The sequence below is a fragment of the Allobosea sp. 05L423 genome, assembly GCF_056397745.1.
The window spans coordinates 1-55727 of sequence record NZ_JBFTOA010000009.1 but is presented as its reverse complement, the minus strand read 5'-3'; the positions used below and the strand labels follow the sequence as shown (position 1 = coordinate 55727).

The window sequence follows — 55727 nt, the reverse complement described above, 5'->3', positions numbered from 1 at the left end:
GAATGGCGCAGCGGCTCGAAGATCGTCTACGACCGCAACCTCGACTACGTGCCGCGCTCCGAGCCGGCCGACGGCCTCGCAGGCGGCCGCGTCGTCAAGGTCGACCGCGTCGAATGGCTGATCATGCCCGACGCCGCGACGGCCGCCGCCGCGCTCCAGACCGGCGAGATCGACATCTGGGAGCAGCCCAGCCAGGACCTGATTCCGGTCGTCTCGGCGAACAAGCAGGTGAAGGTCGAACGCTATTCCAATCTTGCCAACCAGGTGATGCTGCGGCCGAACCATCTCTACCCGCCCTTCGACAATCCCAAGGCCCGGCTCGCCTTGGCCTATGCCACTGACCAGGCGGACTTTCTTGCGGCCGGCTTCGGCGACGAGGAATGGTGGAAGCGCTGCAACGCCTATTTCGTCTGCGGCGGGCCGAACGGCATCGAGGCCGGTGCGGAAGGCTATGCCAAGCCCGATCTGGAGAAGGCGCGCCAGCTCCTCAAGGAGAGCGGCTACAAGGGCGAGAAGCTGGTTCTCTCGACCAGCAACGACATCGCCCCGATCGGTCGCATGGCCGAGGTTGCGGCGTCGCAGCTCAAGGCCGTCGGCTTCAATGTCGACGTCCAGTTCGCGGATTGGGGTGCCGTCACCACGCGCCAGCAGAACAAGAACCCGCCGGATCAGGGCGGCTGGAACCTCTTCGTCACCTATGCCTCGGGCGCGACCATGCAGTCGCCGCTCACCAATATCGGCACCAATATGGCATGCGAGCGCGCCTGGGCCGGCTGGCCTTGCGATGCCGAGGCGGAGAAGCTGCGGGGTGCCTTCGTCGACGCCCCCGATGACGCCAGCCGCAAGGTCGCGCTCGAAGCGCTGCACAGGCGCCTTGCCGAGGCGCAGCCCTATCGCGTGCTCGGCCAGTTCGATCAGCCTTATGCCCGCCGCACGAACCTCGCCGGCGTGCTGGCGGCGCCGGTCATGCTGTTCTGGAACATCGAGAAGAAGTGAGGCCGCGGCTGCTCATGCCGGCGAAGCCGTCGGGATGAAATGCGGCGTGGCATGCCAGACGAAATCGCGGCTTTCGCCCGGCGCCAGCGTCAGGATGCCCGGCTTCTCCGCGAATTCGCCCTGCCAGCCGACCGGGCTCGCCATGCTGAACCAGGGTTCGATGCAGAGGAAGGGGGCGCCGGTCGGCTTCGACCAGATGCCGAGGTCCTTGTAGCCCTCCCAGCTCACGGTGAGGGCGCGGACCTCGCGTCCGGCCGCGTCGAGGGCCGCAAACCGCACCGAGTGGTTGGCAACATCCGGGATCACGATCGCGTCGTTGGCGAACAGCGCCTCCGCAAGCGCCAGCTCCGTGCCCTCGAAGGGCAGGGGGATCGGCGCGCCGAGCAGGCCGCCTTCGACGCTGAGGCCAGGGCCGGGTTCGGCTTGAAGGAAGCTGAGGCGGTGGTCCTCCTTGGCGACGCCCTCCGCCAACGGCCAGAGGAAGGCCGGGTGAGCGCCGGCGCCGCAGATCAGTGTCGTCTCGGCCGGGTTGACGACCCGCGTCGTCACCGAAAGCGTGTCGCCTGCGAACTCGTAGATCATCTGCAGCACGAAGCGGAACGGGTAGCGCGCCAGCGTGTCCGTGCTCTCCCGCAGTTCCAGCACGGCGCGTTGGGGCGCCCGCTCGATCCATCGGAACAGGCTGTCGCGGGCGAAGCCGTGCTGCGTGAGATGGTAGGACCGGCCTTCATGGATCAGCGTGTCGTCGGTGAGGCGCCCGACGATCGGGAAGAGCACGGGCGCGTGGCGCGGCCATTCCGGCCCGCCATGCCAGAGCAGCGGCCCATTCGCATCGGACAGCGCGATCAGCTCGCTGCCTTCGGCACGGATCGTCGCACGCAGCCGGCCGGAGGCAATCTCATATGTGTCGGTCATCTTCGTCTCCGCCGGCTGGCCCTGATCTCGCGAGCCGGTCTGTCCTGCATATCACGCAAGCGTGATCCCGCATTCCCCGGAAACCATGCAAAAGCGGCATCGTTCTCCGCCGGCTTCATCCGGCAGGCAATGCATTGTCGAATCCGGTCTTTTTTAGGTTTTTCCTTTCCTTGACCCCTCCTTCGCCCATGCCGATCCTGCCGGGAGCCTCCGCAGGCGCTCCCGCCGTGACGCATCCCGCGCCGGGTTTCGTTCATGCCGTCAGGATTTCCGATGACCAACACTGCCAATAACCGCTCCGCCGAGCACGACATCGACCCGCTTTTCCTGGAGCGTTGGTCGCCGCGCGCCTTCACCGACGAAATTATCTCGGAGGCCGAGCTGAAGGCGCTGTTCGAGGCGGCGCGCTGGGCACCGTCCTCCTACAACTCCCAGCCCTGGCGCTTCATCTATGCCCGTCGCGGCACGGCGCACTGGCAGACGCTGCTCGGCCTGCTCAACGAGTTCAACCAGTCCTGGGCCAAGAATGCGGCGGCTCTCGTCGTCATCGTCTCGAAGGAGACCATGGCGCTGCCCGGCAAGACCGAGGAAGTGCCGTCCTACAGCCATTCCTTCGATGCCGGCGCCGCCTGGGCCAATCTCGCCCTCCAGGCCGTGCGGCTCGGCTGGCAGGCCCACGGCATGGTCGGCTTCGATCGTGGGCGTGCGCTGTCGGAGCTGAAGGTTCCGGCCGGCTATCGCGTCGAGGCGGCCGTCGCCATCGGCAGGCCCGGCGACAAGACGCAGCTGCCGGAAGCCTTGCAGGCGCGCGAGACGCCGAGCCAGCGCAATCCGATCTCGGCCACCGCCTTCGAGGGCGCCTTCCCGGCCTGAGCGGTGTGCCTCTTGCCGCGGGCCGCGATTCGCGCGATCCCGCGGCATGCGCTGAAGGAGGCACGCTCTTGCTGATCACCCGCCGCCAGTTCGCCGCCGGTTCCCTCGCCGCGCCCGCCATCCTGAAGGGCGGGCGGGCCTTCGCCGCCGGCCGGCCGGTCACCGTCGCCTCTCTGCTTGGCGAGGACAAGCCGGAGACGAAGATCTGGCGGCGCGTCGCCGAGATCCTGGCGCGCACCGCGCCCGGGCGCTTCGATCTGCGGATCGTGCCCAATGCCGCGCTCGGCGGCGAGAAGGAGGTCGCCGAGGGCTTGCGTTTGGGCTCGATCCAGGCGGCGCTCTCGACCGTTTCGTCCTTGTCCGGCTGGGTGCCCGAAGGACAGATTCTCGATCTGCCTTTCCTCTTTAGGGATCGCGACCATCTCGGCCGGGTTCTGGCCGGCCCGCTGGGCGCCGAACTCAAGGCGCGCTACGAGGCGCAGGGCTTCGTCGTGCCGGGCTTCATCAACTATGGCGCCCGCCATCTGCTGGCCAAGGAGCCGCTGACGACGCCGGCGTCGGTCAAGGGCAAGCGCATCCGCGTCATCCAGAGCCCGCTCCATACCGCGCTCTGGTCGGGCTTCGGCGCCTATCCCACGCCGATCCCGATCCCCGAGACCTACAACGCCCTGAAGACCGGCGTGGTCGACTGCATGGACCTGACCAAATCCGCCTATGTCGGCTTCCGGCTGCATGAGGTCGTGCCGGTCCTGATCGAGACCGGCCATATCTGGGCGACCGGGGTCGTGATGTTCGCCGCACCGTTCTGGAAGGCTTTGACGCCGGCAGACCGTGAGGCGCTGGCGGCAGCCATGGCCGAGGGAACCGCCTATTTCGACGAATTGATGCTGGCCGACGAGGCGGCCTCGATGGCGAAGGCCGCTTCCGAAGGCGGCAGGACCGTGCCGGCCGAGGACCGTGCCGGCTGGCAGGACGGCGCCCGCAAGGGCTGGGCGAGCTTTGCGCCCCAGCTCGGCGGCATGGCAAAGATCGAAGCCATCGCGCAAAGCGCTTGATCACCGCATCGCAGGACGACAGCCATGCCGCTTTCGATTGACCATATCGTCATCGCCGTCACCGATCTCGATGCTGCCGTACGGGACTATGCCGCGCTCGGCTTCACCGTGCTGCCGGGCGGCGAGCACCCGCGCGGCTCGCGCAACGCGCTCGTCGTGTTCGAGGACGGCGCCTATCTCGAGATCATCGCCTTCCCGCGGCCCGTGCCGGGTTTCCGCTGGTGGCAGGTGCTGGACCGTGCCGGTCCGGGCCTCGTCGACTACGCCGTGCTGCCGGATGATTTCGAGGCCGATCTCGCCCGCGCCCGCGCCGCTGGCATCGTCATGGACGGGCCGATCGAGGGCGGCCGGCTCCAGCCCGATGGCACACGCATCGCCTGGCGCTCGGCGCGCCCGCCCGAGCCGGATATCCCCTTCCTCGTCACCGACGTCACGCCGCGCGATCTGCGCGTCCCGGCCGGTGCGGCACGTCGTCACCGCAACGAGGTCACGGGGGTCGCGGGCGTTACGGTCGCGGTTCAGGATCTCGTGAGCTCGACAGCCCGCTACCGGGCCTTGCTCGGCCGCGAGCCGCTGGCGATCGGTGGCGTTCCCGGACTCGGCTTCGGCCTCGTCCAGTTCCGCTTGGAACGTCAGACCCTCTCGCTGGTGGAACCGCGCGCTTCCGCCGCAGCCGCTCCGGCGGCCCATCTCATCGCCCGGGGCCAGGGCGCATATGCGATCGCCTTCTACGGCCCGGACGACGCCGTGCTCGACGACGGCCTGACCCATGGTGCCCATCTGGAGATCGTCCGCGATCCCTGAGCCGGCGGCGTCATTTTCCGGTCACGCTTGCGGGCGACAGTGGCCCGTTACCTTCGAATAGTTATATTTATGTAGTAATAACAAAGGCTTGCATCGAATCGCCGGTCTGCCTATCTCTCCCTCGCGATCAGTGAATCAACCGACGGAGGGACCGGAATGGGTGGAGTCACGGAGGTCGATGTCGCGGCCGCGATCGGCCGGATCGACGAGATCATCATTCGCGAAATCGTTCGCACGGGTGCGAGCCGGCCGGAGCTGCGCCGGGCGCTCGCCCTTGCGAAAGGGCCGGGCGATCTCGCTGCCGATGCGGCACTGCCGCCGCATATGCAGCGCCTTGTCGATCTGCTTGTCGTCACATTGCCTGAACAGGGGCCGCCGAACCGCCTCCATGCCGCCATGAAGGGCATCGATCGTGCCGCCTGATCAGGGGAGCGCCGAATCGTTGGAGACCGCCCGGGCCGAAATCCGGCAGGCGGTGCTGACGGCTTTTTGCGCGGCGCTCCACGATACTCGGTTGCCGCCTCTCACCCTGATGGAGTTGGCGGCGCAGGCGGTCGGTTCGGTCTACAGAGAGGTGGCGGATGCTCATTGCGGCGATCAGCCATGCCCTTGCGGCTGGCGGCCGCGCCTCCAGGCGGATCTGGAGGCGCTTCAGGCGGCGCTCGCGCTGAGCGCGGTGCCGGGCTCGCAGCCGGACCTCGCCAGCATGGCCGTTCTCGGCCGGGCCTGACCTCGCATTCCGCTGACATGCCATGCTAAGGCGCCGTGGATCGGCGGAGCGGCATGCGCAACATCCTCATCATCGGCATCGGGGCCGGCAATCCCGACCACATGACGATCGAGGCGATCGCGGCGCTGAACCGCGCCGACGTCCTGTTCATCCCCGACAAGGGCGAGGAGAAGGCGGCTCTGCGGGCCCTGCGCGAAGGCATCTGCGCACGCTTCATCCGCAGCCCGGACTACCGCACCGTTCCCGTCGACATCCCGCGCCGCGGCGAGGCCGGCAGCGACTATCACGGAGTGGTCGACGATTGGCATGAGCGCATCGCCACGCGCTACCGCGCCCTGTTCGAGGCGCAGTTGGCCGCGGGGCAGACAGGCGCGCTGCTGGTCTGGGGCGACCCGGCGCTCTACGACAGCACCCTGCGCATCATGGAGCGGGTCGTCGCCTCCGGTCTCCCCATCGACTGGCAGGTCTATCCCGGCATCAGCAGCGTCCAGGTGCTGGCCGCGCGCCACCGCATCCCCCTCAATACGATCGGCGCTCCGATCCTGATCACTACGGGCCGGCGATTGGCGGCGGGCTTCCCGGCCGATCAGGACAGCGTCGTCGTCATGCTCGATGGCGAGCAGGCCTTCGCCAGGCTCGATCCTGATCGTCTCGACATCTACTGGGGCGCCTATCTCGGCACGCCCGACGAGATTCTCCTCGCCGGGCCGCTCTCCGAACTCTCCGCCGAGATCGTGAGCGTGCGTGCTGCGGCCCGCGCCCGCCACGGCTGGATCATGGATACCTATCTGCTGCGCCGGCGCCCTGCGGCTTGACGCACGAGCCCGCATCCGCCATCGCTCCCGCGACCTTCTAAGCGCTGGAGCTGCCCGATGTCCCTCGCCGATCTCGCCGCCACCATCGACGCCGCCTGGGAGAACCGGGCCGAGATCGGCATCTCCACCAAGGGCGCTGTCCGCGAGGCGGTCGAGCAGGCGATCGAGATGCTCGATGCCGGCGAGACCCGCGTCGCCGAGAAGCAGGGCGCGGATTGGATCGTGCATCAGTGGCTGAAGAAAGCCGTGCTGCTCTCCTTCCGCCTGACCGACAACATGATCATCGCCAACGGACCGGGCGAGGGCGTGTTCTGGGACAAGGTGCCGTCGAAGTTCGAGGGCTGGGGCGAGAACCGCTTCCGCGCCGCCGGCTTCCGCGTCGTGCCGCCGGCCGCCGCGCGCAAGGGGTCGTTCATCGCGTCCGGCGTCGTGCTGATGCCGTCATTCGTCAATATCGGCGCCTATGTCGACAGCGGCACCATGGTCGACACCTGGGCGACCGTCGGCTCCTGCGCCCAGATCGGCAAGAACGTGCATCTCTCGGGCGGCGTCGGCATCGGCGGCGTGCTCGAGCCGCTGCAGGCCAACCCGACCATCATCGAGGACAACTGCTTCATCGGCGCCCGCTCCGAGGTCGTCGAGGGCGTGATCGTCGGCGAGGGCTCGGTGCTCTCGATGGGCGTCTTCATCTCGGCCTCGACCAAGATCGTCGATCGCGCCACCGGCCAGGTCCATGTCGGCAAGGTGCCGCCCTATTCGGTGGTCGTGCCGGGGTCGCTGCCGGGCAAGCCCTTCCCGGACGGCACGCCCGGCCCGGCGCTCTCCTGCGCCGTCATCGTCAAGACGGTCGATGCGCAGACGCGCTCCAAGACAGGCATAAACGAGCTGCTCCGTGACTGAGGCAGCGGTCGCCCTGCGTCATGCTCGGGCTTGACCCGAGCATCTCGGAAACCAGTGTCTTCTTGTGACGAGATTCTCAGGTCGAAGTTTGGCTTCGCCTGAGAATGACGCTGCAAGGACCCCTCAACCCACCGGCGAGGGAGCGCCCGTTCCCTGCGGATAGGGCTCGGGCGGCGTGTCGGTCGCTGGCGCCGCGCCATGTGCGTCGGCGAGCGCGTCGCGCAGCTTCTGCTCCTGCGTGTGGTCGAGCGAGGTCTTGAGCACGGTGCCGCCGGTGCCGCGGATCGCCTCCAGCACCTTGTCGCCGGTCACCTTCTTGACCAGCACGAAGAGCGCGGCGTTGCCGGGCCGCAGGCTGCTCGACAGCTCCTTCATGAACTTGTCGTCGACGCCGTAGTCGGTGAGGGCGCCACCGAGCGCGCCGGAGGCCGCGCCGATCGCCGCCCCGAAGATCGGCATCAGGAAGATCGCGCCGATCAGCAGGCCCCAGAACGAACCGGAGACCGCACCCATCGCCGTGGTGTTGAGCAGTTGGTTCAGCTTCACCTTGCCGTCTTCATGCATGACCGCAATGGCGGCATCCCCGATCTCGATCAGATATTCCTTCTGCAGGCCGATGAGCTTCTGGCGCATTTCTTCGGCGCGGGCCTCGGTCGGATACACGATGACGACGAGATCGGACATGGCGGGAACTCCTGCTGCTGATGCTGCATGTTGGCCCGTGCGGATGACAGGCACAAGGCAACGCACAGCTGCGCTGTCGGTTCCCCCGATGCGGCGCTACTCGCCGCCGACGGCCTTGGCCGCTTCGATTGCCCGGCCGCGCAGAGGCCGCTGCTCCATGCGGGCGAGCGAGATCAGGGCGCAGCCGAAACCGAGGCTCGCTGCGCCGAAGACATAGCGAAACAGCGTCACCATCGTCTCGCGATCGACCGTGCCGAGCTTCAGCGCTTCGGGCGAAAGCTGCGCTGCGGGGCCGCCGACGCCGCCGAGCACGATCGCGCCGAAGACCGCGACGATCAGCGCCCCGCCGATCTGGCGGAAGAAATTGGCCACTGCGGTTGCCGTGCCGAGCTGATGCGCGCTCACCGCATTCTGGATCGAGACGGTCGCGACCGGCAGCAGCGTGCCGAAGCCGATGCTGACGACCGCGAGGATCGCGGAGAAGGCCAGCAGCGGGAGCTGGCCCGAGAAGGCGGACAGCACGGCCGTGCCGGCAAGGGCGACGAAGAGACCGGCCAGCGGCACGCGCTTGTAGTTCGTGACATGCGACATCGCCCGGCCGGAGCTCGTCGCGCCGACCACCGTGCCGCAGGTGAGCGGCAGGAGGCCGAGGCCGGAATGGGTCGCGCTCATCCCCATCACCGTCTCGAAATAGAGCGGCAGATAGATCGTCAGGCCGATGAAGGTGCCCATGCCGAAGCCGGCTGCGACGGTGCCGCGCCGCACGACACGGTTGCCGAGCAGATCGAGCGGGATGAGCGGCTCGGACGCGGTCCGCAGCCGCCAGGCGAAGAGTGCCCAGAGCGCCAGGGACATGCCGACCACCCCGGCGATCGGCAGGGAGCGCCAGGGATAGGCGGTGCCGCCCCAGGAAAGCGCCAGCAGCAGCGATACGGTTCCCAGCGTCATCAGCAAGGCGCCGAGCACGTCCAGCTTGTGGGGGCGCTCATGGCGCGGCAGGCGCTTCAGCGCCGAGCTCGTCATCCAGTAGGCCACGAACCCGAGCGGGACATTGATCCAGAAGATCACCGACCAGTGCAGCTGCTCCGCCAACACGCCGCCGAGGACCGGGCCGAGCAGTGAGGACGACATGAAGACGCTGGCGAAATAGACCTGATAGCGTCCGCGCTCCTTGGGCGGCACCATGTCGGCGACGATGGTCTGGGCAAGCGCGATCAGCCCGCCGCCGCCGAGCCCCTGGATGAAGCGTGCCAGCACCAGCAGCCAGAGCGACGGCGCAAGCGCGCAGGCCACCGACCCGACGACGAAGACAGCGATGCCGGAGAGCAGAACCACCCGCCGCCCATGGATATCGGCGAGCTTGCCGTAGAGCGGCGTCACGGCAGTCGAAGCCAGCAGGTAGATTGTGACGACCCAGGACAGATGCGTGACGTCGTTGAGCTCGCGGCCGATCGTCGGCAGCGCGGTCGCGACGATCGTCTGGTCGAGCGCCGCCAGGAACAGCGCCAGCATGACGCCGATCAGGATCGAGCGGATATCGGCAGGGGTCAGCGATGCGGCCTGGGCCGGTGCGTCGAGCCGCTTGTCCATGGAAACCGTGTTTGAACCTGCATTTTCGGAATGACAGAACTTAGTGCCGGCTTGTGCCATGCGCCAGCCGCGTGTTGTCGGGGCGGCCCTGCGATGAGGGCGGAGCGGTTGCTGCGCGCTTCGTCAGGCCAGCTCGCGCAGGGCGGCGCGCAACGTCTCAGGCGCATCCCCGGGCAACGCCGCCTCGATAGCGGCATGGGTGCTCTGCCAGATCGGTACGGCCGCGGCGAGCAGGGCGCGTCCTTCCGGTGTCAGCGACAGAAGCTTGCTGCGACGGTCGGCGGGGTCGGCGGCAACCCGGATGAGGCTGCGCCGTTCGAGCGGTTTGAGCGCCGCCGTCAGCGTCGTGCGGTCCATGGCGAGAAGGTCGGCGACCGGCCTCAGCGATGGCGGGGCCGGACGATTGAGCGCCATCAGCAGCGAGAACTGGCCGTTCGTCAGCCCGACAGGCCGGAGCGCCTCGTCGAAGCGGCGCGCCAGGGTGCGCGCCGCGCGCTGTACATGCAGGCACAGGCAATGGTCGCGCACATGCAGCGTGGTCGCGAAGGGAACGCCGGCATCCTCGTTCATGCCGATTGCATGTGGGGCGCGCCGGAGCGAGTCAAGCGGCTGCACCCGGCGGCTGCTGGCAGGCCGGGTTGACGCCGACAGTGCCAAGGCGCGCTATGACGGGCAACCAAGAAACAGCGCGAGGAGGTTTGCGATGGCGCTGCTGGCCGCCGAGAATGCGATGCTGGTCGTCATCGACTTCCAGGCGCGGTTGATGCCGGCGATCCATGCCGGCGACAGCGTGCTGCTCAATGCGGGCCGCCTCGTCGAGGCCGCGCGCCTGCTCGGCATTCCCGCAGTCCTGACGGAGCAGAATCCGAGCGGCTTGGGCGCGACGGTGTCGGAGCTGGCGGGGGCTGGTCCGGTCGTCGCCAAGATGAGTTTCGACGCCTGTGCCGAGCCGGATTTCCTCGACGCCTTGGCGGGCGACCGCGAGCTGGTGATCTGCGGCTGCGAGGCGCATGTCTGCGTCGGCCAGACCGTGCTCAGCCTGCTCGATCACCGCCGGCGTGTGATCGTCGTTGCCGATGCGATCGGCTCGCGCGCCCCGGAGTCGCGCGAGATCGCCCTGAACCGCATGGCGAGCCATGGTGCCGAGATCGTCACCACCGAAATGGTGCTGTTCGAATGGCTGCGGACGGCCGATCACCCGCAGTTCAGGACGATCTCGAAGCTGATCCGCTAGAGGCGGCCTCTTACAGCGGCTTCCTGATCGCCTTGGCGATGACGCCGACGATGCCCTCGCGGAAGAGCAGGACGCAGACCACGAAGACGATACCCTGGACGACGGTGACCCAGGCGCCGAGGGTAGCGAGATAGTTCTGCATGGCGACGATGACGAGCGCGCCGACAATCGGGCCGAAGACGGTGCCGAGGCCGCCGACCAGCGTCATCAGCACGACCTCGCCCGACATCGACCAGTAGACGTCGGTCAGCGACGCCAGCTGGAACACGATGGCCTTGGTCGCGCCGGCGAGGCCGGCGAGCGTGGCCGAGAGCACGAAGACCATCAGCTTGTACTGGTTGGCGCGGTAGCCGAGCGAGATGGCGCGGGGCTCGTTGTCGCGGATCGCCTTGCAGACCTGGCCGAAGGGCGAGTGGATGATGCGGTAGATCAGCAGCAGGCCCATCATGAAGATCGCCGCCACCAGCCAGTAGAGCACGCGGTCGTCGGCGAGGCTGATCAGGCCGAGGAACTTGCCGCGCGGCACCGCCTGGATGCCGTCCTCGCCGCCCGTGAAGCGCGGCGTCTGCAGAGAGAAGAAGAACACCATCTGTGCCAGCGCCAGCGTGATCATCGCGAAATAGATGCCCTGGCGGCGGATGGCGAGCGCACCGAAGACGGTGCCGAGCACGGCGGCGATTGCCGTGCCGAGCAGGATCGCGAGCTCCGGCGTCAGGCCCCAGTTCTTGGCGGTGTAGGCGCTGACATAGCTCGCCATGCCGAAATAGGCGGCATGGCCGAAGGAGAGCAGGCCGCCATATCCAAGCAGGAGGTTGAAGGCGAGCGCGAACAGCGCGAAGCACAAAACCTTCATCACGAAGACGGGATAGACGACGAAGGGCGCGACCACGAGCACCGCGGCGATGGCGATGAACAGGTTGCGGTGGAGGCGCGCCGTGCTGTCGTCGGTCTCGGTGACGACGGCGGCAGCCGGGGTGTCGGTCGAGGCAAGGTCGGTCATGTGATTGTCCCTCGCTTGCGTCAGTGGGCGCGGCCGAACAGGCCGGCAGGCTTCACCAGCAGCACTAGCACCATGATGATGAAGATCACCGTCGCGGCCGCTTCCGGGTAGAACACCTTGGTCAGGCCCTCGACCAGCCCGAGCGAGAAGCCGGTGACGATGGCGCCCATGATCGAGCCCATGCCGCCGATCACCACCACGGCGAAGACGACGATGATCAGGTCCCCGCCCATGTTCGGGTTGACCGAATAGATCGGCGCGGCCAGCACGCCGGCGAAGGCCGCGAGCGCGACGCCGAAGCCGTAGGTCAGCGTCACCAGCAGCGGCACATTGATGCCGAAGGCCTGGGTCAGGGTCGGATTCTCCGTGGCGGCGCGCAGATAGGCGCCGAGCTTGGTCTTCTCGATCAGGAACCAGGTGCCGAGGCAGACCACGAGCGAGGCGAAGATCACCCAGGCGCGGTAGTTAGGCAGGAACATGAAGCCCAGATTCTGGCCGCCGGCGAGTTGCGGGGGGATGGCATAGGGCAGGCCCGAGGAGCCGTAGTAGTTGCGGAACACGCCCTGGATGATCAGCGCCAGCCCGAAGGTCAGCAGCAGCCCGTAGAGATGGTCGAGATGGGCGATGCGCTTGAGCAGCAGCCGCTCGATCGCGATGCCGGTCGCACCGACGATGATCGGCGCCAGCAGCAACGCCGCCCAATAGTTGATGCCGAGATAGTTCAGGCACATCCAGGCGACGAAGGCGCCCATCATGTACTGGGCGCCATGGGTGAAGTTGATGATGTTCAAGAGCCCGAAGATCACCGCCAGCCCGAGGCTGAGGATCGCGTAGAACGAGCCGTTGATCAGGCCGAGAAGGACCTGGCCGAACAGCGCCTGGGGCGGGACGCCAAGAAGTTCGAACATGCGGGACTCAGATCATCTGGACGTCGGAAGGTCTTCATGGAACCCCGTCGTCATTCCGGGCGGAGCGAAGCGGAGACCCGGAATCCATCGAAAGGCGCAACGGCTCTATGATGGATTCCGGATCGGCACGCTTCGCGGCCGGTCCGGAATGACGCCGGAGGGTTTGAAACCCGGCCGAGCCGGGCTTCAGCAACTCACTTCTTGACGAGCGGGCACTCGCTCTCGGCCAGCGGCTGGAAGGCCTGCTCCGCCGGCAGAACCGCGATCTGCTTGTAGTAGTCCCACGGGCCCTTCGACTCGGACGGCTTCTTGACCTCGTAGAGATACATGTCGTGCATCTTGCGCCCGTTCGGACGGATCGTGCCCTTGCCGAAGAGCGGATCGTCCGTCGGCATCTCCTTCATCTTGGCCATGACGGTGGCGCTGTCCTTGCTCTTCGTCGCCTCGACCGCTTTGAGGTAATGCAGCAGCCCGGAATAGACGCCGGCCTGCACCATGGTCGGCTTCTTGCCGCCGTTGAGCTTGGCGAAGCGTTCCGACCAGGCGCGGGTCTGGTCGTCGCGATCCCAGTAGAAGGATTCGGTCAAGACCAGGCCCTGCGCCGCCTGCAGGCCGAGAGCGTTGACGTCGCTGATGAAGACGAGCAGGCCCGCGAGCTTCTGGCCGCCGGCGACGATGCCGAACTCGCCCGCCTGCTTGATCGCGTTGGTGGTGTCGCTGCCGGCATTCGCCAGGCCGATCACCTTGGCCTTGGAGGCCTGTGCCTGCAGCAGGAAGGACGAGAAATCGGTGCCCGGGAACGGCGTCTTCACCGAGCCCACCACCTTGCCGCCGGCCTTCGTGATGGTCGCGGTCGCGTCGCGCTCCAGCGCATGGCCGAAGGCGTAGTCCGCGGTCAGGAAGAACCAGGTGTCGCCGCCGGCCTTCACCATGGCGCCGCCGGTGCCCTGAGCCAGGGCATAGGTGTCGTAAGTCCAGTGGATCGTGTTGGCGTTGCAGGCCTTGCCGGTCAGGTCGGAGCTACCGGCGCCTGAGTTGATGTTGACCTTGTTCTTTTCCTTGGTGATCTGGCTGACCGCCAGCGCCACCGACGATGTCGGTACGTCGAGGATGAGGTCGACGCCGTCCTGGTCGTACCATTGCCGGGCGATGGTCGAGCCGACATCCGGCTTGTTCTGGTGGTCGGCCGAGACGATCTCGACCTTGATACCCTTGTCGGCCGCCTTGAAGTCCTCGACCGCCATGCGCGCGGCGACGACCGAGCCTTCGCCGGCGAGGTCGGCATAGAGGCCCGAGCGGTCGTTCAGCACGCCGGCCTTGACGGAGATTTGCTGGGCTAGCGCCGGGCTCGCCATCAGGGCGGCGAGCGCGGTCGTTGCAAGAATCGTCTTCAGCTTCATCATTGTTCTCCCTGCTGTGGTTGTCGGCATTTCGCCGTGTTCTTGGCCGCGCAATGCCGGCATCCGGGCGAAGCCCGTCAAACCCCGAGATAGCGGTGCAGCTTGTCGATATTGGCGTCGAGCTCGGAATTGGGGATCATGTCGATGACCTTGCCCTGCTCGACGACATAATGCCGGTCCGCCACGGTCTGCGCGAAGCGGAAGTTCTGCTCCACCAGAATGATGGTGAAGCCCTCCTGCTTCAGTTTCGCGATGGTGCGGCCGATTTGCTCGATGATCACCGGCGCAAGGCCTTCGGTGGGTTCGTCGAGCAGGAGCAGATGCGCGCCGGTCCGCAGGATGCGCCCGATCGCCAGCATCTGCTGCTCGCCGCCGGAGAGCTTGGTGCCCTGGCTCTTCAGCCGCTCCTTGATGTTGGGGAAGAGCGTGAAGATGGCGTCGAGGGAAAGCCCGCCGGGCCGGACCTGCGGCGGCAGCATCAGGTTCTCCTCGACCGAGAGCGAGGCGTAGATGCCGCGCTCTTCCGGCACGAAGCCGATGCCAAGCCGGGCGATCGCGCGCGATGGCAGCCCGATCGTCTCCTTGCCCTCCAGCACGACCGAGCCCTTGCGCTTGCCGATCACGCCCATGATCGACTTCAGCGTCGTGGTCTTGCCGGCGCCGTTGCGCCCGAGCAGCGTTACGACTTCGCCGGGCGCGACGTCGAGATCGATGCCGTGCAGCACATGTGATTCCCCGTACCAGGCCTCGAGCCCGCGCACCTTCAGCAGCGGCGCGCTGCCGGAAGCGGCCATGGGAGCTTTCACAGCCTCAGTGATGGCCATGGCCGCCTCCCGAACCGATATAGGCCTCGACCACGCGCGGGTCCTTCGAGACGGTGGCGTAATCGCCCTCCGCCAGGACCTGCCCGCGCGCCAGCACGGTGATGCGGTCCGACAGCGAGGCGACAACCGAGAGGTTGTGCTCGACCATCAGGATGGTGCGGTTCTGCGAGATCTTGCGGATCAGCGCCGCGATGCGATCGACATCCTCGCGGCCCATGCCGGCCATAGGCTCGTCGAGCAGCAGCATCTCGGGGTCGAGCGCCAGCGTCGTCGCGATCTCCAGCGCGCGCTTGCGGCCGTAGGAGAGCTCGCCGGCGGTCAGCGACAGGAAGGGCGTCAGGCCCACCGCGTCGACGAGGCTCCTCGCCTCGTCGTCCAGGCTCTTCAGCGTGCGCTCCGAACGCCAGAAATCGAAGGAATCGCCGCGCTTGCGCTGCAGGGCGATGCGGACATTGGTCAGCACCGACAGCTGCGGGAACACGGCGGAGATCTGGAACGAGCGCACCAGCCCGAGCCGCGCGATCTCGGCCGGCTTCTCGCGCGTGATGTCCCGGCCGTTATACGTGATCGTTCCGCGGGTCGGCGGGAGAAACTTGGTCAGCAGGTTGAAGCAGGTCGTTTTGCCGGCGCCGTTGGGGCCGATCAAAGCGTGAATCGAGCCGCGCCGGACATTGAGGTTGACGCCGTTCACAGCTGTAAAGCCGGCAAATTCTTTGGTTAGACCTGAGGTCGAAAGAATATTGTCCTCAGACATGCCGACTGCCAGCCTTCATCAGCTTAGTCTTTCTTTCTTGTGCGGTTCCCCTTGCATGGCATGCTGCACCGCGTCGGGAACATAAGTCAACGTTCGCTGAGCGGCTCGCGGAAGCAGGTTCATATACTTTGGTCTTATTCTGAAGATGTCCTGCAAATGGAGGATGTCGCGCCCGGCCGCGTCGCGCGATGTTGCCTGCTTCGGACGCGAATCCGAAAAATCCATTTGAACCTGGGACAAGGTAGGCGCGACCAAGGGGTATTCTGGTTTACCGTCGGGAAGTGTTGCGGTAAAAATGCCCGTTGGCTTTCACTATTGTTGTCCGTCGACCAATCGTGTGGTGTCCCCTGTCGGGAGCTTCGCGGCCAGAAGGTATGTGCCGCTGAATTCGGAGGAGGTTGTCGTGAGCTTCGCGTCTCTGGTTTCGGTGTTCCAAGCCCGCATGGCTTCGGTCCTTGCGTTGGTGCTCTGGGCCGTTGCGCTGTCTTCGCCCGGCTTCGCCGCCGCGCCGGAGCGGCGCGTTGCGCTGGTGATCGGCAACAGCGCCTATACGGCGGTGCCGCCGCTCGCCAACCCGCAGCGGGACGCCAAGGGCATCTCGGCCGCGTTGAAGCGCCTCGGCTTCGACGTCGTGGAAGGCTACGACCTCAAGATGGACGAGATGACGGGCATTGTGCGCGAATTCGCGCAGAAGCTCGACGGCGCCAAGGCCGGCCTCGTCTACTATGCCGGCCATGGCATCGCCGTCGGCGACGAGAATTATCTCATCCCGGTCGACGCCTCGCTGCGTTCTGAGGCGGATCTCGACTTCAAGGCCGTCAACGTGCAACTGGTCCTGCGCCAGATGCAGCGCGACGAGCGCGTCAACATCGTCATCCTCGATGCCTGCCGCGACAACCCCTTCGCGGCCCAGCTCGCCGCGAAGTCCCGTGCCGTCACGCGCGGCCTCACCGCGATCGAGACCCAGTCGGCCTCCGGCATTCTGATCGCCTTCGCCACCGATCCGCGCGCGACCGCGCTCGATGGCGAGCGTGACGGCAACAGCCCCTTCACCTCCGCCCTGCTCAAGCATATCGAGACGCCCGAGGTCTCCATCACCACGGTGATGGACCGCGTGCGCGCCGATGTCTGGGAAACGACGGGCAAGAAGCAGAAGCCCTGGACGAATTCGTCGATCATCGGCGAGTTCAAGATGAACCCGACGCTGAAGCTCGCCTCGGTCGATGCCTCGGCTGCCGCGACCAAGGCCATCGACGCGGCCGTGCCGGTTCCGGCCATGCCGGCTGCGCCCTCGCTGGACCGTGCCCAGCTCGACGTGAAGACCTGGGAGGTCGCCGAGCGCGGCAATTCCCTAGCCGACTATCGCGCTTATCTCGAAGCCTTCCCGTCCGGCCAGTTCGCCACCTTCGCGCGCAATCGCCTTGCCAGCCTTGAAGCGGCGAAGCCCGCTGCGAGCGCCACGGAAACGCCTCCCGGCGTCACTGACGAGGCGCTCAAGAAGGAGGTCGGCACTGTGCAGACCGAGACGGCGATGAAGCTCCAGGCCAAGGATCGCCGCGAGTTGCAGGTCCGACTCGGCGTCGCCGGCTTCCAGTCCGGCAAGCCCGCCACCACCTTCGGGCCGGGCCAGCGCAAGGCGATCCAGGAATGGCAGAAGTCGCGCAGCATTCCGGAGACCGGCTTCCTGACGGCCATGCAGGCGACGGCGCTGCGGGCCCAGAGTGAGGTCGCCTATCGGCAGGTGCTGGCTCAGGAAGAGAAGGCGGCCGCCGAGAAGAAGACCCGCAAGGTCGGCGATGCCCAGCAGGGTAGCCGCAGTGCCCGCAAGACCACCGACGAGGGCGAGGAGATGTACCGGCGCGATCTCGCCCGCGAGCGCGGCACGGCCTATGGAGGCTCGGCCACTCCGGCCCGCGGCACGAGCAGCAGCGGCTATCAGGGCCGCGTCCGGACGCGTGAGAGTGATGCCGGGGACAGCACGGGTGCCGCGATCTTCGGCGGCATCGTCGGCGGCGCTTTGGGCGGGGTGATCGGTGGCGGCTTCCGCCGCTGAGGCACCGTCTCCCGCTTATATCATCCGGAAGGCCGGCCCCTCGGGCCGGCTTTTTTCTTTCTGCTGTAGTATGGCGGCCATGGCCTTGCGCGGCGACATCGTGCGGCTGCGGCAGGGCGGCGTCTGACGGGGGAGTGCCTGAGCCCTCAGCCCTGTTCCCAGCCGGCCCTGACCAGATCCGGCACGTCGCAATCCTGTTCCGGCCAGCCCACGCAGAGATAGGCGATCAGCTTCCAGTCAGGTGATGCGCCGAGAGCCGCCGTGATCTCGGCGGGCTCGAGGATCGAGACCCAGCCGACGCCGAGACCATGAACGCGCGCCGCCAGCCAGAACTGCGTGATGGCCGCGACGACCGAGTAGTCGAGCATCTCCGGCATGGTCCGTCGGCCGAGGCCATGGCCGCGCTCGGTGCCGTGGTCGCAGAACACGGCGAGCTGCACCGGAGCCTCGCGCAGGCCTTCGAGCTTGAGGCGCGCATAGAGCGCGGCGCGCTCGCCCTCATAGGACGCCAGCGCCGCGACATTGCAGCGGCTGAAGCTGGCCTGCGCGGCTTCGCGCTGAGCCGGCTCCTCGACGGCGAGCCAGCGCCAGGGTTGCGAATGCCCGACGGAGGGCGAGAGCTGCGTCTGGGCGATGAGACGTGCGATGAGATCGGCCGGGACGGGATCGCGCCGGAACCGCCGGACATCGCGCCGCCAGCGCAGCAGCTCCTCGAACTGCCGTGCGAAGGCCTCGTCGAAGACGGGGGGCTCGTTCACGCCAGGCCTGCGGTGGCGATGGCATGGAAGAAGGACCCCGTCACCAGCCCGCGCCGGCTCCCGGCCGGGGCAGGCGCCGAGCCATGCGGATCGGTCACCACCGCGAAGGGCGGGTCCTCTCCCTGCGCGACGATGCTGGCATAGTGGAACTCATGCCCGGTCAGCGCGGAACCCGCCGGCCCGAGCGGTCCGCCCGCCTCCAGGACGGCCCGGCGATAGCCGAGATTCATCTTGCGCCTGGCGAAGGAGGTATCGACCGAGAGCAGCCCGGCCATGGCATGAGCGACGCCGTCGGCATCGGTCAGGCTGCGCCCGAGAACCATGTAGCCCCCGCACTCGCCATGCACGGGCCGGGTCCCGGCGAAGCTGCGCAAGCCAGCGAGGAAGCGGCCGGCCGCCGCGATGGTGCCGGCATGGAGCTCGGGATAGCCTCCAGGCAGCCAGCAGGCGTCGCAATCCTGCGGCGGCGCCTCGTCCCTGAGTGGTGAGAACGGCACGAGTTCGGCGCCCGCCGCGCGCCACCCCGCTTCGACATGCGGATAGACGAAGGAGAAGGCGGCATCGCGCGCGATCGCGATCCGCCGTCCCGGTGCGGGCAGCGGTGGGGCATTGCCATCGGCTGCGGCCGTGAGAATGGCGTCGCCGGCCGCTGCGACAATCGCATCGAGCTCGACTGCAGCCGCTACGGCCTCGGCCAATGAATCGAGCCGCGCATGCAGGTCGGCGGTCTCGCCGGCCTGGACCAGCCCGAGATGGCGCTCCGGCAGGATCAGGCTTGCCTCGCGCGGCAGCGCTCCGAGGACGGGCAGGCCGATCCGCTCCATGCCCTGCCGCACCAGCCGCTCATGGCGGGCGCTCGCGACCTTGTTGAGGATGACGCCGGCGACGCGGATGCGCTGATCGTAGACCTTGCAGCCGAGCGCGACCGCCGCCGCCGACTGCGCCTGTCCGGAGACGTCGATGACGAGCACGACCGGCCACCCGGTGAGCGCCGCGATGTCGGCACTGGCGCCGGTATGGCCTGCCGGTCCCGGCACGGCGTCGAACAGCCCCATCGAGCCTTCGGCGATGACGATGTCGGCCGCCTGCATCGCCTCGCCCGCGATCTGCCCGAGCAGGCTGTCCGACATCGCGTAGCTGTCGAGATTGGCACTCGGCGCCCCCGTCGCGGCGGCATGGAAGGCGGGGTCGATATAATCGGGCCCGCATTTCAACCCGCGCACGGTCAGCCCGCGGCGTGTCAGCGCGCGCTGCAGCCCGAGCGTGATCGTGGTCTTGCCCGAGCCGGAGCGCGGCGCGGCGATGAGCAGCCCGCGCGCGCTCATAGCCCGCCCCGCGGCCGGAAGCGGCGGTCGTAGTCGATCGAATAGAGCGCACTTTCGCCGAAGTCATCGGCCGCCAGCGCGGGGCCGACCAGGATCAGCGCGGTGCGTTCGAGTTCGCTGGCGCGGACCTTGACAGCGATGTCGGCGAGCGCCCCTTGCAGCACCGTCTCGTCCGGCCATGTCGCGCGGAACACCACGGCGACGGGACAGTCTGCGCCATAGAACGGGGTCAGTTCCGCCACGACCTGTTCGATGACGTGGATCGAGAGATGGATGGCGAGCGTCGCGCCGGAGGCGGCGAATGTCGCGAGCTTTTCCTTCGGTGGCATGGCCGAGGCGCGGCCGGAAGTGCGCGTCAGTACCAGCGATTGGGCTACGCCTGGCAGGGTGAGCTCGCGCTTCAGCACCGCGGCGGCGGCGGCGAAGGCCGGCACGCCCGGCGTCACCGTGTAGGGAATGCCGAGCCGGTCGAGCCGGCGCATCTGCTCGCCGCAGGCGCTCCAGATCGAGAGATCGCCGGAATGCAGCCGCGCCACGTCCTGCCCGGCGAGATGCGCAGCCTCCATCTCGGCGATGATCGCGTCGAGAGCGAGCGGGGCGGTGTCGACGATGCGGGCGCCCGGAGGACACCAGTCGAGCATCACCTTGGGGATCAGCGATCCCGCGTAGAGGCAGACCGGGCAGGCGGCGATGAGGTCGCGCCCGCGCAGCGTGATGAGATCGGGCGCGCCGGGGCCGGCGCCGATGAAATGGATCGTCACGACACGCTCCTGGCCAGCGCGCAGGTGACGCGCGCGGTCGCGATGCGCGGCTGTACCAGCTGGCCGCCCGGGCCCGCCCCAGCCAGCGCCGCAGCCTCCGCCACCGAGCCGACGCCGTAGAGCGAGGCGATCCGGGTCGAGCGCGTCGCGCAGGCGGCCTCGAAGCCTTTCAGCGCCTCGTCGGGGATGGCGACGAGCTCGGCCGTGCGGTCGGCCGCGGCCGCGACCATGCCGGCTTCCGCGGCTCGGCTCGCGAGCGTGGCGAAGCGCGGTGTCGCGGTGCCGCTGAGCCCCGCGATCGCCAGCGCCTCGTCGAGGCAGGCGAGGATGTCGGCGGCCTCGGTGCCGGGCCGGATGCCGATGCCGGCGACGAGGCGGCCGGCGCTCAAGGCTTCTCGACCCGCCATTGCGTCACCGGCATCGCCGGGCGCCAGCCATGCTTGCCGCCGACGGGTGCGAGCCGGTCGATCGAGATGCGGCGCAGCGAGCCGCCATGTTCGGCGTGGAGCGCCGCGAGCTTCGCCTCGCCCTCGATGGTGACGACATTGGCGACGAGGCGACCGCCGGGCTTCAGAGCCGCCCAGGCGGCGTCGAACAGCCCCTCCTCGGTCAGCCCTCCGCCGATGAAGACGGCGTCCGGCGCCTCGCGCCCGACGAAGCCCTCGGGCGCTGCACCAGCGACAGTTACGTCGAGCCCGCCGAGTTCGAGCTTGTTGCGCGCGATCCGCTCGGCCCGGTCAGCCCGCGCCTCGAACGCGATCGCCCGGTTGCGGACATGGCGCTGGCACCATTCGACGGCGACCGAGCCGGAGCCGGCGCCGACGTCCCAGAGCAGCTCGCCGGCTCGTGGTGCCAGCGCCGAGAGGGTGATGGCGCGGATCTCCGATTTGGTGATCTGCCCGTCATGGGCGAACCACTCCTCGTCGAGCCCGGGCGTCAGCGGCAGGATGCGCGAGTCGTGCGTCGCGGCAACCTCGACCGCGATCAGGTTGAGCGGCACGACATCGTCGAGGGCGAAGGCGTCGGCGCGGGCCTCGCGGATGCGCTCCTGCGGCCCGCCGAGCGATTCCATCACGACGATGCGGCTCGCGCCGAGGCCGCGTGCGGTCATGAGTTCCGCAACGGCGCGCGGCGTGCTCTCATCCCAGGAGAGGGCAAGGATGCGGGCATCGGGCTGGAGATGCGGGACGATGCGGTAGAGCGTGCGGCCGTGCAGCGAAACCAGCGCGCATTCCTCCTGCGGCCAGCGCATCCGCGTGCAGGCCATCGAGAAGGACGAGAGCTGCGGGATGATCCGCATCTCCTCGGCGGGGATCGCGCGGCTCAGGCTGTTGCCGATGCCGTAATGGAACGGGTCGCTGGTCGCGAGCACGCAGACCTTGCGGCCGCGCTCCTTGAGGATCTGCGGCAGCGCGTTGCGGAAGGGCTGCGGCCAGGGCCTGAGCTCGCCCGGCACCGAGCCGACCAGCGCGATATGCCGCTCGCCGCCGAAGACGATCTCGGCCTCGTTCAGTGCCACCAGCGCGTCGCGGCAGAGGCCGGCGGAACCGTCTTCGCCGAGGCCGATCAGCGAGAGCCAGGGCGCGGGCGCCTCGCCGCTCGACAGAACATCCGATTCACGCAAAACTGTCGACATGACCGTCCTCATCCTTGGCGGAACGAGCGAAGCTGCAGCACTCGATCAGCTTCTTGCTGATCAGGCTCCCGATATCCGTGCCATTATCTCGCTGGCGGGCCGCACCGTCGATCCCCGCCCGACCAACCTGCCGGTGCGTGTCGGAGGCTTCGGCGGCATCGAGGGTTTGAGGCGCTATCTGGTCGATGAGGGCATCGTCGCCGTCGTCGACGCGACCCACCCCTTCGCCGCGGTGATGCCCTTCAACGCCGAGCATGCCTGCAAGGCGGAAGGCGTGCCGCTGCTCGCCATTCGCCGCGACTCCTGGAAGCCGCGCGACGGCGATCGCTGGAAATCCGTGCCGGACATCGATGCCGCCGTGCAGGCATTGGGCGATGAGCCGCGGCGCGTCTTCCTCACGGTCGGCCGGCTCGAACTGCCGGCTTTCGCTGATGCCCCGCAGCATCGCTATCTCGTGCGCGCCATCGAGCCGATCGGCGATCGGCTGCCGGTACCGCATGTCGACGTCATCCAGCAGCGCGGCCCCTTTGACACCGACGACGAGGAGGACCTGATGCGGCGCGAGGGCGTCGAGGTCCTGGTCAGCAAGAACTCGGGCGGATCGGCGACGATCGGCAAGCTCGTGGCGGCGCGCCGGCTCTCCCTGCCGGTGATCATGGTGGAGCGGCCGCCCAAGCCCGATGTCGAGACCGTCGATCATATCGATCAGGTCCTGCCCTGGCTGGTGACACAGGGGCTCTTCGTCACCGAACGCGGCGTATAGACGTAAGGTGCCGCGCCCGCGCGTGCGATCAGCCGCGTGCTGGAAGCTCCGATCATCACCAGCGTCGCCATGTCGGCCGTGCCTGCGGCCGCGACGGCCTCGGCCAGCGTCAGCACGCGCAAATTCTCGTCCGGGCGCCCGACGGCGCGGGCGAAGACCACGGGCGTTGCCGCGTCGCGCTGCGTTGCCGTCAGTTCCAGCGCCGCTCCGAGCTGCCAGGGCCGCGCTTTCGAGATCGGGTTGTACAGGCAGATCACGAAATCGGCGGCGAGGGCCGCTTCGAGGCGGGTGGTCACGACATCCCACGGCTTGAGGTTGTCCGAGAGCGAGATCGCGCAGAAATCGCCGCCGAGCGGGGCGCCGGCCCGCGCCGCCGCCGCCAGCATCGCGGTGATGCCGGGTTCGACCGTGATCGGGATGACCAGCCACTCCGAAGGCCCGGCTTCCAGCGCCTCGAATACTGCCGCGGCCATGGCGAACACACCGGGATCACCGCCCGAGACGACTGCGACCTTGCGCCCCTCGGCCGCCAGCCTCAGCGCGTGCGCCGCTCGCTCGACCTCGACGCGGTTGTCTGACGCGTGCTTGGTCCGTCCTTCCCGCTCAACTATGCGGTCGACATAGGGGCCGTAGCCCACGAGGTCGCTCGCGGCATCGAGCGCGGCCTGAGCGGCGGGAGTGATCCACTCCGCCGTGCCGGGGCCGAGCCCGACGATGGTGAGCGAGCCCGTCACAGCCGCCGCCCCTCGCCGGGCACCAGCACCATCGCGAAATAGGGCGCCTCGTCATCGGTCTTGTCGGCGAGGCGCGCCACCACCTGCCGCGCCATCGTCGCCCGCTCGACATAGATCGCGCGGCCCTCAAGCCCGGCGGCCATCAGCGCGCGGCGCACCTTCGGCAGGTTGCGGCCGAGCTTCATGATCACGGCGGCGTCGGTATCGGCCAGCCGCCGTGCCAGCTCCGCCTCCGGCAGCGTGCCGGGCAGCACGGTCATGACGTCGTCGCCCCAGGTGATCGGCGCGCCGGCTTCCCCCCAGGCGCCGGTCATGCCGGTGACGCCGGGCACGATTTCGGTCGGGAAGCGCTGGGAGAGCCGCCGCCACAGATGCATGAAGGAGCCGTAGAAGAACGGGTCGCCGTCGCAGAGCACGGCGAGCGTCCGCCCGGCCTGCATCTCCGCCGCCAGACGTTCGGCAGCCTCCTCGTAGAAGGCCGCGATCGGCCCGTCATAGTCGGGCTCGCCGACATTGGCCTCGGTCGTGACGGGGAAGGCGAGCTCGATCTCGCGGGCCGGATCGGGCGCGATGATGGCGTCGGCGGTGCTGCGGGCATTGCCGCGCCGTCCGCGCTTGCAGAAATGCACCAGCCGGTCCGTCGACAGGATGATCTCGCGGGCGCGCACCGTCATCAGATCCGGTGCGCCCGGTCCGAGGCCGACGCCGTAGAGCAGGGTCTTGGCTGTCCCGCTCACCCGCTTATTCCTTGTCCTGCGCCAGCGCATTGACGGCGGCTGCCGCCATGGCTGAGCCGCCACGTCGCCCATGTACGACGACGCAGGGTACGCGCCCGTCCCGGGCCAGCGCTTCCTTCGATTCCGCCGCGCCGACGAAGCCGACGGGGATGCCGATCACCGCGGCAGGCTTCGGCGCGCCTGCATCGAGCATTTCGAGCAGCCGGAACAGCGAGGTCGGGGCGTTGCCGATGACGACGACGGAGCCTGCGAGCCTGGGCTTCCAGAGTTCCATCGCGGCGGCGGAACGCGTCGTGCCCATCTCGGTTGCGAGCGCTGGGACCTGCGGGTCGTCGAGCGTGCAGATGACCTCGTTGCCGGCCGGCAGGCGCGCGCGCGTCACGCCGTTGGCGACCATCTTGGCATCGCAGAGGATCGGTGCGCCGCTCTTGAGCGCAGCCTGCGCGGCGTCCGCGAAACCGGCGGACATCTCGACGTCATCAGGCAGGTCGGTCATGCCGCAAGCATGGATCATGCGCACCACGACGCGCTCGGCCGCGCCGCTGAAGCGGGCGAGATCGGCTTCCGCGCGGATGATCGCGAAGGAGCGCTCATAGATCGCCGCCCCGTCCTGAATATAATCGTATGCCTTGTTCAACCGCGCGGTCCTGTTGAACGCACGGCCTTGGCCAGCTGTGCGTGAATCTCCTGTCCGGGCTGCAATCGCGCCAGGAGCGTCGAAAGGTCAAGCGTCGCGACCGGCTTGTCCCGCGTCGTGCCGCCGAACACGGCGTCGTAGCGCCCCTCGCGCCCGACCAGGGTGAGGTCGGATTCCGCAGGGTGAGCGCAGGCTTTGACGCAGCCGGAAACGTGCAGCGTCACGCCCTGCGTGAGCAGATCGGCGGCAGCCCCGGCGAGCCTGGCCGCGTCCGCCATGGTCGGGGCCTCGGCGCGGGAGCAGGCGGGGCTGCCGGCACAGGCTTGCACGGAAAGGCGCGGATCGTCGTCGCGTGTGATCAGGCCGAGGCCGTTCGCCAGCGCCATCAGCTTGTCGGCCTCGGCACGGCGAAGATTGCGGAAGGCGAGCCCTCGCCATGGCGAGAGCCGGATGTCGGCTGCGCTTGCCTCGATACCGGCGCCGAGCTTGTCGAGGATGGCTGTGTCGCACCGGCCGAAGGGAAGGCCGATGAGCACCGCGAGCCGGCCCTCTCCCAGAGCGAACAGCCCGGCGCGCCGAGGAGCAGGGCGTGGCGCGGGGGCGGGTATTTCGGGCAGGAGGCTCAGCTCGGCCAACGCTTCGGGCGGCAGATCGCGCAGGCGGCGGATGCACTCGGGATCAGCGCTGCGCAGGATCGCGAAACCGCGCAGGACGGCTTCGACCGCTGCGGCGGCCTCCGCTTCGGGGATAGGGCCCCGCCAGAGATGATCCGCAAGACTCAAGGCGGCGCGCCCGGCGCCGATACCGACGAGCCGGATGTCGCCGGGGAAGCTGTCGAGTGCCTGCGGCCCGCCATCGTCGACGACGACGCTGAGCTTGGCCGGCAGGCCAGGGATGTTTCGCGCCCGCTCCTCGATGGCCGCGGACAACGCCACGGCGTCGAGCAAGCCCTTCCCGTCATTCTCGGGCGGCGCGCCGCGCCGACCCGAGAATATCGTCGAAGAGATGTTCGGGCCAGGCCCGAGCATGACGGCCTCGTTGAAGCCGGCGAGCGGCGAGATCAATGTCAGCCGTTGCGGCCCGTCGCCGGCATGTTCGTCGACGAGGCGCTCCGCCAGGAGGCGCTCGACCAGAGCTGGATGGCTTTCGGCCGTCACGCCGCGAATCTGCAGATTGCCACGGGCGGAGATTTCGATCAGCCCGTTGCCATGCCCGGCGGCCAGGGCCGCGATCCTCCGCAATTGCGCTGGAGTCAGCTTCGCGCCCGGTGGATGCAGGCGCACCAGCCAGCCATCGCCGGTCTCCATCGGCTTCAGCGTGCTCGGACACCAGCCGCGTCGCAGCGCTTCCTTGGTCGGCGCGCTCATTCCGCCGCCTCCCGCGCCAGGAAGGCGCCGACCGAATTGCGCCGGCTGCTCCAGAGCCCGCGCCGCGCGGCCTCCGCCAGCCGCGAGCGGATCGAGGCGGCAGCCGGCGCATTGGCACTTTCCAGCGCCGTCCAGACCTGCGGATCGGCGCAATAGGCCTGGAAGACCGCATCGAAGAGCCCGTCCGCGACGGCATCCGTGCTCGCCGCGAAGACGAAGAGCGTGTCGACCGCCTCGGCTAGCTCGGCCGCGCCGCGCCAGCCATGAGCGAGCTGGCCGGCGATCCAGCGCGGATGCGTCAGCCGGCCATGGACGATGCGGGCGATATCCTCCGCCAGCGTGCGGGCTTTCGGCGCTTCCGGGTTCGAGCTGTCGAGGCTGTACAGCGCGGGATCGGCGCCGAGCGCCTTCGCCGCCGCCGCGAGCCCGCCGATGACATCCGCGGCGCTGCTCGCTTCGAGGATGTCGCGCCCGGCGGTGTCGCTGACATGGATGAACGCGTCGGAAGCCTTGATGCGCCCGGCAAAGCCGGCATCGGCTGTGGCCGCGCCTTCCGGGCCGCCATAGGCATGGTCGGAGGCCGCGAGATAGCCGGCGCCGAGCTCTTCGCGGTGCGTCCAGTCGCCGTCGAGCGCGCGGTCGGCCATGGCCGCGCCATAGCGGCCGGGCGCGGCGCCGAAGATGCGGGCGCCATGCTCGCCGCGACGGCGGGCCGCGGCGGCCTCGTTCCAGTCATCCGGCTCGTCCAGCGCGGCCACCGCTCGGGCCGCTTGGTCGATCAAGGCGATCTGGCCGGGAAACGTGTCGCGGAAGGTGCCGGAGATGCGCACGGTAACGTCGAGCCGCGGATAGGTGAGCTTCGGCTGCGGGATGATCGTAAAGCCGGTGACACGCGTCGAGGCATCGTCCCAGAGGGGCTCGATGCCCATCAGCGCCAGCGCATGGGCGATATCCTCGCCGCCGGAGCGCAACGTCGGCGAGGCCCAGAGGTCCATCACGATCCGGCGGGGATAGTCGCCGTGATCCTGGAGATGGCGCGACACCACCGCCTGCGCCGCGAGCTTCCCGAGCCTGGCGGCAGCGCGCGTCGGGATCGCGCGGGGATCGAGCGTCGAGAGGTTGCGCCCGGTCGGCAATACGTCGGGCCGGCCGCGATGCGGCGAGCCTGCGGGGCCGGGCGGGACGAACCGGCCGTCGAGGGCGCGCAGGAGATTTTCGCGTTCGTTGCTGGCTGAGGCTGGATCAGCATCGGACTGTCCGAAGACATGCAGCCCGTCGCGGAAGGGCAGTTCGGCGATGTCGCAGAGATGGGCGTCGAGCCGCGTCAGCGCCTCGTTCATCTCGGTATCGGCAGCGACGCCGCAGGCGGCGGCGAGCCCGCTCGCCTCGGCGCGCGAGCGGATTTCGGCGGCGACGATGTCGGCGCGGCGCGGATCGAGCACCTGCGCCTGCGAGAACTCCTCGACGAGGTCGCGCAGCAAAGCAGTCTCGCCGGCGGCATCCGCTTCGGCCAAGGGAGGCGGCAGATGGCCGAGCGTCACCGCCGAGAGCCGCCGCTTGGCCGGGGCGGCCTCGCCGGGATCGTCGACGACGTAGGGGTAGATCACCGGCAGCCCGCCGACGGCAAGGCGCGGCCAGCAGCCGGCCGAGAGCGCCACCGCCTTGCCCGGCAGCCATTCCATGGTGCCGTGCGTGCCCAGATGGATCAGCGCGTCGATGGCCTCCGTCTCACGCAGCGCGAGGTAGAAGGCGAGATAGCCATGGCCCGGCGGGGCATCGGGGTCGTGATAAACAGCCTTGCGGTCGGGCGTCGCATCGCGTGGAGGCTGCAGGGCCACAGTGAGGCGGCCATAACGCACGGTGCGGAAGTGGAAGGCGCCCTCGCGGCAGGTGGGATCGGCTTCGGGCTCACCATGAGCGGCGAGAAGCGCCCCGCAGGCTGCGGCGGGAATGGTGGCGAGCCAGTTGCGATAGGCCGCGAGCGGCATGGAGAGATTGGTTGGCCCGGCAGTAAGTGCGGCCATGAGGCCTGCGCCTTCGCCTCCCCACTGGCCGTCATCCCGGACAAGCCGCGTCAGCGGCACGGATCCGGGATCCATGCCTGAACCTTCATCGGAGACGCTCAGGTATGGATCCCGGGTCTCCCTCCGGTCGCCCGGGATGACCGGGGAGGGGAGATCGACGGGGTATCCCACCCCCGCAAGCAGTTCCCGGATCGCCAGCACGCTCGCCGGCGTGTCGAGCCCGACGGCGAAGCCGGCCCGGCCGCCGCGCGCGGGGTAGTCCGACATAACCAGCGCCAGCTTTCGCTCGGCCGCGGGTTTCCGGGCCAGCGCGATCCACCCCTCCGTCAAATCGGCAAGCGCAGAGATGCCGTCGCGGTCGGGCACGAGCCGGCGGATGCTGAGCCCGGTCGCCTGGTCGCTCGCTTCCGCCTTGAAGGCCACCGGGATGGCGCCGATGCGTCCGTCGAATTCCGGCAGTGCCACCTGCATGGCGAGATCAGCAGCCGAAAGGCCGCGCGGCGAAGCCTCCCAGGCCTCGCGGGGGCTGCCGACGGGCATGGCCTGCAGAATCGGGCAATCGGCGGCGTCGAGCACGAAATCCGCGCTCTCGCGTGCCGAGAAGGCGGTGGTGGTGAGGATCAGCGCGGGTCTGCACGTCGCGATCAGCGCCGCGAGTTCCGCCGTGGCGGCCGGGTCCTTCAGGCTGGTCAACGCGAGTGGCAGCGCCGCGAGGCCACGTGAGGTCAGGGCGGCCGTCAGTGCCTCGCCCATGGCCGTATCGCCCGCCGCGACGCTGGAGCGATAGAGCAGGATCGGGACCAGCGGGATGTTTGCCGGCAGGGCGGCGAGTGCGTCCCGCCAAGGCAGAGGCATACCGCCTCCGCCCAGTGCGAAGAATGGCGGCAACGGAAGCGGAGCGCGATCGGCAGCGTCGCGCGACCCCTCCAGATAGTCGTCGATCCGCCTCAGCAGCCGCCGCATGTTCTCCGCGCCGCCGCCGGCCTGGAAATAGGCCAGCAGCTCGGCGGCGAACCCGGGTGGCACGGTCGCATGCTCGCCCAATCTTGGATCGTCGCGCTCGTCACCGGGCAGGAGCGCGAGCGGAATGCCGCGCGCGCGGCAGGTGGCGCCGAGCTGCTCGATGCCGTAGCGCCAGTAGTCGAGCCCGCCGAGGCAGCGCACCAGCACGAAGCGGCATTGCGCCGCTGTCTTCTCGATCAGGAAATCGACCGAGAGCGGGTGCTTCAAACGCCGGAGCGGTGCGAGGCGGACGGACAGGCTCTGCCCGTCATGCTCGCCCTTGTGGCGAGCATCCACGTCTTGGACACGGTCTTCGAGCAGCGACGACGTAGATGGTCGGGGCAAGTCCGGCCATGACGACAACGGCTCCGCGTAAGTGCGTGCCGCCACCGCCAGCGCGGAGAGGTCGCTGTCGGTGAAGGACAGGACGAGCACGTCTCCCAGAGGCAGGGCGAGATCGACGGCGTCCTCGCCGTCGTCGAGCCTGATCTCGCTGGTCGGGAGCAGGTGCATCGGTTGATGTTACGCCCCCGCGAGGGCCGCTTCCACGGCCTTCAGATCGAAGCCCTTGAGGCCGATCACTGTGAGGCGGCCGTCGCGTGCTTCGCTCGCGCCCCAGGGACGATCGAAATGATGGCCGACGCGCCGGCCGACGCCCTGCACGACGAGCCGCATCGGCTTGCCCGGCACTGCGGTGAAGCCCTTGAGGCGCAGCACGCCCTCGGCCTCGGCCGCCTTGGCGACGCGCGCCGTGAGCTCCTCCGGCGAAAGGCCCTCGGGCAGCGGCACGGCGACCGAGTCGAAATCGTCATGGTCGTGATCGTGCTCGCCTTCCCCGTGATGCGACGGGCGGGCGGCGAGGTCGCTCTCGGCGGCGGCGCCGAGGCCGACGATCAGCGCGGGCTCGACCTTGCCATGGGCGGTCTCGACGATCTTGATCGCCTTGGGCAGATGCTCGGCGATCTCGGCCTTGACGCGGGCGCGGCCGGCCGCGTCGACGAGGTCGCTCTTGTTGAGCAGGATCAGGTCGGCGCAGAGGATCTGGTCCTCGAACACCTCTTCCAGCGGGTTGTCGTGATCGACGGACGCGTCGGCCGCCTTCTGCGCGGCGAGCGCCTCGGGATCATCGGCGAACTGGCCCTCGGCCACGGCCGGGCCGTCGACCACGGCGATGACGCCGTCGACGGTGACTCGGGCACGGATCGCTGGCCAGTTGAAGGCCTGCACCAGCGGCTTCGGCAGGGCGAGGCCGGAGGTCTCGATCAGGATGTGCTCGGGCGGGTTCGGCCGGTTCAGGAGCTTCTCCAGCGCCGGCACGAAATCGTCGGCGACGGTGCAGCAGATGCAGCCGTTCGGCAGCTCGACCACGTCCTCGTCGCTGCAGCCGGCGATGCCGCAGCCTTTCAGGAATTCGCCGTCGAAGCCGAGGTCGCCGAACTCGTTGACGAGCACGGCGAGCTTCTTGCCCTGCGCATTCTCGAGGAGGTGGCGCACCAGCGTCGTCTTACCGGCGCCGAGGAAGCCGGTGATGATCGTGCACGGCGTCTTGCCGAGATTTGCGGTCTGCGGAGCGTTCATGATGTCATCCTTGCTGGCGCGCCGGCAAAGGCGGCACGCGCGCGACCACGCCCTTGCGGAAGGACTGCGGCCGCTCTTTCCAGGGAACGATGCCGTTGGCGCTGGCGGCATAGGCCTCCGCCGCGCCGACGATCTCGTCGAGATGGGTTTGCGTGTCGAGGTCGCCGATCAGATAGGTCCATTTGCCGTCGGCGCAGAGCGCGATGGTGCAGGGCCGCTTGCAGACGGCGAGGCATTCGACCGGCAGCACGGGGATCGTGCTGCCCTTGGCGCCGAGGCGCTCGGCGAGCGCCTCGGCGAGCGCCAGCCCCGGCTGGTCGTAACCCTCCGGGAGATCGGCGCGCGCGCGTCTGCAGGCTGTGCAGACATGGATGGTGAGGTCGCCCTCGGACATGGCTTGCCTTTCGCGCGGAGCCTGCAGGCTCCGCTGCCTTCAGCGCGCCAGGGCAGCGCGCCGGCTGGCCCAGGGCCAGAGCACGCCGACCATGAAGGCGGTCGCGAGCCAGAGTGCGGCCTGGATGCCGAGGGAGAGGGCCGCGAAATGAGCCGCGACCTCGGCCGGCACCTTGCTCTCCGGCGAGGCCGGATGCGGGGCGCCGATGACATGCGGCAGCAGGATCACGACGGCGGCCAGGAGCTTGAGCCAGGGTTGCTCGAAGCGCAGGAACAGGAAAAGGCCGAGCGCCGTCGCGATAGCGGTCACGAGCCACCAGAACTGCCTCTGTTCCAGCGCTGCGGACGCCGCGCCCGGCAATTCCGGAGCGAGCCCCATCGCCGGTGCGAGGCCGAGCGCGAGGAAGCCGCAGGCTCCCCAGACCAGGGCGCTGCGCTGGTCGATCGTGTCGCCGGCCGCGATCATGCCCGCGAGCAGCAGCGCCGCGAAGCCGATGGCCGTCGCGATCGTCACTGCGCTGGTGAAGAGCGTGCGCTGGAGGCCGTCCTGCGGCTTCCACTCGGCATGCTCGTGGCCGGGCGCATCGCCGGCGGGGCCGTGCGCGAGGATGATCCTGGCTTCGCCGTCGGAAGCGGCGAGCGTCGGCGCCTGCAGGCGCAGCGCCGCCTCATAGGTCTCGGCCTTGAGGATCAGCGGGGTGGTGGTGACATGCTGGAGGGCGGCGACGATCAGCCCAGCCAGAAGCCCGGCCAGAATGCTGACCGTGAGAACACGCGTAACCATGGTTGCTTTCCCTCAGTGGCAGGGAAAGGCGAGGCCGTGACGGGTGTCGTGCGCGGCGTTGTGGACGTCGGTCGAGGCCGCGAAGCCGGTCGTGTAGATCAGCGCGACGCCGATCACGAGCGCGGCGGCGACCGCCTTGACGCGTTCCGAGACGCTGAGCTGGGTAGTGGAAACCGAAGCAGTGTTCATAGGGCTCTCCGTGGCCGCCCCGCCGGCAGCCGGTTGGATCTTTGCGGGTCGACGGCAGGTCTCCTGGCTCACGGATTTGGCGCCCTGTGCCGCCTTCCCGGAGTGAACGCTCCAGTGGCCGATGGCGAAGGACATCCGCTTACAGTTGCGGGGGCAGCCGCGGCATTGGGCAGAGCAAGCCCGCACCGCGTTCCCTTTTCACCTCCTCGCGGAGGCACCGTCAGCGACGATCATTAGCCTTCGCGGTGACGCTGTGCAATGCAAAGGCTCTATTCCTTGTGAGCCCTCATCCTGAGACGCGCCTGAGGGTGCTCCTCAGGCTGAGGGCCCCGTGAACATGGCGAATGGTATGCCTAGCGAAATGCGTCATCTGACTCTCGTCCTTGGTGGGGCCCGGTCGGGCAAGAGCCGCTACGCCGAAGGGCTGATCGAGACCTTGCCCGCACCTTGGGCCTATATCGCCACCGCACAGGCCTATGACGACGAGATGCGGGAGCGGATCGCCACCCACCGGGCGCGCAGGCCGTCCGGCTGGGAAACGGTCGATGCTCCGCTCGACCTTCCCGAGGCGATCGCCGCGATGCCGGCCGGTCGGCCCGTTCTGGTGGACTGCCTGACGCTTTGGCTGACCAACCTCATCCTGGCCGAGCGCGACACTGTCGCTGCCACTGCCGCTCTCATTTCCACCTGCGAGCGGGTTTTTGGTCCGATCGTCCTGGTCTCCAACGAGGTCGGCCTCGGCATCGTGCCGGAGAATGCGCTGGCACGCCGCTTCCGGGACGAGGCCGGGCGGCTGCATCAGGCGCTTGCCGCGCGTGCCGGCCGCGTGGTCTTCATGGTCGCCGGATTGCCGATGCAAGTAAAATGACACGAGCGAAGTGATGATCGATACGGACGAAGCCGCCCGCCACAAGGCGAAGATGGAGAAGCGCAAGGCGGTGCAGGACGCCGAGGTCGCCTCCAAGACGGTCGAGAAGGGGCTGCTCATCGTCAACACCGGCCCCGGCAAGGGCAAGTCGACGGCGGCCTTCGGGCTGATCCTGCGCGCACTCGGCCATGGCTGGCGCATCGGCGTGGTGCAGTTCATCAAGGGCGCCTGGTCGACCGGCGAGCGCCGGGCGTTGGAAGCCTTCGGCGATCAGGTCAGCTGGCACAGCATGGGCGAGGGCTTCACCTGGGAAACGCAGGACAAGCCCCGCGACATCGCCGCCGCCGAGCGCGCCTTCGCCAAGGCTGGGGAGCTGATGGCCGATCCTGAGATCCGGCTGCTCGTGCTCGACGAGCTCAACATCGCCCTGCGCTACGACTACCTGCCGCTCGCCGAGGTGGTGGGGGCGCTCAAGGCCCGCCGGCCCGATCTCCACGTCGTCGTCACCGGCCGCAACGCCAAGCCGGAGCTGATCGAGGCTGCCGACCTCGTCACAGAGATGGCGCTGGTGAAGCACCATTTCGCCGCCGGCGTGAAGGCACAGGAAGGCATCGAGTTCTAGCCTAGGTGCTAGCCCGAAACGATCCCGGCGCACGCGACTGGTCCTGCCCCGTTTTTAGGGCGGGCCGCCATGCAAGGCTTCGGACCTCGAAAGCCTGGCTTGCAACGGCACGGGGGCAAGCCTCCTGGAGTGCTCAACGCGTTTCTTCCGGTTTGGTGCCGACGGGAAAGCCCCCGCCGGTCTGTCGATGCGCAGCCGCAGCCCGTCCTCGGTGCTAGTGCTGGTCAGATGCCCGCTGCAGCGACGAGGTGCTGCCATCATCGAGGAACGCCGCCTTCAGCAGGCACTCCGCGTACTCACTTTGGGCTTCGGAATCGAAAACCAGCCCTGAGCCCGTGTTGTAGGTCGCTGTGCCCGAGGCGCTCAGCGTCAGCGTCCGGATCGCGACGCTGAGCCGCGCCTCTCCCTGCGGCGAGAACATGCCGATACTGCCGCAGTAGACGCCTCGCGGATGCTCTTCGAGCTCATGGATCACCTGCATTGCCCGGATCTTGGGCGCACCCGTCACCGAACCGCAGGGGAAGAGAGCGCGGAGCAAATCCGGAAATCGGATATCCTGCCGGAGCTGCGCTTCGATCCCGGACGTCATCTGAAACAGGGTGGGGTAGCGCTCGATGGTGAAAAGGTCCGTCACTCCAACCGACCCGACTTCGGAGATCCTGCTTAGATCGTTCCGCAGCAGATCGACGATCATCAGGTTCTCGGCCCGGTTCTTCTCGCTCGATGCCAGTTCGCTCGCTGCGCGCAGATCATCAGCCGGTGAGGCATGCCGCGGCGCGGTTCCTTTCATGGGGCGGGCGCGTATCGACGAGCCCCGGGCTTCGAAGAAGAGCTCGGGCGACAAGGACACAATGGTGTCCCCACCGAGCGCGACGAGCGCTCCGTAAGGCGCAGGCTGACGAGAGCGCAGCGCCGCAAACAGCGCAACCGGATCACCGGACCACGTCCCGAGCATGGGAAATGTCAGGTTCACTTGATAGACGTCCCCTGACCGGATGTAGGCGATCACGCTCCTGAAGCGGGCTTCGTAGTCGTCGAGCGTCCATACCGGTGACAAATGTCGCAGGCTCCCGGCGCCGCCCACCGCGCCCCAGTCAAAGCGATCAGGCTCGTCAAAGACGCCGAAATGGAGGAGCGGCCCCTTCAGCTCGGGCGCCAGCGCGGCGAGCCGTGGCTCGAAGATATAACCCAGTTCGTATGCGGCATATCCCGCCAGATGGTACCCGGCGTTCTGGGCGTCGAGCATGGCCGCCAGCACGGCCGGGACGTCAGCGAATGTCCGCGCTTCGAGAACGCGGTGGCATCGCGTGAACGAGAGGGTGGCGCCCGATCGCACGTCCTCGATCAGGACGAGCGGAGCATCGAAATTCCGATCAGGGGCGCTCAATCCAGCCTCTCGCAATCGGGCAATTGCGAACCTTCGCCTGCCCGCATCCAGCTTCCAACATCGAAATCTGCTACCCCGGAGAGACGGGTGCAGGAATAACCAATGCCATATCCGCCGGGGCCAGGATCGAGAAGCCGTGCCGGCCCAGCGCATCGCTATCGATCTAACAGCTCAGGCGATCGCGGATGTCGTCGCCCTGGTCGAAGGTGACGACGCGTGGCTTCAGCGCGGGGTTCTGCTGTTCGTCGACATGGACGGAGTCGCAGATGACAGTCTGGTCGCCGCCCTGGCAGCTACGGGCGGCGCCATCACCGGCATAGTTCCAGAGGCGCTACCGTCGGAAGGTCAGCCCAGTATCTCGTTGACTGTCACGTTTCGCCGCTCTGCAAGAGAGCGGGTTGCCGCTTCCGCGAGGACGAGCGAGCGGAAGCCGTCCTCGATGCCCGGAACCGCGGATCTCTCACCAAGCGCGAATTCGACGAAGGCCGCGATCGAGGCCGCGTAGCTCGGCGCCATCCGGAGCATCGGGTCCTTCGGCAGTCCCTCGGTCAGCACTTTGTCATCGAATATCCGCATCACGTTGCCTTCAGTGATGCGCGACGACTCCAGCAGTCCGCCCGTTCCGAACACCTCGATGCGGTCGTCGTAGCCGTAGACGGCACGCCGGGCATTATCGATCAGGCACAGAGCGCCGCTTTCCATCCGCAGGGTCACGAGCGCCGTATCGACGTCACCGAACTCGGCAAAGACTGGATCGGCGATCACCGAGCCCAGCGCCGAGACTTCGATCGCCTCCTCGCCGGTCAACCATCGCGCGAGGTCGAAGAAATGCACCATCTTGTCGTAGAAGAGGTTGCCCGAGACCTTCAGATAGCTTGCCGGCGGAATCGCGTTCGGACCTCTCGACGTCATCTGCACGGTCTGGACACGACCAATCGCTCCGGCTGCGACATCGGCGGCGACACTGGCGTGGTTGCGGTCGAAGCGGCGGTTGAAGCCAAGCATCACCCGTGAGCTCTGCCCGGACAGATCGCGGTGAAGGGAATGAGCCTCGGACAGGCTGCTCGCGAGCGGCTTCTCGCAATAGACTGCCTTCTGCGTCTGCGCGGCATGGCGCAGCACGACCGGATGCGTCTCCGTCGACGACGCGATGACAACTGCGTCGATGTCGTCCGCTTCGACGATGTCACGCCAATCCCGAGCGATCCGTGCGCCGTGCTCGTCCGCGATCCGCTGGGCCCGATCCGCCAGCGGATCGAAAACCGCGACGATTGTTGCCTGGCGGACCGAGGCAAGATGCTTCGCATGGACCGAGCCGATCCTGCCCGCTCCGATGAGGCCGATCCTGAGCATATTCCGTTCCTGTAAGATTGAGGGGCGTCAGCCGATTTCCATTGGCAGATCGTTCTCGCCCGCCCACTCCGAGAGCGAGGCGTCGTAGAGGCGCACGTCGCGGCGGCCGATGAGCGCGAGAGCGAAGGCGTCGGCGCTGGCGGCGATACCGTGGCCGCAATAGAGGATCACGGACCTGTCGGCCGGGAGCTGCGAAAAGCGCTCGCGCAGCGCCTGTTCTTCGAGAAGGCGACGCGGCTGGGATGTGAACAGGGAGGCTGCGGGAATGTTGACGCTCCGCGCGATCCGCCCCGGTCGGCCATAACTGTTGCCGTCAATGCCGGCAAATTGACTCGGCAGCCGAGCGTTGACGAGAGATGCGCCGTGGTCGTCATGAATCGCGCTGAGCACGTCATCCCGGGTGGCCACGAGTTCGGGACGATGCGCCGCCCGGAAGTCACCGCCGGTACGCGGGCGCGCAGGGCCGCTCTCGACCGGACGACCAGCCTGCAGCCAGCCATCCCAGCCACCGTCGAGCACATGCGCGCCGTCGAAGCCGAAGACGCGCAGCATCCACCACACCCGCGTCGCCCACCAGGGATCGCCGGTGCTGTAGAGCACGACGCGGCTGTCCTGCCTCAGGCCGAACCGCCGCATCGCCGCCTGGAACGCGTCCCGCGCGGGCAGCATGAACCGCCAGCGGCTCGCCGAGTCCGAGATATCGGCCTGGACGTCGATGAATTGCGCACCCGGGATATGGGCCGCCTCGAAGCGCGCGCGTTCGGGGACGCTCCGATAGATCGTCTTCTCATCGGGCACGATGCTCGTCGTGCAGTCGAAGACGAGCAGGGAGGCGTCGCCGAGCCGTCCGGCCAGCCATTCGCCATCGACGAGTGGCGAGAGCGAGCCTTGTTCCCGGGTACTGGTCCAAGTCTCAATCATGCGACAGCCGCGGATCGAGCGCCTCGCTGAGGCCGTCGCCGATCAGGTTGAGCGAAAGCACGGTCAGCACGATGCAGAGCCCGGGCAGAGCCGAGACATACCAGGCGGAGCGGAGATACTGCCGCCCCTCGCCGATCATCGATCCCCAGCTCACCGCATTCGGGTCCCCCAGGCCCATGAAGGACAAGGCGCTCTCCGACAGGATAGCGGACGCAACCATGATCGAGGCAGTCAGGATGATCGGCGAAAGCGCGTTCGGGAGGATGTGGCGCAGGATGATCCATGTGTCGCGGACGCCCACCGCCTTGGCCGCGATCACATATTCCCGGGCCTTGATGGACCGGAACTCGGCGCGCACGAGCCGTGCGATCGTCGTCCAGCTCACCAGGCCGATCGCCACGATGATCGTCGCGACCGACGGGCCGATGATCGAGATCATCACGACGAGCAGGATGAAATTGGGGATCGTCTGAAAGATCTCGGTCAGCCGCGTGAGCAGGCTGTCGATCCAGCCTCCGAAATATCCCGAAAGAGCCCCGACGAGCACACCGACGCCGGTGCCGATCACCGTCGCGGAAAATCCGACCAGCAGCGAGACGCGCGCGCCGTACAGCAGGCCGGCCAGCATATCCCGCCCCATCGAGTCCGTCCCAAGCGGGAAATCCCGGTGCTGGCCGGGCCATTGAAGCGGCCGCCCAACTGGCGCGAGGGGATCGCCGGGGGCAAGCAAACCGGCGAAGACAGCCAGGAGCAGCGAGGCAGACAGAATGGCGAGGCCGGCGACGCAGAGCGGATTGGCCGTCAGCACCCAGAAAACCGAGCGCCTGCGCTCGCTGGCGAGCACGGCCAGCCCATCGGACGATGCGGTTCCACCCGGCGACGTGGTTTCGACTAACGCCATCAGCCGATCTCCACACGCGGATCGAGCCAGGCTTGCGTCACGTCGGCCAGGACGTTGGCGAAGGTCACGAGAACCGAGGACAGCACGAGGATGCCCAGCATCACGTTGAAGTCCCGCGCCATGACGGATTCGAAGGCGAGGCGGCCCAGGCCGGGCCATGCATAGATCGTCTCGACCACGACGGCTCCGCCGAGGATTCCACCGAAGTGAACGCCTGCGACGGTCGTCACCGGCAGCAGCGCGTTCCGCAGGGCATGGGTGAACAGGACGGTCCGCTGCGGAACGCCCTTGGCCTGTGCTGTGCGCAGATAGTCCTGTCTCGCCACATCGAGCATCGAGGCCCGCATGAGCCGGGCGTAGATCGCGACATAGAACAGCGACAGCGAGAGGCACGGCATCATCATGTACTTCACGCGGTCGAGGGCGAGGCTCACGCCGGAGAGGCCGGAGGCGATGGTTCGATCCCCCCCGGACGGGAGCCAGCCCAGCTTCACCGAGAACAGCACGATCATCATCAGGCCGATCCAGAAGCTCGGCACGGAGTAGAAGAAGATCGAGATCACCGACAGGACACGATCAGGCCAGCTGCCGCGGCGGGCAGCCATTGCCGAACCCAGCACGACGCCGAGACCGACAGCGATGGCGAGCGAGACTCCCATGAGCGCGAGGGTGCCGGGCAGGCGTTCGAGAATGAGTTCCGAAACGGGAACCCCGAAGCGCGGCGATGTGCCGAGGCTGAACTGCGCGAGATTGCCGAGATAGACCAGGAATTGCGCGAGGAGCGGGAGATCCAGGCCGAATTGCCGTCTCCAGAGCGCCACGCCCTCCTCGGTCGCGGCACCGCTCTCCGCAGTCAGCACGTCCACGAGATCGCCGGGAACCAATTTCAGCAGGAAGAATGACAGGACGACGATCCCCAGCATCGTCGGGATCGCCCTGATCAATGCGCGTCCGAAAACGCCGGCTACTCTCATCTCGGCTTCCTGTTCGGAATAAAGGACGCGGCTTGCTCCAGCGGCCCGCCTATGGCTTAGCGCCAAAAGAGCATCGACGAACTAGAATTCTTTTCCTTTCTTTTATCCATCGAAAGGATTCACGTCTGTTGTTCGGAAACTCACGGCGCTTTCGTGCTGTCTGACGCGGCGAGCGCGGTCGAGCGCCTGTCATAAGTCAGTCGCGGTCGCATTTTGATTATCATTTATATGTCAATGACATAATCAGCTCTCACGGTTGCCTGATTTTGGATTTGCCGCGCCGCGTTGCGGCTATTGCAGCTGGTGACAATCCGAGTTCGCGGGAAACTCCGCACGGCAGCCGGTCATTGTCCTCGGCTAATTATATATCTATTAGGTAGATTATATATTTTTCCAGAGACTTGGTATGCCACCCCGCCAATCGCTTGCCCTTAACGTCCATTTCATCCACTCCGGCACCTACAGTTCGGCCTGGCGGACGCCAGAGGCGAAGCCGACGGATTTCTACGACATCGATTTCTATATCAGGGGTGCCCGGACCGCGGAGCGGGGAACCTTCGACTCGATTTTTTTGGCAGATGTCCCTGCGCTGATCGATCGACCGCAATACCGGCCGAGCTACGCGCTGGAGCCAACGATCGCGCTCGCCGCGATCGCCGCGGCAACCCAGCATATCGGGCTGATCGCCACGCTCTCGACATCCTATAACGAGCCCTACAACGTCGCTCGGCGCATCGCATCGCTCGATCACATCAGCAGAGGCCGCGCCGGCTGGAACATCGTCACGACGTCGAAAACCGAGGCCTCATCGAATTTCGGCCTGTCCGAGGTCGCCGCGCATGCCGACCGCTACGACAAGGCGCGCGAGTTCACGCAGATCGTCGCCGCGCTGTGGGACAGCTGGGAGCCGGGTGCTCTGGTGGGCGACAAGGAAACGGCGCGCTTCGTCGACCTGTCGCGCGTCCATCCGATCGACCACAAGGGCAAGCATTTCTCGGTGCGCGGCCCCCTCAACCTGCCGCGATCACCGCAGGGCTGGCCCCTCCTCGTCCAGGCAGGCGGCTCGCCGGACGGAATCGACCTCGCAGCCCGCTTCGCCGATGTCGTCTATTCCGTCTCGCATACGCTTGAGGATGCTGCCGTCTATGCGCGCAAGGTTCGGGAGCGGCTGCTTCATTACGGACGTCAGCCCGACGATGTCGTCATCTGCCCCGGTCTGGTGACGATCATCGGCAGCACCGAGGAGGAGGCTCGCCGGCGCGAGCGCGATCTCTGGGAGCTGGTTCCGCTCGAATACGGACTTGGTCGGGTCGCCGATCAGCTCGGGATCGACCCCTCGAAACTCGATCTCGACGCTCCGCTGCCGGACGGGTTGAAGCTGCCGGTCAACGGCAACCAGACCTTCTTCAACGTCGCCACGCAGACCGCGCAGCGCGGCCGCCTCACCGTGCGCGACCTGATCCGCGTGCAGGGCGGCGGCACGCTGAGCCCCATCGCGATCGGGACCCCCGAGCAGATCGCAGGCCGCATGGAAGAATGGTTTCGTGCGGGCGTCATCGGCGGCTTCAACATCATGCCGGACGTGTTGCCATCGGGCCTCGAGGACTTCGTCGACACCGTGGTGCCGCTCCTGCGCGACAAGGGCATCTTCCGGCGCGAATACGGCGAGGGAACGGTGCGCGAGCGGCTGGGCCTTTCCCATTCGGCCCACCGTGCGATCGACCCCGTCGCGCCCATCGCCGCGAGCGTCGGCTGACCCCATTCCACCGACATTTCATGACGGAGATCGACACCATGTCGAACAATGATGCTTCTTCTTTTGCCGGCGGTCGTGGCAAGGGCGCGCCTTCACGTCGCGCGGTCGTCGCCGGGCTGGGAACTCTCGGCGTCATGGGCGTGCTGCTGCCCGAGATCGCGCTCGCCCAGGGCAAGGCCGAACTTCCCGAGAAGGAGCGCTTCGGCGGGACCGTCACCTTCAGCTATGGGCGCAACGACCCGACAATGCTGTCCAACATCGACCGCAGCGGGACCGAGGCGATCACGAACAAGATCTTCGAGGGGCTGATCGGCTTCGATTTCGACCTCAAGCCGATCCCTGCCCTGGCCAAATCCTGGGAGATCTCACCGGACGGCCTGCGCTATACGTTCAAGCTCCATGAGACTGTGAAGTGGCATGACGGCAAGCCCTTCAGCTCCTCCGACGTCGCCTATTCAATCAAGACGCTCAAGGAGCTGCATCCGCGCCGTCGCGCCACCTTCGCCAACATCAGCGAGATCGAGACGCCCGACGACCTGACGGTCACGCTCGTCCTGTCGAAGCCGGCTCCGTATCTGCTCGGCGCGCTCGACGCGACCTCCGCGCCGATCTTCGCCCGCCATCTCTACGAGGGTAAGGACTTCGTCACCAACCCGGCCAATCAGAAACCGGTCGGCACCGGTCCCTTCGTGTTCAAGGAGTGGGTGAAGGGCAGCCACGTCCTGCTGGAGCGCAATCCGGACTACCGTCAAAAAGGCCGGCCTTATGTCGACCGGATCGTTGCCCGCATCATTCCGGACCCGGCGGCGCGCGTCGCCGGTTTCGAGACGGGAGAAATCGATGTCGGCAACGGCAACCCCGTCCCGGCGGCGGATATCGAGCGCCTGAAGGCCATTCCGACGCTGGAATTCGAAGACCGGGGCTACGCACGCGCCGCGCAGCAGAGCCAGATCTTCTTCAATCTGGACAACCCGATCCTCCAGAACCGGCAGGTGCGGTTGGCGATCGCGCATGCACTCGACCCGGTTGCGATCCGCGAGGTCGCCTGGAACGGACAAGCCCGTCTCTCGCCGGCCGCGATCGTGCCTGGCGGCGAATTCAACAATCCGAAGATCGCGTTCTACAAGTACGATCCGGCGCTGGCGCGCAAACTGCTGGACGAGGCCGGCTTTCCCGAGAAGCAGGGAGGCCGCTTCCCGATCCGCATCCTCTGGGCGCCTTGGCTGGACACGCTGAAGCGCGTCGCCGACCAGGTGCGCGGCCAGTTGCGCGCCGTCGGCATCGCTGCGGAAGTGCAGACCTACGACTACGCGACCTTCGCCAACAAGGTCTACACGGACCGGGCCTTCGACATCGACGTCGAGGCGTTGCAGAACGGCTACGACCCGCTCGACGGCGTGCACCGCATCTACTGGTCGAAGGCGTTCAAGATCGGCCTGCAGTTCTCGAACCCCTCCCACTACGCGAATCCAGAGGTCGACGCGCTGCTGGAGGCTGCGGCCGGCGAGAACGATTTCGAGAAGCGCCGGCAGCACTATCTCAGGTTCCAGGAGATCGTTCATCACGATCTTCCGGCCGTGAATCTCACGGAGGCGATTACCTACACGGTCGCGAACCGCCGGCTGAAGAACCACACCATCGACGCCGCCGGGGCGACCTACAGCTTCTCGGAAGCCTACCTGCAGAAAGCAGGCTGATGCTCCCGGGTGACGGCCGCCTCATGGCGGCCGTCACATCAGCATCGATCGACATCATTCCCCTCAGGACGTGTTTCCATGACAGCCTCCGGATCGCAGATGCATCTCGGTGCCTTTCTACTGGCGACGGGACATCATCAGGCCGGGTGGCGCGATCCGGGGGCAGCCGCCGATGCGGGCGCCAACCTGGCCCACTATGTCCAGCTCGCGCGCCTTTGCGAGGAGGCGAGGCTCGACATGGTCTTCCTCGAGGATGTGCTGAGCGTTCGCGATGCCGATCCGACGATCGTCAGCCGGATGGCGCGCGCGACGATCTTCGAGCCGCTGACCCTGCTCTCGGCGCTCGCCATGGCGACGAGCCGGATCGGCCTCGTCGGCACTGCCTCGACGAGTTATCACCACCCGTTCCACGTCGCGCGCCTCTTCGCCTCGCTCGACCTCATCAGCGGCGGCCGGGCGGCCTGGAACCAGGTCACCAGCATCACCGATCTGGAAGCCCGGAACTTCGACCGCGACAAGCATCTCGCCCATGCGGACCGCTACGACCGCGCCCGCGAATTCGCCCATGTCGTCCGCGGTCTCTGGAACAGCTGGGAACCGGATTCCTTTACCCGGGACAAGGAGAGCGGCTGGTTCATCGACGCCGAGAAGATGCATGTGCTCGACCACAAGGGCGCGCATTTCCAGGTGCGTGGCCCGCTGAACGTGGTCCCGTCCCCACAAGGGCATCCGGTGCTGGTGCAGGCCGGCTCCTCCGATGCCGGACGGGAACTCGCTGCGGAGAGCGCGGAAGTCGTCTTCACGGCCCAGACGACGCTCGCGGACGCACAGGAATTCTACGGAGACCTGAAAGACCGCATGGCCAAATATGGCCGGCCGCGCGATGCCCTCAAGATATTGCCCGGGCTGTCGCCAGTCGTCGCGGCGACGCGGCAGGAGGCACAGGACAAGTTCGATCGCCTGCAAAACCTCGTCATTCCCGAAGTGGGCCTGCGCATCCTCGCCGAAAAACTCGATATCGACGATCTCGCCGACTATCCGCTCGATGGACCAATCCCCGAGCTGTCGCAAACGGAACGGGCGATCGGCCGGCAGAACCTGCTGCGGGATCTGGCGCGCCGCGAAAACCTCACCATCCGCCAGCTCTATCTGCGTATTGCCGGGGCCCGCGGTCATCTGCAGCTGGTGGGCACCGCTCAGGATATCGCCGACGTCATGGAGGAGTGGTTCTCGAAAGGCGGGTCGGATGGCTTCAACATCATGCCGCCGGTGCTGCCGACCAGCCTCGAGGATTTCGTCTCGCTCGTGGTGCCGGAGTTGCAGCGCCGCGGCCTGTTCCGCACCGAGTATTCAGGGACGACACTCCGGGATCACCTCGCGCTGGCCAAGCCCACCCATCCAGCCAAACTGGGTGCCGTGGCGCGCGCGAGCCGCAACTGACCGTTCATGACGGAGCAAAGCCCCATACGCCCGCCCGGTGCCCCGTCCAGCCTCGCGGAACTCGAGGCCCGGATCGCCTATGACCTCGCCTGCGCCGACTATCCCCGTTCGTCGTGGCTGCCGGCCCGCACGGATCGACGGGGACGCCATGTCCACGACGTCGTCATTATCGGAGCCGGACAGAGCGGACTGGCGGCTGCCTGGGCCCTGAAGCGGCTAAGAGTAGACGACGTCAGGATCTTCGATCGCGCTCCCAAGGGCTTCGAAGGTCCTTGGGACACCTATGCGCGCATGGAGACGTTGCGGACGCCGAAACACGTCACGGCGCTCGAAAGCGGAATGCCATCCCTATCGTTCCGGGCCTGGTATGACGCGAGCGGCTTTCAGCCGGGCTGGGAGGGATTGCAGCGCGCCCCACGCCGGATCTGGATGGAGTATCTGCGCTGGTTCAGACGGGTGCTCGGACTTGCCGTCGAGAACGAGGCGGAGCTGCTTGGGTTCTCCCCGACCGATGACGGCTTCATCGCGATCGATCTGCGGCGCGGAGCCGCCATTGAAACGGTCGTGGCTCGAAAGCTCGTCATGGCCACCGGCCTCGACGGCTGCGGTCGCTACGAGCCACCGCCGGCGCTCGTCAAGGGCCTGCCTGCGCATCTCCATGCCCATGCCTATCATGACATCGACTTTGCCCGGCTGGCGGGAAAGCGCGTCGCGATCCTCGGGATAGGCTCGGCAGCGACCGACAACGCCGCGGCGGCGCTGGAAGCCGGCTGCGCAAGTGCGGACCTCTTCGCGAGACGATCGCATCCGGTCAACCTCGACGCGCGCGACTGGGTGGAGCACGCGGGCTTTCTGGGCTCGTTCGCGGACCTTAGCGACGCACTGAGATGGCGGGTGTCGCATCGGCTGGTCGGCGTGAGCTCCCCCGCTCCGCCCTGGAGCCTCGAACGTTGCGAGGCCTTTCCCAACTGCCGCTTTCATTTCGGTGCGGCCTGGCGGAGGCTCGAATGGACGGGAAAAGACATCGTCATCGACACGGCGAGGGGGGCATTCACCGTCGATTTCGTGATCTTCGCGACCGGAACGGACGTCGACCTGTCCGGGCGGCCGGAATTCACGGCACATGCTCCGTTCATCGCCTTGTGGCGGGACCGCTTCCAGCCTGAACCGGCAGAAGCCGTCGAGGACGCGCTTGCCTATCCCTATCTCGGCCAGGGCTACGAGCTGACCGAGAGGCGTGAAGGCACCGCCCCCTACCTGTCCGATGTCCACGTCTTCAATCACGCGGCCGTGGTCAGCATGGGCGTCGGCGCCGCGACCGTGACCGGATTGGCCTTTGCGGCCAGCCGGCTCTCGACCGCAATCGCCCGCGATCTCTATCGCGCGGTCGCTGCCGAGCATGTCGCAGCCATGCCCTGGCCGCCCTACCACAGACCCACTCCACCTCATTTCCCGCCTCTGGAGGGCAATAACGATGCTGACGATCTGGGGCCGCGCGAATTCGATGAACGTGCGGAAGGTGCTCTGGTGCGCTGAAGAGCTTGGCCTCGCATACGAGCATATTCCGGCGGGCGCTGACTACGGCGTCGTCGACAGCGCCGACTTCCGAGCCCTCAATCCGAACGGCCTCGTACCCTTGATCCGCGACGGCGATGTCGTCCTGTGGGAGTCGAATACGATCGTGCGCTATCTCGGGGCTGCTTACGGCGACGAGGGCTTTGCGCCGACCGACGCCGCGCGCCGCGCCCAGGCCGAGAAATGGATGGACTGGACCTCGATCGCCTTCGCCCGGCCGTTTCGCGACGTGTTCTGGAACCTCGTGAGGGCCTCTCCGGAACAGCGGAACGACGAGGAGATCGCCAGAGGAACGAAGGAGGGAAACAGGCTGCTCGCCACGGTCGACCATGTCCTGGCGACGCAGCCGTTTCTGTCGGGCGATGCTTTCGGGATCGGCGACATCCCTTTGGGCACGCTCTTGCACGGCTGGTTCGGGCTGCCGATCGACCATGCCGAGCTGCCCGCTCTGGCCGCCTGGCGGAAGCGACTGGAGGAGCGTGTCGCCTATGGGCGGATTGCACTGATCCCGCTGGCCTAGATCTTTGATCTCGCCATCTAGCGTGACGTAGCCGTCACTGTTCGATTCACTCGGTCGGCGTTTGGGACGCGGCGAGCTCCGTTGGCTGGATCGGCAATCGGCTGCGCCTGCCGCCGTCAACGAAACGTTGGAGGCGACTTGGGGGCTTGGTCCGGGTATGGTTTACCGGCAAGTGAGCGAGTACCGCCTGTTTCAGCACTGACCGATAGACTATGGGGTGCCGGGCGCTGGGCCATTTGGTCACCCACCTCTGCCATTTCGCAGCTAGCGAACAGGCCCTTGTTCGGGAGCGAGCCGTGACAGGCGTCAGGCAGCGCTGCTCGCTCTGGGCTGATAGGTCATCGTCCTCGCGACGCCCTGTGCGGGGCGCTTTTCGCCGGCCAGCACCTCGAAATCGAGATGGTTTTCGGGCGGGACCAGCGGGCAGGTGACGAAATTCGTGAAGGCGCATGGCAGCGCCACCGCATAGTTGAAATCGATCCAGTCGATGCGCGTGCAGGCTGCGTCGGCGAACTGCAATTCGATGACCCGGCCGGCGCCGTAGGTGACGGGACCACTGGTCAGATCACGGACATGCGCGACCGGCTGCACACCGTTCGGCGTGTCCTTGCCGATGAGCACGACGGTATGGGTCTTGCCGCCGTGCTCGAAGGTGAAGGTTCCCATGCGCGGCGTGTTCTCGCGGACGCCGGCTTCCACGGTCTCCGCCTCGAAGGCGACGCGCTCGGCGGGCGTATAATGGCCGCGGATGCGCCAGGCGGGATCATAGTCGAAGGCCGTGACGCCGGCATCCTCCAGCCGCGTCGCCTGACGCGGATCGCGCACGCGCACGCCATAGAGCTGCTGTCCGTCATGCTTGGTCCGCACGATGGTCTCGACCTCGTTCACACCGAAATAGACCGGCACGCTGTTGCCGTGACCATAGGTCTGGTTGCGCCCGGGAATGATCTCGACCGGCCCGGCGGGATATTCGCCGTTCACCGACAAGGTCGGCCCGGAAGCCGGCGGGGTGAAGATGACCCGGCCGCTTTCGACCGACCAGTTGCCGGGCAGCAGGTCGAACGTGACGTTCCGATCATTCTCCTCCAGCCAGTACTGCGCGACGAGCGAGGTCCAGCCATAGGGGCGGAACATCGTGGCGACATGGGCATAGCGCCATTCGCGCCACTGGCCTGCCAGGTGCTCGTTCGTGGGCATGTCCGTCTTCCTTTCAAAAGCCAGTTGTCTGCTTGCGCGCCAGGGCATGGGCGGGCCGGGCTGGATCAGCGCCCGGCGATCTCGGCCAGGAAGGCGAGGACGCCACGCCAGGAGCCATCATCGGCCCGGGCATTGCCCGAGGGCGTGCCGCCGCTGGTGTAGGGCACCTTCGAGACCGGGTGCTCGCGGCTCAATTGCGTGGTCGGCACGAAGGGCAGGTTGATGGCGTGGCCGGCATCGTCGAAATCGAGATGGCGGACCAGATGCGGATGGCCGTGCCGGCTGAGCGTCGAGACCACCATGCGGGAGTAGAGGCTGGAGGGCCAGGCACGGTCGTCGCGGCCCGATATCAGCAGCACCGGTCCAGCGATCTTCTCGACCGGAATCCGCGCGCGTGCCGCCAGAGCGCGATCCTTCAGCCCCTCGAAGAAGACGGAGTGATGCCGGGTGGGCGGGGCATCGCCGGCCCAGGGGTGCCAGTGCACCGCCTTGTTGTCCTGCCAGAGATGCGGCAGCGGTTCGCCGCCCCTGGTCCAGGTGACGCCCTGCCAGCCGCCGCGTGCCGGGTCGCCGGCGCCTTGGGCGCCATGGACCATCGCGCCGGGCACATAGGCGATCACGGCCGAGACGAGATCGGGGAAGGTCGCGCCGAGCAGCAGAGCGAGTTCGCCGCCACGCGATTGGCCGCTGACCGCAACGAAGCCGTCGCGCGGTTGGAGTTCCCGATGGACCCAGCGCAGCCCTGCCTCGAGATATTCGAGCGGCGTTTCGGTGATGAAGGGTGAGAGGCCCGGCGCCTTGAAATAGGCGAGCGCGAAGGCCTGATAGCCATGAGAGGCGTAGAGCGCGCCGCGCGGCTCGTTGATGCCGCCGCCCGAGCCGTTGAGCACCATGACGACCGGATGCGGCCCCGGCTCAGCCGGCGTGAAGAGCGTGCCGACCAGGCCGTCCTCCCGGATTTCCCGCCGCGTCACGCCCGGCGCGGCGAAGCGCTGGAGGAGCTCCGCCTCGGCGCGGACGCCGTTTGCGGTTTCGGCCGTCAGCGTCGTTACGAGAGGCTGCATGACGTCGTCGGCGAAGAGCTCCTGGCTCGTGCCACCTTCCGGGTGCTGGCTCCAGAGCAGGCCCATGGCCGAGACTTCAGCGTAGTCGCCGCCGACCGGCGCGTCGCGGGTCAGGTCGACCACACCCTGTACGTCGGCCATATAGGTCGCCTGGCTGTCCCAGAGGACGCCGCGCGAGCGCAACGTCCGGGCGGAGATGGCGACGAGTTCGTCGGGAGCGAGGCCGGAGATGGTGATGCGGCGCGGCTCGTCTATCAGGCCATCGGCAGGCGTGACCGAAAGAACGGGCCTGGAAGCGGGGCTTGTCGTCATCATCAATCTCCTCGGCCCGTCATCCGGGCGAGATGGGCGTCGAGGCGCTGTGCGAACGCCGCGTCAAGCACCGCCTCGGCCGGCAATCCGCCGCCGCGCGGCCAGTGACCGCCACCGGCGGTCCAATCGCTCTTCAACCCGGCAAGCCTGGATTGCCAGTCGAGGCGCTCTCCGGCAGCAGCCGGATCGAAAGCGAGGACGAACACGCCTCGCCCTTTCGGATCGCCCCGGCCGCCGCCGGCGACCCCGGCCATGAGTTCCACGACGAGCCCGAGCAACGAGCCGATCTGGCCACCGCGCGGCAGGAGCGCCGCGACCTCGGCGGCGATGCTGGTCGGCATTCCCCCGCCATCCAGCGCGATCCCTTCCTGCAGTTCCCTGCCAGTGGCGCGAGCATTCCGGATATCGGCCATGGTGGCGCTGCTGCTGGCGACGTCGATGACCACGCGCTCCGGGCCCTGGCCCATAGCGATGGCGAGCGGGTTGGTGCCGATCACCGGCTGCGTACCGCCATGCGGTGCGACGAAAGGCGGCCCTTCGGCTCCGGCCAAGCCGACGAGGCCCGCATCGGCGATGTGGCGGACAAAGGGCGCGAGCCGGCCGAAGCCCCTGACACCGCGCAGGAAGACGGCCGCGATGCCGAATTGCCGGGCGGCGGCTTCCAGATCGAGCGTGGCAGTGGCGACGGCGAGCGGCGCGAAGCAGGAGGAGCAGTCGAGCCAGCGGATGGCCTGTCGTTGCTCGTTCGCCGGCAGGGGCGCGGTACCGGCCGTCCATTCCTCGAGCATGCCGACGCCGAAGCGCGGCAACCCGAGCACGTCGGCCTCGACCAGCGCCGAAGCGGCGAGCTTGGCTGCCGGGCAGCCACCGAGGGCGGCCGACAGCCGTGTTATCGCATCGGCGGCCGCGATCATTCGCCTGCACTCCGCGCCGCGCTGCCGATCCGGATCTCGCTTTCCGAGAGATAGCCCAGCGTCATCAGCCGCTCGATCAGGAACTCGCGGGCGCTCCGGATATGGGCGGTCTCGATCGCCGCGGCCCGCTCGGCGTCACCCGCTTCGATCGCATCGACGAGCGCGGTGTGTTCGTCGGAATGCTCGCCGGCCTTCACGGAAAAATCGATGGCGAAACGCAGGAGGCGTTCGAGCTCGTCGAACAGGTTCTCGGACAAGGCGATGACGCGCTTGTTGCGGCTGCAGCGGGCGATGGCGACGTGGAAGCGCCGCGCCACCTGCTGCATGGCGCCGACATCGAGCGGTGCGGCATATTCCCGGACGATCTGGCGCAGTTCGGCGATGTCGGCCGCCGTGGCGTAGCGTGCCGCCTGCCGCGCCGCATGCGGGCCAATCGCCGCCCGCAGGTCGAGGATCTCGTGCACGGCTTGGAAGGTGATGGCGGCGACGCGGTAGCCGCTGCGTGGCAGGATCGTCACCAGCCCGTCGGCGGCGAGCTTTTGCATGGCGTCACGCACCGGCGTCTTCGAGACTTCGTAGCGACGGGCGATGGCGGCGGCGTCGAGCGTCGTCCCCGGAGCGATCTCGCAGCGCATGATCTCCTGCCGGAGCGCAAGATAGATGCGCTCCGAAACGGGTGGGTGGTTGGTGGCGGCCGGGCCTGTGCCTACGGTCATGAGCTTCTGCCCCCGCCGCCGTCAGTGCTTCGCCCAGGGCACGAAGCGCCGTTCCAACGCCTCGAGCGCGAGGATGGTGAGGTAGCCCAAGGCCGAGATCACCACGATGCCGACGAACATCCGCGAGACTGCGAAGGTCTGCCACGACGCCCAGATGAAGAAGCCGACGCCACTGCGCGCTCCCAGGAACTCTGCCGCGGCGATGATGATGTAGGATGAGCCGGCGGCGAGCTTCAGCCCGGTGAAGATGCTCGGCAGCGCGGCCGGGAAGGCGATACGCCGGAAGGTCTGGAAGCGGCTCGCGCCGGCATTCTTCGCGACATCCATGTAGATCTGCGGCGTCTGCATCACCCCGCTCATGGTGTTGTAGAACATCAGGAAGAAGACGCCGATGGCGATGACGACGAATTTCGAGGCGTCGCCGACGCCGAAGATCAGCAGGATCAGCGGCAGGATGGCGATCTTCGGTACGGGGTAGAGAGCCGAGAAGATCGGTCCGAGTATCCGGCGGGTTGGCCGCGACAGGCCCAGGATGAGTCCCATGACGATGCCGGGAACGGCACCCATGGCGTAGCCGACGCCGACGCGGCGCAGCGTGGCGCCGATATGGTCGAACAGTTCGAAGCTCAGCACCATGCGCCAGGCGGTCTGGGCGATCGCGCTCGGGGCCGGGAAGAAGCGCCGGTCGATCAGATTGAGCTGGCTCGACAGCTCCCAGAGCAGCAACAGCAGGAGCGGGCTGAAATAGGAGGCGAACCGGAAGAGCCGCTCGCGCCGGGCCGGCGCCTTGAGCCGGCGCAGCTCGTCTTCAGTCAGTGTCACGGGAACGGCGCTCATCTCATGCCCCCGCCCGGGAGGCCAGCAGCCGCCAGACCTCGTAGGTCAAATCCCAGAAGCGCTTGTCGCGCCGCATCTCGACAACGTCGCGCGGCCGCTCGAACGGCACATCGAGGTCGGCGACCAGGGTGCCCGGACGTGGCGACATGACGAGCACGCGGTCGGCCAGCGTCAGCGCCTCGTCGACGCTGTGGGTGATGAAGACCACGGTCTTGCCGGTCGTTTCCCAGATGCGCAGCAACTCCTGCTGCAGGACGAGGCGGGTCTGCTCGTCGAGCGCGCCGAAGGGCTCGTCCATCAGCAGGATATCGCGGTCGTCGACCAGAGCGCGCGCCACCGAGACGCGCTGCTTCATGCCGCCGGAGAGTTGATGGGGGCGAGCCCCGGCAAAGTCGGCGAGCCCGGTGAGTGCCAGGAGGTCCCGGACCCGCGCATCCTGCTCGGCGCGGGAAGCGCCCTTGAGGCTCAGCGGAAAGGCGATGTTCTCCGACACGGTCAGCCAGGGCAGGACCGACGCTTCCTGAAAGACCATGGCCGGCGGGGTCTTGCTATGCAGCGTCACCGTGCCGCTGAGCTTCTGCTCGAGATCGGCCAGGATGCGCAGGACCGTGGTCTTGCCGCAGCCGCTGGGCCCGACGATGCAGACGAACTCGCCGCGCGCCACGGTAAAGCTGACATCGGAGACGGCCACGGTCACGCGGTCGCCTTCGCTGTCGTAGAACGCCTTGGTGAGGTGGCCGACCTCGATCGCCGGCCGGGCCGTTGCCATCGAGGCCGGACGCGCGATCTCGAGCGCCGCCGCCGTCACGGCTTGCTCGCGACGAGCTCGTTGGCGCGCTTCAGGAGATCGACACGATAGACGGCATCGATCTTGGCCGGCCCCTTGTATTCGAGCGCGCCGCGCTTGCGGAAGAACTCTTCCTGCTCGCGCACCGTGGCCATGTCGATGGCGCCGTCCTCGGAGCGGACCGTATAGGGGATGCCGCGCAGGGCATCGCGCTCGGTCCCGGTGTATTTGGCGACGATGTCGAGGATCTTGTCGTCCTTCCAGCCACCCTTGTCGAGCAGACGGGCGGCTTTGAGATAGCCCGCCATGAAGCGAACCACCGCATCCTCGTTCTTGGCGACGAAGTCCTGGTTGAAGGCGATCAGGCCGAGCTCGGTGCCGAAGGTGTGGTCCTCGACGAGCCGGCGGCCAAGACCCTGCTTCTCCAGCTGCTGGGCGAAGGGCTCGATGCTCCAGCCCGCCTCGAGCCCGCCATTGGCGAAGGCGGCGGCTGTCGCCGGCGGCGGCAGGTACACCGGCTCGACGTCCTCGATCGTCAATCCGCCCTTCTCCAGGGCCTTGGCGACGGAAAACATGCCGAAGCCGCTCGGTCCGGGAATCCCGACGCGCTTGCCTTTGAGCCCGGCGACGGTCCGGATGCCTGCGTCCCACGCCTTCTGCGAGACCATGAAGGGAGAGGGCGAGGGGACCGTAGACGGCATCCTGGCCGAAGTGGCGATGATCGCAACCGTGGCGCCGCGGTCGAGCGCATTGAAGAGGCCTGCGCCCCAGGTTGCGGCGCCGGCTTCGACATTGCCGGAAGCGAGCAACTGGATGGTCTCCGCCGTGCCGCCCTTCGGAGAGAGCGTCACCTCGACGCCGAAATCCTTGAAGAAACCGAGCTCTTTGGCAACGAAGAACGGCGCGTAATCGGCGAAGGGCGAATAAAGGAATTCGACCTTGGGCAACTTCTGTGCCCGGGCGGCCGGGACGACCGAGGAAGCCAGGGCGGCGGCAGCCGCCGCTGCCATGAGATCACGACGACTGACTGACGGCATGCGCGAGGCTCCTCTTGCGCCGGTAAGGCTTTCCGGCGCCGGTCCCCGACGATCCTCTCGCTCACCTGCAGAGACGAGTATCCCGCCGATGAGCCGATTGTCAGAACCGGAGGCGGTTGCTTACAACTGATGCATCAAACTCGCAATCTGATATTTTCATGGAAGGCCGAACGTCACTGGCGGGGCTGCGGGCTCTCTGGAAGGCATCCCGGCCGCGGATAAGCACGGATTTGCATCTGGTGTTTTCAGGCGAGAACAGGCGCATTAACCGCGGACAAGCTGGCGCAGGATTGGGATGCTCCCAGCGTCACAAGGCCGCCCATGAGCCGTTGCCCGCGAGCAGGCCGCCTGGGTCCGCTGCAGGGAGAGCGGCCCACGCGAAGGCCGCGGCCTGATTTGGCCAGAGGCAAGCCAAGACCAGGCCCTGCGGGGACTGACCGAGATCAAGGCACAGGGACCGAGCTTGTGGCACCAGAGGCGCCCATGCACCTGCCGATATTCGCCTTCGCCTGCGCATCGCTGCTTGCGACACCGGGTCCGACCAACACCTTGTTGGCGACCGCTGGCGCGGAAGCTGGATGGCGGTCCGCCAGATATCTGTTGGCTGCTGAGCTCGCCGGCTATCTGCTGGCCGTGACGATCTTGAGGGTCTTATTGGGTCCGATGATCGCGGCGCAGCCGGGGTTCGCGTTGGCGCTGCAAGGCGTCGTCGTCGTGTATGTGCTTCATCTCGCCGTCGCGCTTTGGAGGCGCAGCAATGCGCACGTCCTCTCCGGGCAATCGATCACGTTTCGGCGGGTGTTGCTGACCACGCTGCTCAATCCGAAAGGATTGATCTTCGCGTTCGTTCTGCTTCCGGCGGCGGCCGATGGCATGCTGCTTTGGCTCGCTGTGCTTTCGGTCGAGATCGTTGCGATTGGCTTCGGTTGGATACTCCTCGGGAGCGCCTTCCACGCGAGGCTGCAGAATGCAGCCAACGCGAAGATCGGCTACCGTTTGAGCGCTGGAATGCTGGCCTGTCTCGCGAGCGTGGTCGCCACGCACGTCATTGTGGCACTTTAACCTGTCCCAGCCTCGCCAACCGCAACTCTACGCGCGAATGGCCTCAGCGGCTCGGCAAGATGCGACCTGCCGCCGGGAGCGACGGCCAGTGCTCGCGTCGTAACCGATGGATATGCGATGGGCGGATTACCCGCCTAGCGTATAGGCGGTCTTGACGGTTGTGTAGAACTCCTTGGCGTAGGCGCCCTGCTCGCGCGGGCCGTAGCTGGAGCCCTTCCGGCCACCGAACGGGACATGATAGTCGACGCCCGCCGTCGGGAGGTTGACCATCACCATGCCGGCCTCGCTGTTGCGCTTGAAATGCGTGGCGTGCTTCAGCGAGGTCGTGCAGATGCCCGACGAAAGGCCGAACTCGGTGTCGTTGGCGAGGCTGAGCGCYTCSTCGTARTCCTTGACGCGGACGATRTTGGCGACCGGGCCGAAGACCTCCTCGCGCGAGATGCGCATGGCGTTGGTGGTYTCGGTGAACAGCGCCGGSGCGAGGTAGAAGCCGGGGGTGTCGCGCTTCAGCAGCTCGCCGCCGAAGACCAGCTTGCCGCCCTCGTCCTTGGCGATCTGGATRTATTTCAGGTCCTGGTCGAGCTGGCTCTGGTCGACGACCGGGCCGATATGGGTGCCGGCCTTCAGCGCGTCGTCGACGACGACGCTCTTGAGGCGCTCGATGCAGGCCTCGACGAACCTGTCRTGGATGCCGGCCTGGACGATCAGGCGCGAGGACGCCGTGCAGCGCTGGCCGGTCGAGAAGAAGGCGCCGTTGACCGCGACCTCGACGGCAACCTTGAGGTCGGCGTCATCGAGCACGACGAGCGGGTTCTTGCCGCCCATCTCGAGCTGGACCTTCTTCATCGGGTTGGAGGCGATGCAGGCGGCCGCGACCTTGCGGCCGGTCGCGACCGAGCCGGTGAAGGAGATGGCGGTGACGTCCYTGTGCTCGAGCAGCGCCTGGCCGACGACCGAGCCGCGGCCCATCACGAGGTTGAGCGCGCCCTTGGGCAGGCCGGCGCGCTGGAGGATGTCGACCAGCGCCCAGGCSGAGCCGGGCACGAGGTCGGCCGGCTTSAGGACGACGCAGTTGCCCCAGGCGAGCGCCGGGGCGATCTTCCAGGCCGGGATCGCGATCGGGAAGTTCCAGGGCGTGATCATGCCGATGATGCCGAGCGGCTCGCGCGTCACCTCGACGCCGACGCCGGGGCGCACCGAGGGGATCATCTCGCCGCCCAGCCGCAGGCATTCGCCGGCGAAGAAGGCGAAGACCTGGCCGGCGCGGGTCGCCTCGCCGATGCCYTCSGCSAGCGTCTTGCCCTCYTCGCGCGAGAGCAGGCGGCCGAGCTCGTCCTTGCGGGCGAGGATCTCGTCCGAGGCCTTCTTCAGGATGTCGTAGCGCTCCTGCGGCGTCGTRCGGCTCCAGGCCGGRAACGCGGCCTTGGCGGCGGCCACGGCGCTGTTGAGGTCCTCGACCGAGCCCTGGACGTATTCGCCGACCACGTCGTTGGTGTTGGAGGGATTGATGTTGCGCGAGGCATTGGCCCCGCCGGCCCACTCGCCGGCGATCAGGTTCTTGAAG

Annotated in this window: 55 protein-coding genes and 1 riboswitch (1 of these 56 running past the window's edge); of the genes, 19 read left to right on the top strand and 36 right to left on the bottom strand. The window is 67.5% G+C overall.

Annotated features, from left to right (window positions below; translation table 11 throughout):
• A protein-coding gene (locus AC1DNE_RS19285; RefSeq protein WP_476766527.1) for an ABC transporter substrate-binding protein crosses the window boundary here: on the top strand, positions 1-996 show its 3' portion. The gene continues 594 nt to the left of window position 1, outside the view; only the last 996 of its 1590 coding nucleotides appear in the window; its start codon lies off the left edge, out of view; the stop codon is at positions 994-996.
• Positions 997-1008: 12 nt separating this feature from the next.
• Here AC1DNE_RS19285 and AC1DNE_RS19280 read toward each other — a convergent pair whose 3' ends face one another.
• The gene (locus AC1DNE_RS19280; protein WP_441472784.1) at positions 1009-1911 is read right to left on the bottom strand and encodes an aldose 1-epimerase family protein; all 903 of its coding nucleotides are present in this window, start codon (positions 1909-1911) and stop codon (positions 1009-1011) included.
• Positions 1912-2184: 273 nt separating this feature from the next.
• Here AC1DNE_RS19280 and AC1DNE_RS19275 point away from each other — a divergent pair, with 273 nt between their 5' ends.
• The 7 genes from AC1DNE_RS19275 (at position 2185) to dapD (ending at position 7088) form a co-directional block, all read left to right on the top strand.
• Entirely contained in the window at positions 2185-2784 is a 600-nt protein-coding gene (locus AC1DNE_RS19275) for a nitroreductase family protein (protein WP_441472785.1), read from the top strand.
• A 68-nt stretch (positions 2785-2852) separates the two neighbouring features.
• On the top strand, positions 2853-3839 hold the full coding sequence (locus AC1DNE_RS19270; RefSeq protein WP_441472786.1) for a TRAP transporter substrate-binding protein: 987 nt from the start codon (positions 2853-2855) through the stop codon (positions 3837-3839).
• A gap of 24 nt (positions 3840-3863) precedes the next feature.
• A complete protein-coding gene (locus tag AC1DNE_RS19265) occupies positions 3864-4643 on the top strand; it encodes a VOC family protein (protein ID WP_441472787.1) in 780 nt (259 codons plus the stop codon).
• Positions 4644-4799: 156 nt separating this feature from the next.
• A complete protein-coding gene (locus AC1DNE_RS19260) occupies positions 4800-5066 on the top strand; it encodes a hypothetical protein (RefSeq protein ID WP_441472788.1) in 267 nt (88 codons plus the stop codon).
• 19 nt (positions 5067-5085) lie between these two features.
• Positions 5086-5373, top strand: a complete 288-nt coding sequence (locus AC1DNE_RS19255; protein ID WP_476841159.1) for a hypothetical protein — start codon at positions 5086-5088, stop codon at positions 5371-5373.
• A gap of 53 nt (positions 5374-5426) precedes the next feature.
• Positions 5427-6188, top strand: coding sequence for a precorrin-6A synthase (deacetylating) (cobF, locus tag AC1DNE_RS19250; RefSeq protein ID WP_441472790.1), 762 nt, complete (start codon positions 5427-5429; stop codon positions 6186-6188).
• A gap of 57 nt (positions 6189-6245) precedes the next feature.
• Positions 6246-7088, top strand: a complete 843-nt coding sequence (dapD, locus tag AC1DNE_RS19245) for a 2,3,4,5-tetrahydropyridine-2,6-dicarboxylate N-succinyltransferase (RefSeq protein ID WP_441472791.1) — start codon at positions 6246-6248, stop codon at positions 7086-7088.
• 123 nt (positions 7089-7211) lie between these two features.
• Here the strand turns inward: dapD and AC1DNE_RS19240 are convergent, their stop codons facing one another.
• The 3 genes from AC1DNE_RS19240 to AC1DNE_RS19230 all read right to left on the bottom strand — a co-directional run bounded on the left by AC1DNE_RS19240 (position 7212) and on the right by AC1DNE_RS19230 (position 9932).
• Positions 7212-7772 carry a DUF1269 domain-containing protein gene (locus tag AC1DNE_RS19240; protein WP_441472792.1) on the bottom strand — a complete coding sequence of 187 codons (561 nt, stop codon included), beginning with the start codon at positions 7770-7772 and terminating at the stop codon, positions 7212-7214.
• A gap of 96 nt (positions 7773-7868) precedes the next feature.
• A complete protein-coding gene (locus AC1DNE_RS19235; RefSeq protein ID WP_441472793.1) occupies positions 7869-9362 on the bottom strand; it encodes an MDR family MFS transporter in 1494 nt (497 codons plus the stop codon).
• A gap of 123 nt (positions 9363-9485) precedes the next feature.
• Positions 9486-9932, bottom strand: a complete 447-nt coding sequence (locus tag AC1DNE_RS19230) for a MarR family winged helix-turn-helix transcriptional regulator (RefSeq protein WP_441472794.1) — start codon at positions 9930-9932, stop codon at positions 9486-9488.
• Between the two features lie 133 nt (positions 9933-10065).
• Between AC1DNE_RS19230 and AC1DNE_RS19225 the strand changes: the two genes are divergently transcribed.
• Complete coding sequence (locus AC1DNE_RS19225) at positions 10066-10596, top strand: hydrolase (protein ID WP_476766525.1); 531 nt, start codon at positions 10066-10068, stop codon at positions 10594-10596.
• A gap of 10 nt (positions 10597-10606) precedes the next feature.
• Here the strand turns inward: AC1DNE_RS19225 and AC1DNE_RS19220 are convergent, their stop codons facing one another.
• From AC1DNE_RS19220 to AC1DNE_RS19200, 5 genes are all read right to left on the bottom strand, one after another.
• The gene (locus tag AC1DNE_RS19220; protein ID WP_441472796.1) at positions 10607-11596 is read right to left on the bottom strand and encodes a branched-chain amino acid ABC transporter permease; all 990 of its coding nucleotides are present in this window, start codon (positions 11594-11596) and stop codon (positions 10607-10609) included.
• Between the two features lie 20 nt (positions 11597-11616).
• Entirely contained in the window at positions 11617-12504 is an 888-nt protein-coding gene (locus AC1DNE_RS19215; protein ID WP_441472797.1) for a branched-chain amino acid ABC transporter permease, read from the bottom strand.
• A gap of 194 nt (positions 12505-12698) precedes the next feature.
• A complete protein-coding gene (locus AC1DNE_RS19210) occupies positions 12699-13904 on the bottom strand; it encodes an ABC transporter substrate-binding protein (RefSeq protein ID WP_441472798.1) in 1206 nt (401 codons plus the stop codon).
• A gap of 77 nt (positions 13905-13981) precedes the next feature.
• The gene (locus tag AC1DNE_RS19205; protein WP_476766524.1) at positions 13982-14728 is read right to left on the bottom strand and encodes an ABC transporter ATP-binding protein; all 747 of its coding nucleotides are present in this window, start codon (positions 14726-14728) and stop codon (positions 13982-13984) included.
• Positions 14715-15482: an ABC transporter ATP-binding protein gene (locus AC1DNE_RS19200; RefSeq protein WP_441472800.1), complete on the bottom strand. Its 768-nt coding sequence runs from the start codon at positions 15480-15482 to the stop codon at positions 14715-14717. Before AC1DNE_RS19200 ends, AC1DNE_RS19205 begins: the two co-directional genes overlap by 14 nt.
• Positions 15483-15885: 403 nt before the next feature.
• Here AC1DNE_RS19200 and AC1DNE_RS19195 point away from each other — a divergent pair, with 403 nt between their 5' ends.
• The gene (locus AC1DNE_RS19195; protein ID WP_476766523.1) at positions 15886-17535 is read left to right on the top strand and encodes a caspase family protein; all 1650 of its coding nucleotides are present in this window, start codon (positions 15886-15888) and stop codon (positions 17533-17535) included.
• Between the two features lie 146 nt (positions 17536-17681).
• Here the strand turns inward: AC1DNE_RS19195 and bluB are convergent, their stop codons facing one another.
• The 5 genes from bluB to cbiE are packed head-to-tail and all read right to left on the bottom strand — an operon-like array spanning position 17682 to position 22015.
• The gene (bluB, locus tag AC1DNE_RS19190; protein WP_441472802.1) at positions 17682-18293 is read right to left on the bottom strand and encodes a 5,6-dimethylbenzimidazole synthase; all 612 of its coding nucleotides are present in this window, start codon (positions 18291-18293) and stop codon (positions 17682-17684) included.
• The gene (locus AC1DNE_RS19185) at positions 18290-19618 is read right to left on the bottom strand and encodes a cobyrinic acid a,c-diamide synthase CobB (RefSeq protein WP_441472803.1); all 1329 of its coding nucleotides are present in this window, start codon (positions 19616-19618) and stop codon (positions 18290-18292) included. The genes bluB and AC1DNE_RS19185 overlap by 4 nt, the downstream gene beginning before the upstream one ends.
• On the bottom strand, positions 19615-20379 hold the full coding sequence (cobM, locus tag AC1DNE_RS19180) for a precorrin-4 C(11)-methyltransferase (protein WP_441472804.1): 765 nt from the start codon (positions 20377-20379) through the stop codon (positions 19615-19617). The genes AC1DNE_RS19185 and cobM overlap by 4 nt, the downstream gene beginning before the upstream one ends.
• Positions 20376-20768: a cobalamin biosynthesis protein gene (locus tag AC1DNE_RS19175; RefSeq protein WP_441472805.1), complete on the bottom strand. Its 393-nt coding sequence runs from the start codon at positions 20766-20768 to the stop codon at positions 20376-20378. Before AC1DNE_RS19175 ends, cobM begins: the two co-directional genes overlap by 4 nt.
• On the bottom strand, positions 20765-22015 hold the full coding sequence (gene cbiE, locus AC1DNE_RS19170) for a precorrin-6y C5,15-methyltransferase (decarboxylating) subunit CbiE (protein WP_441472806.1): 1251 nt from the start codon (positions 22013-22015) through the stop codon (positions 20765-20767). Before cbiE ends, AC1DNE_RS19175 begins: the two co-directional genes overlap by 4 nt.
• On the opposite strand from cbiE, the gene AC1DNE_RS19165 reads away from it, so the two are divergent.
• A complete protein-coding gene (locus AC1DNE_RS19165) occupies positions 22014-22778 on the top strand; it encodes a cobalt-precorrin-6A reductase (RefSeq protein ID WP_441472807.1) in 765 nt (254 codons plus the stop codon). The two genes, cbiE and AC1DNE_RS19165, sit on opposite strands and share 2 nt — an antisense overlap.
• Here AC1DNE_RS19165 and cobJ read toward each other — a convergent pair.
• Genes cobJ through AC1DNE_RS19120 form a run of 9 tightly spaced genes read right to left on the bottom strand, consistent with a single transcriptional unit; the run spans position 22721 to position 32223 of the window.
• Positions 22721-23512 carry a precorrin-3B C(17)-methyltransferase gene (gene cobJ, locus AC1DNE_RS19160; RefSeq protein ID WP_441472808.1) on the bottom strand — a complete coding sequence of 264 codons (792 nt, stop codon included), beginning with the start codon at positions 23510-23512 and terminating at the stop codon, positions 22721-22723. The genes AC1DNE_RS19165 and cobJ overlap by 58 nt on opposite strands.
• On the bottom strand, positions 23509-24279 hold the full coding sequence (locus AC1DNE_RS19155) for a precorrin-2 C(20)-methyltransferase (RefSeq protein WP_441472809.1): 771 nt from the start codon (positions 24277-24279) through the stop codon (positions 23509-23511). Before AC1DNE_RS19155 ends, cobJ begins: the two co-directional genes overlap by 4 nt.
• Positions 24254-24886: a precorrin-8X methylmutase gene (locus tag AC1DNE_RS19150; RefSeq protein WP_441472810.1), complete on the bottom strand. Its 633-nt coding sequence runs from the start codon at positions 24884-24886 to the stop codon at positions 24254-24256. The genes AC1DNE_RS19155 and AC1DNE_RS19150 overlap by 26 nt, the downstream gene beginning before the upstream one ends.
• A complete protein-coding gene (locus tag AC1DNE_RS19145; protein WP_441472811.1) occupies positions 24883-26253 on the bottom strand; it encodes a hypothetical protein in 1371 nt (456 codons plus the stop codon). Before AC1DNE_RS19145 ends, AC1DNE_RS19150 begins: the two co-directional genes overlap by 4 nt.
• Entirely contained in the window at positions 26250-29792 is a 3543-nt protein-coding gene (cobN, locus tag AC1DNE_RS19140) for a cobaltochelatase subunit CobN (RefSeq protein WP_476841158.1), read from the bottom strand. Before cobN ends, AC1DNE_RS19145 begins: the two co-directional genes overlap by 4 nt.
• Positions 29793-29801: 9 nt before the next feature.
• Positions 29802-30857: a cobalamin biosynthesis protein CobW gene (gene cobW / locus AC1DNE_RS19135; protein ID WP_476766518.1), complete on the bottom strand. Its 1056-nt coding sequence runs from the start codon at positions 30855-30857 to the stop codon at positions 29802-29804.
• 4 nt (positions 30858-30861) lie between these two features.
• Positions 30862-31251, bottom strand: coding sequence for a DUF1636 family protein (locus AC1DNE_RS19130; protein ID WP_476766517.1), 390 nt, complete (start codon positions 31249-31251; stop codon positions 30862-30864).
• Between the two features lie 39 nt (positions 31252-31290).
• Positions 31291-32034: a CbtA family protein gene (locus tag AC1DNE_RS19125; protein ID WP_476766516.1), complete on the bottom strand. Its 744-nt coding sequence runs from the start codon at positions 32032-32034 to the stop codon at positions 31291-31293.
• 12 nt (positions 32035-32046) lie between these two features.
• Positions 32047-32223 (bottom strand): CbtB domain-containing protein, encoded by a 177-nt coding sequence (locus AC1DNE_RS19120; RefSeq protein WP_441472816.1) that lies wholly within the window; start codon positions 32221-32223, stop codon positions 32047-32049.
• 36 nt (positions 32224-32259) lie between these two features.
• Positions 32260-32459: riboswitch (cobalamin riboswitch) on the bottom strand.
• 113 nt (positions 32460-32572) lie between these two features.
• Between AC1DNE_RS19120 and cobU the strand changes: the two genes are divergently transcribed.
• Together cobU and cobO are read left to right on the top strand one after the other, a co-directional pair.
• On the top strand, positions 32573-33091 hold the full coding sequence (gene cobU, locus AC1DNE_RS19115; protein WP_476841157.1) for a bifunctional adenosylcobinamide kinase/adenosylcobinamide-phosphate guanylyltransferase: 519 nt from the start codon (positions 32573-32575) through the stop codon (positions 33089-33091).
• A 13-nt stretch (positions 33092-33104) separates the two neighbouring features.
• On the top strand, positions 33105-33713 hold the full coding sequence (gene cobO, locus AC1DNE_RS19110) for a cob(I)yrinic acid a,c-diamide adenosyltransferase (RefSeq protein WP_476766514.1): 609 nt from the start codon (positions 33105-33107) through the stop codon (positions 33711-33713).
• A 214-nt stretch (positions 33714-33927) separates the two neighbouring features.
• Here cobO and AC1DNE_RS19105 read toward each other — a convergent pair whose 3' ends face one another.
• The 5 genes from AC1DNE_RS19105 to AC1DNE_RS19085 all read right to left on the bottom strand — a co-directional run bounded on the left by AC1DNE_RS19105 (position 33928) and on the right by AC1DNE_RS19085 (position 39249).
• On the bottom strand, positions 33928-35100 hold the full coding sequence (locus AC1DNE_RS19105) for an aminodeoxychorismate synthase component I (RefSeq protein ID WP_476766513.1): 1173 nt from the start codon (positions 35098-35100) through the stop codon (positions 33928-33930).
• Between the two features lie 345 nt (positions 35101-35445).
• Positions 35446-36471, bottom strand: coding sequence for a Gfo/Idh/MocA family oxidoreductase (locus AC1DNE_RS19100; protein ID WP_476766533.1), 1026 nt, complete (start codon positions 36469-36471; stop codon positions 35446-35448).
• A gap of 9 nt (positions 36472-36480) precedes the next feature.
• Positions 36481-37374: a sulfurtransferase gene (locus AC1DNE_RS19095; protein WP_441472820.1), complete on the bottom strand. Its 894-nt coding sequence runs from the start codon at positions 37372-37374 to the stop codon at positions 36481-36483.
• On the bottom strand, positions 37367-38275 hold the full coding sequence (locus tag AC1DNE_RS19090) for an ABC transporter permease (protein WP_441472821.1): 909 nt from the start codon (positions 38273-38275) through the stop codon (positions 37367-37369). The genes AC1DNE_RS19095 and AC1DNE_RS19090 overlap by 8 nt, the downstream gene beginning before the upstream one ends.
• Positions 38275-39249 (bottom strand): ABC transporter permease, encoded by a 975-nt coding sequence (locus tag AC1DNE_RS19085; protein WP_476766512.1) that lies wholly within the window; start codon positions 39247-39249, stop codon positions 38275-38277. Before AC1DNE_RS19085 ends, AC1DNE_RS19090 begins: the two co-directional genes overlap by 1 nt.
• Positions 39250-39655: 406 nt before the next feature.
• On the opposite strand from AC1DNE_RS19085, the gene AC1DNE_RS19080 reads away from it, so the two are divergent.
• From AC1DNE_RS19080 to AC1DNE_RS19060, 5 genes are all read left to right on the top strand, one after another.
• Positions 39656-41005: an LLM class flavin-dependent oxidoreductase gene (locus AC1DNE_RS19080; RefSeq protein WP_476841156.1), complete on the top strand. Its 1350-nt coding sequence runs from the start codon at positions 39656-39658 to the stop codon at positions 41003-41005.
• A gap of 38 nt (positions 41006-41043) precedes the next feature.
• Positions 41044-42702, top strand: a complete 1659-nt coding sequence (locus AC1DNE_RS19075; protein ID WP_476841155.1) for an ABC transporter substrate-binding protein — start codon at positions 41044-41046, stop codon at positions 42700-42702.
• A gap of 78 nt (positions 42703-42780) precedes the next feature.
• Positions 42781-44142 carry an LLM class flavin-dependent oxidoreductase gene (locus tag AC1DNE_RS19070; protein WP_476810740.1) on the top strand — a complete coding sequence of 454 codons (1362 nt, stop codon included), beginning with the start codon at positions 42781-42783 and terminating at the stop codon, positions 44140-44142.
• Positions 44143-44148: 6 nt separating this feature from the next.
• The gene (locus tag AC1DNE_RS19065) at positions 44149-45678 is read left to right on the top strand and encodes an FAD/NAD(P)-binding protein (RefSeq protein ID WP_476766508.1); all 1530 of its coding nucleotides are present in this window, start codon (positions 44149-44151) and stop codon (positions 45676-45678) included.
• Positions 45617-46237 carry a glutathione S-transferase family protein gene (locus AC1DNE_RS19060; protein ID WP_441472827.1) on the top strand — a complete coding sequence of 207 codons (621 nt, stop codon included), beginning with the start codon at positions 45617-45619 and terminating at the stop codon, positions 46235-46237. The genes AC1DNE_RS19065 and AC1DNE_RS19060 overlap by 62 nt, the downstream gene beginning before the upstream one ends.
• Before the next feature lie 306 nt (positions 46238-46543).
• Here the strand turns inward: AC1DNE_RS19060 and AC1DNE_RS19055 are convergent, their stop codons facing one another.
• The 7 genes from AC1DNE_RS19055 to AC1DNE_RS19025 all read right to left on the bottom strand — a co-directional run bounded on the left by AC1DNE_RS19055 (position 46544) and on the right by AC1DNE_RS19025 (position 53101).
• Positions 46544-47434, bottom strand: a complete 891-nt coding sequence (locus AC1DNE_RS19055; RefSeq protein ID WP_441472828.1) for a DUF1684 domain-containing protein — start codon at positions 47432-47434, stop codon at positions 46544-46546.
• 65 nt (positions 47435-47499) lie between these two features.
• Entirely contained in the window at positions 47500-48810 is a 1311-nt protein-coding gene (locus AC1DNE_RS19050; RefSeq protein ID WP_476766507.1) for an acyl-CoA thioesterase/BAAT N-terminal domain-containing protein, read from the bottom strand.
• A 2-nt stretch (positions 48811-48812) separates the two neighbouring features.
• Positions 48813-49724, bottom strand: a complete 912-nt coding sequence (locus AC1DNE_RS19045; protein ID WP_476766506.1) for an Ldh family oxidoreductase — start codon at positions 49722-49724, stop codon at positions 48813-48815.
• Positions 49721-50440 carry a GntR family transcriptional regulator gene (locus AC1DNE_RS19040; RefSeq protein WP_476766505.1) on the bottom strand — a complete coding sequence of 240 codons (720 nt, stop codon included), beginning with the start codon at positions 50438-50440 and terminating at the stop codon, positions 49721-49723. Before AC1DNE_RS19040 ends, AC1DNE_RS19045 begins: the two co-directional genes overlap by 4 nt.
• Before the next feature lie 21 nt (positions 50441-50461).
• A complete protein-coding gene (locus tag AC1DNE_RS19035; RefSeq protein WP_476841154.1) occupies positions 50462-51277 on the bottom strand; it encodes an ABC transporter permease in 816 nt (271 codons plus the stop codon).
• Position 51278: 1 nt separating this feature from the next.
• On the bottom strand, positions 51279-52085 hold the full coding sequence (locus AC1DNE_RS19030; protein ID WP_476766503.1) for an ABC transporter ATP-binding protein: 807 nt from the start codon (positions 52083-52085) through the stop codon (positions 51279-51281).
• A complete protein-coding gene (locus tag AC1DNE_RS19025) occupies positions 52082-53101 on the bottom strand; it encodes an ABC transporter substrate-binding protein (RefSeq protein ID WP_476766502.1) in 1020 nt (339 codons plus the stop codon). The genes AC1DNE_RS19030 and AC1DNE_RS19025 overlap by 4 nt, the downstream gene beginning before the upstream one ends.
• A 483-nt stretch (positions 53102-53584) precedes the next feature.
• Between AC1DNE_RS19025 and AC1DNE_RS19020 the strand changes: the two genes are divergently transcribed.
• Positions 53585-54163 (top strand): LysE family translocator, encoded by a 579-nt coding sequence (locus AC1DNE_RS19020; RefSeq protein WP_441472835.1) that lies wholly within the window; start codon positions 53585-53587, stop codon positions 54161-54163.
• A gap of 126 nt (positions 54164-54289) precedes the next feature.
• Here AC1DNE_RS19020 and AC1DNE_RS19015 read toward each other — a convergent pair.
• A partial coding sequence (locus AC1DNE_RS19015; RefSeq protein WP_476841153.1) for an aldehyde dehydrogenase family protein occupies positions 54290-55727 on the bottom strand: 1438 nt, incomplete at its 5' end.

What these genes read in the sequence shown, in the direction of transcription:
- AC1DNE_RS19090 (WP_441472821.1), bottom strand. Translation starts at nt 38,275, where the DNA reads ATGGCGTTAGTCGAAACCACGTCGCCGGGTGGAACCGCATCGTCCGAT.
- AC1DNE_RS19210 (WP_441472798.1), bottom strand. Translation starts at nt 13,904, where the DNA reads ATGAAGCTGAAGACGATTCTTGCAACGACCGCGCTCGCCGCCCTGATG.
- cbiE (WP_441472806.1), bottom strand. Translation starts at nt 22,015, where the DNA reads ATGTCGACAGTTTTGCGTGAATCGGATGTTCTGTCGAGCGGCGAGGCG.
- cobF (WP_441472790.1), top strand. Translation starts at nt 5,427, where the DNA reads ATGCGCAACATCCTCATCATCGGCATCGGGGCCGGCAATCCCGACCAC.
- AC1DNE_RS19035 (WP_476841154.1), bottom strand. Translation starts at nt 51,277, where the DNA reads ATGAGCGCCGTTCCCGTGACACTGACTGAAGACGAGCTGCGCCGGCTC.
- AC1DNE_RS19145 (WP_441472811.1), bottom strand. Translation starts at nt 26,253, where the DNA reads ATGAGCGCGCCGACCAAGGAAGCGCTGCGACGCGGCTGGTGTCCGAGC.
- AC1DNE_RS19050 (WP_476766507.1), bottom strand. Translation starts at nt 48,810, where the DNA reads ATGACGACAAGCCCCGCTTCCAGGCCCGTTCTTTCGGTCACGCCTGCC.
- AC1DNE_RS19225 (WP_476766525.1), top strand. Translation starts at nt 10,066, where the DNA reads ATGGCGCTGCTGGCCGCCGAGAATGCGATGCTGGTCGTCATCGACTTC.
- AC1DNE_RS19185 (WP_441472803.1), bottom strand. Translation starts at nt 19,618, where the DNA reads ATGAGCGCGCGCGGGCTGCTCATCGCCGCGCCGCGCTCCGGCTCGGGC.
- AC1DNE_RS19260 (WP_441472788.1), top strand. Translation starts at nt 4,800, where the DNA reads ATGGGTGGAGTCACGGAGGTCGATGTCGCGGCCGCGATCGGCCGGATC.
- AC1DNE_RS19275 (WP_441472785.1), top strand. Translation starts at nt 2,185, where the DNA reads ATGACCAACACTGCCAATAACCGCTCCGCCGAGCACGACATCGACCCG.
- AC1DNE_RS19045 (WP_476766506.1), bottom strand. Translation starts at nt 49,724, where the DNA reads ATGATCGCGGCCGCCGATGCGATAACACGGCTGTCGGCCGCCCTCGGT.
- cobU (WP_476841157.1), top strand. Translation starts at nt 32,573, where the DNA reads ATGCCTAGCGAAATGCGTCATCTGACTCTCGTCCTTGGTGGGGCCCGG.
- AC1DNE_RS19125 (WP_476766516.1), bottom strand. Translation starts at nt 32,034, where the DNA reads ATGGTTACGCGTGTTCTCACGGTCAGCATTCTGGCCGGGCTTCTGGCT.
- AC1DNE_RS19055 (WP_441472828.1), bottom strand. Translation starts at nt 47,434, where the DNA reads ATGCCCACGAACGAGCACCTGGCAGGCCAGTGGCGCGAATGGCGCTAT.
- AC1DNE_RS19065 (WP_476766508.1), top strand. Translation starts at nt 44,149, where the DNA reads ATGACGGAGCAAAGCCCCATACGCCCGCCCGGTGCCCCGTCCAGCCTC.
- AC1DNE_RS19265 (WP_441472787.1), top strand. Translation starts at nt 3,864, where the DNA reads ATGCCGCTTTCGATTGACCATATCGTCATCGCCGTCACCGATCTCGAT.
- AC1DNE_RS19130 (WP_476766517.1), bottom strand. Translation starts at nt 31,251, where the DNA reads ATGTCCGAGGGCGACCTCACCATCCATGTCTGCACAGCCTGCAGACGC.
- dapD (WP_441472791.1), top strand. Translation starts at nt 6,246, where the DNA reads ATGTCCCTCGCCGATCTCGCCGCCACCATCGACGCCGCCTGGGAGAAC.
- AC1DNE_RS19040 (WP_476766505.1), bottom strand. Translation starts at nt 50,440, where the DNA reads ATGACCGTAGGCACAGGCCCGGCCGCCACCAACCACCCACCCGTTTCG.
- AC1DNE_RS19215 (WP_441472797.1), bottom strand. Translation starts at nt 12,504, where the DNA reads ATGTTCGAACTTCTTGGCGTCCCGCCCCAGGCGCTGTTCGGCCAGGTC.
- AC1DNE_RS19085 (WP_476766512.1), bottom strand. Translation starts at nt 39,249, where the DNA reads ATGAGAGTAGCCGGCGTTTTCGGACGCGCATTGATCAGGGCGATCCCG.
- cobN (WP_476841158.1), bottom strand. Translation starts at nt 29,792, where the DNA reads ATGCACCTGCTCCCGACCAGCGAGATCAGGCTCGACGACGGCGAGGAC.
- AC1DNE_RS19200 (WP_441472800.1), bottom strand. Translation starts at nt 15,482, where the DNA reads ATGTCTGAGGACAATATTCTTTCGACCTCAGGTCTAACCAAAGAATTT.
- AC1DNE_RS19235 (WP_441472793.1), bottom strand. Translation starts at nt 9,362, where the DNA reads ATGGACAAGCGGCTCGACGCACCGGCCCAGGCCGCATCGCTGACCCCT.
- AC1DNE_RS19060 (WP_441472827.1), top strand. Translation starts at nt 45,617, where the DNA reads ATGCTGACGATCTGGGGCCGCGCGAATTCGATGAACGTGCGGAAGGTG.
- AC1DNE_RS19205 (WP_476766524.1), bottom strand. Translation starts at nt 14,728, where the DNA reads ATGGCCATCACTGAGGCTGTGAAAGCTCCCATGGCCGCTTCCGGCAGC.
- AC1DNE_RS19120 (WP_441472816.1), bottom strand. Translation starts at nt 32,223, where the DNA reads ATGAACACTGCTTCGGTTTCCACTACCCAGCTCAGCGTCTCGGAACGC.
- AC1DNE_RS19240 (WP_441472792.1), bottom strand. Translation starts at nt 7,772, where the DNA reads ATGTCCGATCTCGTCGTCATCGTGTATCCGACCGAGGCCCGCGCCGAA.
- AC1DNE_RS19020 (WP_441472835.1), top strand. Translation starts at nt 53,585, where the DNA reads ATGCACCTGCCGATATTCGCCTTCGCCTGCGCATCGCTGCTTGCGACA.
- AC1DNE_RS19220 (WP_441472796.1), bottom strand. Translation starts at nt 11,596, where the DNA reads ATGACCGACCTTGCCTCGACCGACACCCCGGCTGCCGCCGTCGTCACC.
- AC1DNE_RS19080 (WP_476841156.1), top strand. Translation starts at nt 39,656, where the DNA reads ATGCCACCCCGCCAATCGCTTGCCCTTAACGTCCATTTCATCCACTCC.
- AC1DNE_RS19070 (WP_476810740.1), top strand. Translation starts at nt 42,781, where the DNA reads ATGACAGCCTCCGGATCGCAGATGCATCTCGGTGCCTTTCTACTGGCG.
- AC1DNE_RS19075 (WP_476841155.1), top strand. Translation starts at nt 41,044, where the DNA reads ATGTCGAACAATGATGCTTCTTCTTTTGCCGGCGGTCGTGGCAAGGGC.
- AC1DNE_RS19095 (WP_441472820.1), bottom strand. Translation starts at nt 37,374, where the DNA reads ATGATTGAGACTTGGACCAGTACCCGGGAACAAGGCTCGCTCTCGCCA.
- AC1DNE_RS19280 (WP_441472784.1), bottom strand. Translation starts at nt 1,911, where the DNA reads ATGACCGACACATATGAGATTGCCTCCGGCCGGCTGCGTGCGACGATC.
- AC1DNE_RS19155 (WP_441472809.1), bottom strand. Translation starts at nt 24,279, where the DNA reads ATGCGCTGGCGCAGGACAAGGAATAAGCGGGTGAGCGGGACAGCCAAG.
- AC1DNE_RS19025 (WP_476766502.1), bottom strand. Translation starts at nt 53,101, where the DNA reads ATGCCGTCAGTCAGTCGTCGTGATCTCATGGCAGCGGCGGCTGCCGCC.
- cobW (WP_476766518.1), bottom strand. Translation starts at nt 30,857, where the DNA reads ATGAACGCTCCGCAGACCGCAAATCTCGGCAAGACGCCGTGCACGATC.
- AC1DNE_RS19230 (WP_441472794.1), bottom strand. Translation starts at nt 9,932, where the DNA reads ATGAACGAGGATGCCGGCGTTCCCTTCGCGACCACGCTGCATGTGCGC.
- AC1DNE_RS19165 (WP_441472807.1), top strand. Translation starts at nt 22,014, where the DNA reads ATGACCGTCCTCATCCTTGGCGGAACGAGCGAAGCTGCAGCACTCGAT.
- cobO (WP_476766514.1), top strand. Translation starts at nt 33,105, where the DNA reads ATGATCGATACGGACGAAGCCGCCCGCCACAAGGCGAAGATGGAGAAG.